At 41.4% G+C, this 57,671-nt stretch carries 50 protein-coding genes (2 of these 50 cut by a window edge); 30 read left to right on the top strand and 20 right to left on the bottom strand.

The genetic code is table 11. The annotated features are described in order from the left end of the window. The 5 genes from gmhB to glpG all read left to right on the top strand — a co-directional run. Positions 1-455 carry the 3' portion of a D-glycero-beta-D-manno-heptose 1,7-bisphosphate 7-phosphatase gene (gene gmhB, locus J8M01_RS18115; protein WP_211058870.1) on the top strand. It extends 103 nt beyond the left edge of the window, so only the last 455 of its 558 coding nucleotides appear in the window; its start codon lies off the left edge, out of view; the stop codon is at positions 453-455. A gap of 157 nt (positions 456-612) precedes the next feature. After that, positions 613-1,809 carry a glycine C-acetyltransferase gene (locus tag J8M01_RS18110; RefSeq protein ID WP_211058869.1) on the top strand — a complete coding sequence of 399 codons (1,197 nt, stop codon included), beginning with the start codon at positions 613-615 and terminating at the stop codon, positions 1,807-1,809. A gap of 44 nt (positions 1,810-1,853) precedes the next feature. Beyond that, a complete protein-coding gene (tdh, locus tag J8M01_RS18105) occupies positions 1,854-2,879 on the top strand; it encodes an L-threonine 3-dehydrogenase (protein WP_192506563.1) in 1,026 nt (341 codons plus the stop codon). 63 nt (positions 2,880-2,942) lie between these two features. Next, positions 2,943-3,260 (top strand): thiosulfate sulfurtransferase GlpE, encoded by a 318-nt coding sequence (glpE, locus tag J8M01_RS18100; RefSeq protein WP_192506564.1) that lies wholly within the window; start codon positions 2,943-2,945, stop codon positions 3,258-3,260. Then, on the top strand, positions 3,257-4,093 hold the full coding sequence (gene glpG, locus J8M01_RS18095) for a rhomboid family intramembrane serine protease GlpG (RefSeq protein ID WP_211058868.1): 837 nt from the start codon (positions 3,257-3,259) through the stop codon (positions 4,091-4,093). The genes glpE and glpG overlap by 4 nt, the downstream gene beginning before the upstream one ends. Here the strand turns inward: glpG and J8M01_RS18090 are convergent. Continuing rightward, a complete protein-coding gene (locus J8M01_RS18090) occupies positions 4,074-4,469 on the bottom strand; it encodes a flagellar basal body-associated protein FliL (protein ID WP_210998289.1) in 396 nt (131 codons plus the stop codon). The two genes, glpG and J8M01_RS18090, sit on opposite strands and share 20 nt — an antisense overlap. A gap of 174 nt (positions 4,470-4,643) precedes the next feature. Between J8M01_RS18090 and J8M01_RS18085 the strand changes: the two genes are divergently transcribed. Both J8M01_RS18085 and ubiA read left to right on the top strand, forming a co-directional pair. Continuing rightward, positions 4,644-5,171: a chorismate lyase gene (locus J8M01_RS18085; protein ID WP_211058867.1), complete on the top strand. Its 528-nt coding sequence runs from the start codon at positions 4,644-4,646 to the stop codon at positions 5,169-5,171. Between the two features lies 1 nt (position 5,172). Then, positions 5,173-6,045, top strand: a complete 873-nt coding sequence (gene ubiA / locus J8M01_RS18080; RefSeq protein ID WP_211058866.1) for a 4-hydroxybenzoate octaprenyltransferase — start codon at positions 5,173-5,175, stop codon at positions 6,043-6,045. Positions 6,046-6,172: 127 nt separating this feature from the next. Here the strand turns inward: ubiA and J8M01_RS18075 are convergent, their stop codons facing one another. The 3 genes from J8M01_RS18075 to J8M01_RS18065 all read right to left on the bottom strand — a co-directional run bounded on the left by J8M01_RS18075 (position 6,173) and on the right by J8M01_RS18065 (position 9,166). Continuing rightward, on the bottom strand, positions 6,173-7,069 hold the full coding sequence (locus tag J8M01_RS18075; RefSeq protein ID WP_192506568.1) for a LysR family transcriptional regulator: 897 nt from the start codon (positions 7,067-7,069) through the stop codon (positions 6,173-6,175). A 110-nt stretch (positions 7,070-7,179) separates the two neighbouring features. Next, positions 7,180-8,706: a DUF3369 domain-containing protein gene (locus J8M01_RS18070; protein ID WP_192506569.1), complete on the bottom strand. Its 1,527-nt coding sequence runs from the start codon at positions 8,704-8,706 to the stop codon at positions 7,180-7,182. A gap of 64 nt (positions 8,707-8,770) precedes the next feature. Continuing rightward, a complete protein-coding gene (locus J8M01_RS18065) occupies positions 8,771-9,166 on the bottom strand; it encodes a DUF2721 domain-containing protein (protein ID WP_192506570.1) in 396 nt (131 codons plus the stop codon). Between the two features lie 38 nt (positions 9,167-9,204). Between J8M01_RS18065 and J8M01_RS18060 the strand changes: the two genes are divergently transcribed. The 3 genes from J8M01_RS18060 to tsaD all read left to right on the top strand — a co-directional run bounded on the left by J8M01_RS18060 (position 9,205) and on the right by tsaD (position 11,207). Continuing rightward, positions 9,205-9,528 (top strand): DUF2007 domain-containing protein, encoded by a 324-nt coding sequence (locus tag J8M01_RS18060; RefSeq protein ID WP_211051067.1) that lies wholly within the window; start codon positions 9,205-9,207, stop codon positions 9,526-9,528. Beyond that, positions 9,521-10,111, top strand: coding sequence for a YjaG family protein (locus J8M01_RS18055; RefSeq protein WP_211058865.1), 591 nt, complete (start codon positions 9,521-9,523; stop codon positions 10,109-10,111). The genes J8M01_RS18060 and J8M01_RS18055 overlap by 8 nt, the downstream gene beginning before the upstream one ends. Before the next feature lie 82 nt (positions 10,112-10,193). Further along, a complete protein-coding gene (tsaD, locus tag J8M01_RS18050) occupies positions 10,194-11,207 on the top strand; it encodes a tRNA (adenosine(37)-N6)-threonylcarbamoyltransferase complex transferase subunit TsaD (RefSeq protein WP_211058864.1) in 1,014 nt (337 codons plus the stop codon). Here tsaD and plsY read toward each other — a convergent pair. Continuing rightward, entirely contained in the window at positions 11,204-11,791 is a 588-nt protein-coding gene (gene plsY, locus J8M01_RS18045) for a glycerol-3-phosphate 1-O-acyltransferase PlsY (protein ID WP_192506574.1), read from the bottom strand. The genes tsaD and plsY overlap by 4 nt on opposite strands. Positions 11,792-11,897: 106 nt before the next feature. Here plsY and folB point away from each other — a divergent pair, with 106 nt between their 5' ends. The 3 genes from folB to J8M01_RS18030 are packed head-to-tail and all read left to right on the top strand — an operon-like array spanning position 11,898 to position 13,542. Then, positions 11,898-12,251: a dihydroneopterin aldolase gene (gene folB, locus J8M01_RS18040; protein WP_211058863.1), complete on the top strand. Its 354-nt coding sequence runs from the start codon at positions 11,898-11,900 to the stop codon at positions 12,249-12,251. Positions 12,252-12,253: 2 nt separating this feature from the next. Next, positions 12,254-12,733 (top strand): 2-amino-4-hydroxy-6-hydroxymethyldihydropteridine diphosphokinase, encoded by a 480-nt coding sequence (gene folK / locus J8M01_RS18035; protein ID WP_192506576.1) that lies wholly within the window; start codon positions 12,254-12,256, stop codon positions 12,731-12,733. 5 nt (positions 12,734-12,738) lie between these two features. Then, positions 12,739-13,542 carry an undecaprenyl-diphosphate phosphatase gene (locus J8M01_RS18030; protein WP_210998293.1) on the top strand — a complete coding sequence of 268 codons (804 nt, stop codon included), beginning with the start codon at positions 12,739-12,741 and terminating at the stop codon, positions 13,540-13,542. A 256-nt stretch (positions 13,543-13,798) separates the two neighbouring features. Here J8M01_RS18030 and J8M01_RS18025 read toward each other — a convergent pair whose 3' ends face one another. Together J8M01_RS18025 and J8M01_RS18020 are read right to left on the bottom strand one after the other, a co-directional pair. Further along, positions 13,799-16,702 carry a TonB-dependent receptor gene (locus J8M01_RS18025; protein WP_211058862.1) on the bottom strand — a complete coding sequence of 968 codons (2,904 nt, stop codon included), beginning with the start codon at positions 16,700-16,702 and terminating at the stop codon, positions 13,799-13,801. Positions 16,703-17,141: 439 nt separating this feature from the next. Continuing rightward, entirely contained in the window at positions 17,142-18,245 is a 1,104-nt protein-coding gene (locus J8M01_RS18020; protein WP_211058861.1) for a tRNA nucleotidyltransferase, read from the bottom strand. Between the two features lie 118 nt (positions 18,246-18,363). On the opposite strand from J8M01_RS18020, the gene J8M01_RS18015 reads away from it, so the two are divergent. Together J8M01_RS18015 and J8M01_RS18010 are read left to right on the top strand one after the other, a co-directional pair. Next, complete coding sequence (locus tag J8M01_RS18015) at positions 18,364-19,278, top strand: AAA family ATPase (protein WP_210998296.1); 915 nt, start codon at positions 18,364-18,366, stop codon at positions 19,276-19,278. Positions 19,279-19,287: 9 nt separating this feature from the next. After that, complete coding sequence (locus J8M01_RS18010) at positions 19,288-20,349, top strand: general secretion pathway protein GspB (protein WP_211058860.1); 1,062 nt, start codon at positions 19,288-19,290, stop codon at positions 20,347-20,349. A 25-nt stretch (positions 20,350-20,374) separates the two neighbouring features. On the opposite strand, the gene J8M01_RS18005 is transcribed toward J8M01_RS18010, so the two are convergent. Together J8M01_RS18005 and putA are read right to left on the bottom strand one after the other, a co-directional pair. Next, entirely contained in the window at positions 20,375-21,571 is a 1,197-nt protein-coding gene (locus J8M01_RS18005; protein ID WP_211058859.1) for an HD-GYP domain-containing protein, read from the bottom strand. A 147-nt stretch (positions 21,572-21,718) separates the two neighbouring features. Next, positions 21,719-25,522 carry a bifunctional proline dehydrogenase/L-glutamate gamma-semialdehyde dehydrogenase PutA gene (putA, locus tag J8M01_RS18000; RefSeq protein WP_211058858.1) on the bottom strand — a complete coding sequence of 1,268 codons (3,804 nt, stop codon included), beginning with the start codon at positions 25,520-25,522 and terminating at the stop codon, positions 21,719-21,721. Positions 25,523-25,833: 311 nt separating this feature from the next. On the opposite strand from putA, the gene J8M01_RS17995 reads away from it, so the two are divergent. Next, positions 25,834-26,313 carry a winged helix-turn-helix transcriptional regulator gene (locus tag J8M01_RS17995; protein WP_211051056.1) on the top strand — a complete coding sequence of 160 codons (480 nt, stop codon included), beginning with the start codon at positions 25,834-25,836 and terminating at the stop codon, positions 26,311-26,313. Between the two features lie 73 nt (positions 26,314-26,386). Here the strand turns inward: J8M01_RS17995 and J8M01_RS17990 are convergent, their stop codons facing one another. Further along, positions 26,387-27,022: a TIGR04211 family SH3 domain-containing protein gene (locus J8M01_RS17990; RefSeq protein ID WP_211058857.1), complete on the bottom strand. Its 636-nt coding sequence runs from the start codon at positions 27,020-27,022 to the stop codon at positions 26,387-26,389. Between the two features lie 164 nt (positions 27,023-27,186). On the opposite strand from J8M01_RS17990, the gene J8M01_RS17985 reads away from it, so the two are divergent. The 5 genes from J8M01_RS17985 to J8M01_RS17965 all read left to right on the top strand — a co-directional run bounded on the left by J8M01_RS17985 (position 27,187) and on the right by J8M01_RS17965 (position 32,800). Then, the gene (locus tag J8M01_RS17985) at positions 27,187-28,707 is read left to right on the top strand and encodes a CYTH and CHAD domain-containing protein (RefSeq protein WP_211058856.1); all 1,521 of its coding nucleotides are present in this window, start codon (positions 27,187-27,189) and stop codon (positions 28,705-28,707) included. After that, entirely contained in the window at positions 28,698-29,360 is a 663-nt protein-coding gene (locus J8M01_RS17980) for an START domain-containing protein (RefSeq protein WP_211058855.1), read from the top strand. The genes J8M01_RS17985 and J8M01_RS17980 overlap by 10 nt, the downstream gene beginning before the upstream one ends. Before the next feature lie 72 nt (positions 29,361-29,432). Next, positions 29,433-30,278, top strand: coding sequence for an HDOD domain-containing protein (locus J8M01_RS17975; RefSeq protein WP_192506589.1), 846 nt, complete (start codon positions 29,433-29,435; stop codon positions 30,276-30,278). A gap of 205 nt (positions 30,279-30,483) precedes the next feature. Then, positions 30,484-31,500 (top strand): hypothetical protein, encoded by a 1,017-nt coding sequence (locus J8M01_RS17970; RefSeq protein ID WP_211058854.1) that lies wholly within the window; start codon positions 30,484-30,486, stop codon positions 31,498-31,500. 196 nt (positions 31,501-31,696) lie between these two features. After that, complete coding sequence (locus J8M01_RS17965) at positions 31,697-32,800, top strand: sigma-70 family RNA polymerase sigma factor (RefSeq protein WP_211058853.1); 1,104 nt, start codon at positions 31,697-31,699, stop codon at positions 32,798-32,800. A 511-nt stretch (positions 32,801-33,311) separates the two neighbouring features. On the opposite strand, the gene J8M01_RS17960 is transcribed toward J8M01_RS17965, so the two are convergent. Beyond that, on the bottom strand, positions 33,312-34,727 hold the full coding sequence (locus J8M01_RS17960; RefSeq protein ID WP_211058852.1) for an endonuclease/exonuclease/phosphatase family protein: 1,416 nt from the start codon (positions 34,725-34,727) through the stop codon (positions 33,312-33,314). A 455-nt stretch (positions 34,728-35,182) separates the two neighbouring features. Here J8M01_RS17960 and J8M01_RS17955 point away from each other — a divergent pair, with 455 nt between their 5' ends. Further along, positions 35,183-37,891, top strand: coding sequence for an Ig-like domain-containing protein (locus J8M01_RS17955; RefSeq protein WP_211058851.1), 2,709 nt, complete (start codon positions 35,183-35,185; stop codon positions 37,889-37,891). A 226-nt stretch (positions 37,892-38,117) separates the two neighbouring features. On the opposite strand, the gene J8M01_RS17950 is transcribed toward J8M01_RS17955, so the two are convergent. Continuing rightward, positions 38,118-38,711, bottom strand: a complete 594-nt coding sequence (locus J8M01_RS17950) for a TetR/AcrR family transcriptional regulator (protein WP_211058850.1) — start codon at positions 38,709-38,711, stop codon at positions 38,118-38,120. Between the two features lie 122 nt (positions 38,712-38,833). Between J8M01_RS17950 and J8M01_RS17945 the strand changes: the two genes are divergently transcribed. Together J8M01_RS17945 and J8M01_RS17940 are read left to right on the top strand one after the other, a co-directional pair. Next, the gene (locus J8M01_RS17945; protein WP_211058849.1) at positions 38,834-39,922 is read left to right on the top strand and encodes an MBL fold metallo-hydrolase; all 1,089 of its coding nucleotides are present in this window, start codon (positions 38,834-38,836) and stop codon (positions 39,920-39,922) included. A gap of 156 nt (positions 39,923-40,078) precedes the next feature. Next, a complete protein-coding gene (locus J8M01_RS17940) occupies positions 40,079-41,746 on the top strand; it encodes an alpha/beta fold hydrolase (protein ID WP_211058848.1) in 1,668 nt (555 codons plus the stop codon). A 94-nt stretch (positions 41,747-41,840) separates the two neighbouring features. On the opposite strand, the gene J8M01_RS17935 is transcribed toward J8M01_RS17940, so the two are convergent. After that, the gene (locus J8M01_RS17935; protein ID WP_211058847.1) at positions 41,841-43,532 is read right to left on the bottom strand and encodes a hemolysin D; all 1,692 of its coding nucleotides are present in this window, start codon (positions 43,530-43,532) and stop codon (positions 41,841-41,843) included. A gap of 256 nt (positions 43,533-43,788) precedes the next feature. Here J8M01_RS17935 and J8M01_RS17930 point away from each other — a divergent pair, with 256 nt between their 5' ends. The 5 genes from J8M01_RS17930 to J8M01_RS17910 all read left to right on the top strand — a co-directional run bounded on the left by J8M01_RS17930 (position 43,789) and on the right by J8M01_RS17910 (position 46,867). Continuing rightward, a complete protein-coding gene (locus J8M01_RS17930) occupies positions 43,789-44,271 on the top strand; it encodes a hypothetical protein (RefSeq protein WP_211058846.1) in 483 nt (160 codons plus the stop codon). Continuing rightward, a complete protein-coding gene (locus tag J8M01_RS17925) occupies positions 44,258-44,557 on the top strand; it encodes a transcriptional regulator (protein ID WP_211058845.1) in 300 nt (99 codons plus the stop codon). The genes J8M01_RS17930 and J8M01_RS17925 overlap by 14 nt, the downstream gene beginning before the upstream one ends. A 373-nt stretch (positions 44,558-44,930) precedes the next feature. Next, a complete protein-coding gene (locus J8M01_RS17920) occupies positions 44,931-45,779 on the top strand; it encodes an AraC family transcriptional regulator (protein WP_192506600.1) in 849 nt (282 codons plus the stop codon). Between the two features lie 42 nt (positions 45,780-45,821). Beyond that, positions 45,822-46,568 (top strand): AzlC family ABC transporter permease, encoded by a 747-nt coding sequence (locus J8M01_RS17915; RefSeq protein WP_247671186.1) that lies wholly within the window; start codon positions 45,822-45,824, stop codon positions 46,566-46,568. Beyond that, on the top strand, positions 46,565-46,867 hold the full coding sequence (locus tag J8M01_RS17910) for an AzlD domain-containing protein (protein WP_210996001.1): 303 nt from the start codon (positions 46,565-46,567) through the stop codon (positions 46,865-46,867). Before J8M01_RS17915 ends, J8M01_RS17910 begins: the two co-directional genes overlap by 4 nt. Positions 46,868-46,939: 72 nt before the next feature. Here the strand turns inward: J8M01_RS17910 and phaC are convergent, their stop codons facing one another. The 5 genes from phaC to J8M01_RS17885 form a co-directional block, all read right to left on the bottom strand. Beyond that, on the bottom strand, positions 46,940-48,709 hold the full coding sequence (phaC, locus tag J8M01_RS17905) for a class I poly(R)-hydroxyalkanoic acid synthase (protein WP_211058844.1): 1,770 nt from the start codon (positions 48,707-48,709) through the stop codon (positions 46,940-46,942). A gap of 156 nt (positions 48,710-48,865) precedes the next feature. Further along, positions 48,866-49,216, bottom strand: a complete 351-nt coding sequence (locus J8M01_RS17900) for a phasin family protein (RefSeq protein WP_192506603.1) — start codon at positions 49,214-49,216, stop codon at positions 48,866-48,868. Positions 49,217-49,295: 79 nt separating this feature from the next. Beyond that, complete coding sequence (gene phbB, locus J8M01_RS17895) at positions 49,296-50,045, bottom strand: acetoacetyl-CoA reductase (protein WP_210996003.1); 750 nt, start codon at positions 50,043-50,045, stop codon at positions 49,296-49,298. A 298-nt stretch (positions 50,046-50,343) separates the two neighbouring features. Next, positions 50,344-51,312, bottom strand: a complete 969-nt coding sequence (locus J8M01_RS17890) for a phosphatidylinositol transfer protein (protein WP_211058843.1) — start codon at positions 51,310-51,312, stop codon at positions 50,344-50,346. A 162-nt stretch (positions 51,313-51,474) separates the two neighbouring features. Next, positions 51,475-53,259, bottom strand: coding sequence for an ABC transporter transmembrane domain-containing protein (locus J8M01_RS17885; RefSeq protein ID WP_211058842.1), 1,785 nt, complete (start codon positions 53,257-53,259; stop codon positions 51,475-51,477). A 441-nt stretch (positions 53,260-53,700) separates the two neighbouring features. Here J8M01_RS17885 and J8M01_RS17880 point away from each other — a divergent pair, with 441 nt between their 5' ends. After that, positions 53,701-55,695 (top strand): S8 family serine peptidase, encoded by a 1,995-nt coding sequence (locus J8M01_RS17880; protein WP_211058841.1) that lies wholly within the window; start codon positions 53,701-53,703, stop codon positions 55,693-55,695. Between the two features lie 84 nt (positions 55,696-55,779). On the opposite strand, the gene J8M01_RS17875 is transcribed toward J8M01_RS17880, so the two are convergent. Together J8M01_RS17875 and J8M01_RS17870 are read right to left on the bottom strand one after the other, a co-directional pair. Next, positions 55,780-57,045, bottom strand: a complete 1,266-nt coding sequence (locus J8M01_RS17875; RefSeq protein ID WP_211058840.1) for an amidohydrolase family protein — start codon at positions 57,043-57,045, stop codon at positions 55,780-55,782. An 88-nt stretch (positions 57,046-57,133) separates the two neighbouring features. Beyond that, positions 57,134-57,671: the 3' portion of a lysophospholipid acyltransferase family protein gene (locus tag J8M01_RS17870; RefSeq protein ID WP_211058839.1), read on the bottom strand. 65 nt of this gene lie beyond the right edge of the window; the window shows 538 of its 603 coding nt (coding positions 66-603); its start codon lies off the right edge, out of view — the gene reads right to left on this strand; its stop codon occupies positions 57,134-57,136.

The following is a 57,671-nucleotide window of genomic DNA, read 5'->3' as shown; positions in this document are numbered from 1 at the left end:
AGGCATGTCAGTATTTCATTGCGCAAGGCTATATTATTGTTGTTGTGACTAATCAATCAGGGATTGGTCGCGGTTATTATACCGAAGCTCAATTTAATGTATTAAGTCAGTGGATGTGTGAGGAATTTGCTAAGCGTGATGTGGCAATCAGTAAAGTGTATTTTTGTCCACATCATCCCAGTAAAGCTGAACCAGAGTACTTGGTTGATTGTCAATGCAGAAAACCTCGGGCAGGTATGCTGATGCAGGCGATTAATGAGTTTGATATTAAGGTTGAAAACAGTGTTATGGTGGGGGATAAAGTCTCTGATATACAAGCTGCTCGCAGCGCTGGAGTAAAAACTGCCATATTGGTTAAATCAGGTCAAGCGTTTGATAAAGCAACCATGGAAACAGCTGACTTTGTATGTTCATCATTGGATAAAGTGCCCAGTATTCTGTCTTCCATCTCATAAATATTTACTTTACTGAACGGTGGACGATAATCACACTTCGTGCAATTACGCTCTGAAACTTTTACAATACATCCCTATTTGATATTAGCTGTAGTGAATTAAGCAAACACCAAGTTGATTCATTATGGGTAACCCGTGCAACCAATGGAGACTCTAAATGAGAGCATCGGCCTTTTATAGCCAGTTAGAGCAGCAACTTGAAGAAGTTAAAGCTGAAGGTTTATACAAAAATGAACGAGTGATCACATCCTCTCAACAAGCTGAAATAGCTGTATCATCAGGTGATTCAGTCATTAATTTTTGTGCGAACAACTACTTGGGCCTAGCAAATAGCTCAAGCCTAATCGAAGCGGCAAAACAAGGCCTAGATGCCCATGGTTTTGGTGTAGCATCAGTGCGTTTTATCTGTGGGACACAAGATATTCACAAAACACTAGAAGCTAAAATCAGTGAGTTTTTACAAACAGAAGACACCATTTTGTATTCTTCGTGTTTTGATGCGAATGCTGGACTGTTTGAAACAATTCTAGGTCCAGAGGACGCAATTATCTCTGATGCACTTAATCACGCATCGATTATTGACGGTGTTCGTTTGTGTAAAGCAAAACGTTTCCGTTATGCCAATAATGATATGGCGGCGCTTGAAGAGCAGTTAATTGCAGCTACCGAGGCTGGTGCAAAAACAAAGTTGATTGCAACAGATGGTGTTTTCTCAATGGATGGGGTTATTTGTAATTTAGCGGCGGTGTGTGATCTAGCGGATAAATATGACGCGTTAGTGATGGTTGATGATTCACATGCGGTAGGTTTTGTTGGCGAAAATGGCCGTGGTACGCCAGAGTATTGCGGAGTATTAGACCGGGTTGATATTATAACCGGAACACTAGGGAAGGCACTTGGTGGTGCTTCTGGTGGTTATACAGCGGGTAAGAAAGAAATGGTTGATTGGTTACGTCAGCGTTCACGCCCATATTTGTTTTCAAACTCACTCGCGCCATCTATTGTTACAGCGTCTATCGCAGTATTAGATATGCTCAAAGATGGTCAAGCGTTACGTGATACACTTTGGAGCAATGCAGCCTATTTTCGAGAGAAAATGGAAGCGGCTGGTTTCACGTGTGCGGGTAAGGAGCATGCAATAATCCCTGTGATGTTGGGGGATGCGAAAATAGCTGCTGCGATGGCCGATAAATTGCTTAATGAGGGTATTTATGTCACTGGATTCTCATTCCCAGTTGTACCGAAAGGTCAGGCGCGTATTCGAACGCAAATATCAGCCGCGCATACTAAAGAGCAGCTAGACACCGCAATTAATGCGTTTATTCGTATTGGTAAAGAATTGGACGTTATTTAAACCTATTGGGGAGGCGAAAGCTTCCTCTTTAACGAGCGAAAAGTATGAAAGCGTTATCGAAATTGAAGGCTGAACCTGGGATCTGGATGACAGATGCGCCGAAACCAGAAGTTGGCCACAACGACCTATTAATAAAAATCCGTAAAACTGCGATATGTGGTACGGATGTTCACATTTATAAATGGGATGAGTGGGCTCAAAATACTATTCCAACGCCAATGGTTGTTGGCCATGAGTATGTTGGTGAAGTTGTGGAGATGGGTCAAGAGGTTCGTGGTTTCCAAGTTGGTGACCGCGTATCGGGTGAAGGGCATATTACGTGTGGACACTGTCGTAATTGCCGTGCAGGTAGAGTACATCTATGTCGTAATACAACGGGCGTGGGAGTAAACCGAGAAGGGTCTTTTGCTGAGTATTTGGTGATCCCTGCCTTCAACGCATTTAAAATCCCAGATAATATTTCGGATGAATTGGCTGCGATTTTCGACCCATTTGGTAATGCAGTACACACCGCATTATCGTTTGATTTAGTGGGTGAAGATGTATTAATTACAGGAGCTGGACCAATTGGGATAATGGCTGCGGCAGTTGCTAAGCATGTGGGTGCTCGTCATGTGGTCATTACGGATGTAAATGAATATCGTCTGGAGCTGGCAAGGAAAATGGGCGCAACCCGAGCAGTCAATGTCGCCACAGAAAAGCTAGAAGATGTCATGTCAGAACTGGGTATGACAGAAGGGTTTGATATTGGCTTAGAAATGTCAGGTGTGCCTATTGCATTTAACAGCATGCTCAATAATATGAATCATGGTGGAAAAATCGCGATGCTGGGTATTCCACCTTCAGATATGGCAGTAGACTGGAATCAAGTTATTTTTAAAGGGCTTGTAATTAAAGGGATTTATGGCCGAGAAATGTTTGAGACATGGTATAAAATGGCCAGTCTGATCCAGTCTGGCTTAGATTTAAATCCAATTATTACACATCAATTTCATATTGATGAATTCCAAACAGGCTTCGATACGATGATATCTGGTCAGTCTGGGAAAGTTATTTTAAATTGGACGTGATGTACGTCATACCATGAGTTATAGACGGCTTTGGTCGTCTTTTTAAGTTTAGAGAAGTAATGTATGTCATTTAAAAATATTTCAGTTGCGCAAACCCACGAAATGCTTAAACGTGATGATGTCATTGTGGCAGATATTCGGGACTCAAATAGTTATGAGAATGGCCATATACCAGGATCAGAGCATTTGTCTAACGCAAATATTGGCCACTTTATGCAAGAGAAAGAATTTGAGCAGCCAATTATTGTTGTATGCTATCACGGCGTGAGCTCTCAAGGAGCTGCCAACTATTTGGTAGAGCAAGGGTTTGAAGATGTTTATAGCATGGATGGTGGTTTTACTCAGTGGGCCGCTGATCTCCCAGATGTTGTGAAAAAATGATTCTAATCGGTACTTCAGATAACCCTCGAGCGGTACAAGGCGCGGCCGATTACTTTAAAAGCCAGGGGGTTGCTGTTGTTTTAGAAAGCCATGATGGTCGGGACGTTCAAGTTTGGGTGCCAAAGGCCCAAAATGAGCAAGCGCAAGCTTTGTGGCAAGACTTTATTGATAACCCGTATGATGAAAAATACCTCACAGCATCGTGGCACACAGGTGATACTGATACACAATTCATGTACAAGGGGGGCTCACTTAACCTCATTAAACGTTTTCATCAATTACATTGTTGTTTAAAATCCGTCTTTGTAGTTTGCATAGCTATTTTTATTAGCTTTCATATTTTTGATACTCACTTTGTTTTTCAGCTTCTTCAATTTGATCCTAGCTCACCAATGACTTGGCTTTCTCCTGCCTTAATTCACATGGGTATAGTGCACCTTGTATTTAACTTGGGTTGGTGGCTGCATCTGGGTGATAAGCTGATTAACCGCGTTGGACCTTTGCAAGTAGTCTCTATTTCGATAGCGAGTGCAATAATAAGTAATTGGGCACAATATTTGTTTGTTGATCAGAATTTTGGTGGATTAAGTGGTGTTGTCTATGCTTTGCTAGGCTACGCATGGATATATAGCCAACGTAACCCCTCTCAAGCTGCGTTGATCGAAAAGCCTGTAGTGGGCTTTATGCTTATTTGGATGGCACTTGGGTTTACAGATCTATTGTTTGTTAATATGGCTAACTGGGCACATTTGTTTGGCATGTTAACGGGAATGTTATTAGCAATACTCTTTAATATAAATAAAAATGAAGTTACTAATGATAAAGATATTTAGTAAATAAAACTTCTCTGACAATTTCTTGCCCTGTTTCATCATTCAGCAGGCCTTTTAACTTTTCAGCGCAACGCATACGGATCTCTTCCCGGCCAGTGAGTGACTTTATAGTTTCTTCTGGTTCTTTACTTAATATTTGAACAATAGCGTCTCGCAATAATGGTGTGTGATGTTCAACAATCGCAATATTTGATACGTCATTTAGCATAAGGTCGACGGTCACCCTTACATAACCCAGCTTTTTGTTTGATTGACCAATATAATTGGTTATTATGTCCGGCTCGAAGCCAAAGTATCCCACAGTGGACTCTGCTTTAGCACTGATTGGGCTAAGTAGGAGTGTGAACACAAAAACGAAACAAGCATACATCTTCATAACGATTTAAAATCCCAGAAGTTCAATTAATCTATTTTCGAGGTGTAAGTGTATACTTATTTAAGAGAAATTTACAGATATGTGGTAAATATCACTCTAAAAAACTAACTCTCTTTGTTGCTTCAGCGCTCAGTGGTATGATATCGCCCGTCGTATATTAGGCTAAGATTTATTGTGTTTGAATATCCTTTTTCCATAGATTATTTTTGGCAAAGTGCTGCTGAATTACAATGTGTGCCGCCCTCAATCGCAAACTTGCTATTTGATCAAGGTTCATTGACTTCATTACTAAAACAGCAATGTCAGCAATTTCGTGTCAAGGTGCTTTCTGAAAAGTGGGTACCTGCTACAAAGAGTCATATTGCGATATTTAACGGTGACGTGCAGAAGGTATTGTGTCGTGAAGTGTTATTGTATTGTGACGATATGCCGAAAGTGTATGCACAAAGCTGGATAACGCAAGCAGCTTATCAGGTGGGCGTAAGTGGGTTAGGTGAAACGCCGTTGGGTGAAGTACTTTTTTGCGATGATAGCTGGCTACGGTCTCAGTTAGATGTCTGTACTTTTCAAAGTGGAAGTACATTTTCTACCTTATCAAGAGTGCATAATGAGGCGGCAGCGCAACTTTATGCGCGACGTAGAGTATTTACTAAAAGTGACGCGCAAGTAATGGTATGTGAAATCTTTTTACCGGGAGAATAAGATGCAATTCAATGTACTCAAAGTAAAAAATATACCGGAATATAAGCAACTAATGCGGTTAGATAAACCCATTGGTACATTATTATTGTTATGGCCAACACTGTGTGCACTTTGGATTGCAAATAATGGCATACCACAGTGGTCATTGCTTATTATATTTACTTTAGGGGTGTTTGTAATGCGCAGTGCGGGCTGTGTTATTAATGATTTTGCGGACCGAAAAGTAGATGGCGCTGTGCAAAGAACTTCAGGTCGGCCGTTAGCGAGGAAGGCCATAAAAGCGGGGGAGGCGCTTACTCTATTTGCGGGTCTGATATTTATTGCATTTTTACTGGTAATACAGTTGAATCTTAAGACCGTTGCATTGTCTCTGGTTGCGCTAGCACTGGCTTCTTGTTACCCGTTTATGAAACGATTCACGCATTTACCACAAGTTGTATTAGGTGCGGCCTATAGCTTCTCAATCCCAATGGCTTTTATGGCGACTAACGGTGTCGTACCGACGCTAGCTTGGTTACTATTTATTGCTAATTTAGTGTGGACAGTAGCTTACGATACAATGTATGCCATGGTTGATAGAGATGACGATGTTAAAATAGGTGTTAAATCAACAGCTATTCTATTTGGTTCATTAGACAGGCATTGGATCGCAATGTTAAATAGTTGTTATGTCGCCATCATGGTATATGTTGGTTATACACAAGCGCTGAGTTTGGCGTATTGGGTCGGTTTGTTCTTGGCGGGCGTCTTGCTTGTTAATCAGCAAAGAAAAATCACGGGGCGTGACCGTACTGCATGTTTTAAGTCGTTTTTGAATAATAATTATGTAGGCATGGCAGTTTTTGTTGGTCTCGCCATTTCTATGGCAGTGTAATATCCTACTTTGAGTTGTTGTTTTATGCTACTCAGGTTATTTTGAGATATCCTTTCATTTATGCATCTATATTATTAATGAACACAACAAGAGCTGATGTAGCTCTCTTGTGTTCATTACAATGCCATTATTGCGTAGTGCAAGATTGAGCCTGAGCGGTTTGTTCTATTAGCTCTAGTAAGTGCTTAATATGACTATCTCCACTTACGTGATGATTCGTTTGAACCACTAGCTGTTCGTGGTCCACATCCTTATTAGTTTTAAGTAATACTAAATTAGGATCTTGTGCAATTGTTTTAGAATGCTCAATACTTGCTATTGCAAAGTGGTTTGAGCTTTTTAGACCTTCGATGACTTGGTCTATATTGCCAATTTTCATACTAGTCGACTTATTTAAGCCTTCAACCGCTTCATTTAGCATAGTTTGAACTTGTTTGAGCTGAGAGAAACAGCCATACATCGGGTATTCTGACAATTCCGAACGCCTCAAACTATCTTTAGATGCCAACGGGTGATGTTTTGCGACAAACAAAATAAGCTGATCAGGCAGGTGTATATCGCTCATTACGTTACTAGCGCTTTGCAGATAAACACTAATATCAATTTCCCCTAATTGTAATTTCCTTGTTAACTCATTTTCGTCTTGCAGCTGCATTTCTACTTTAACATTAGGGTAATCAGCTAAAAATTTACCGCAAGACATGGGAACAATCGCACTCGCTTTATTCGTATAACCAACAACTAGCTTTTGTTGATCTCGGCCAAATAAACTCTGTTTAATCGTTTTCTTAGTTAGTTCTAACTCAGAAAGTGTGGCTTTACAGTAATTTAGAAATAACTCACCTTGCTCAGTTAATTTCACAGAGCGAGTCGAGCGTTTAACTAATTCACAGCCAATTTCATCTTCTAAAGTTTGGATGCTACGAGTCAGTGCCGAAGTACTGATCCGTGTTTGTTCCGCAGCTTGCCTAAAGTGACGAAGACTACCGAGCGCAACAAACTGTTCAAGTTGTTCAAATCTCATTCGAAATTCCTTTTAATTTCATCAATACACAGAATTTGTGTGATTTTCCCTAATACTAATACAAATATAGAGAAAACTAAAGTGAAATTTTTACATTTTGCTTACAAAAATCAATCAGGATAACTATCTCTTATCGCAATAAACTGGTCAATATTTTGCATGAATAAATCAACAAGCTTAGGATCAAACTGTTTTGCTTTTTCAGATTGTATTAACGCTAATACCTTTTCCAAAGGCCAGGCTGCTTTGTAACATCTGTTACTACCTAATGCATCAAATACGTCTGCCAGTGCGGTAATTCTACCAACAATGTTAATATTTTCGCCAATTAAACCTTGAGGGTAACCACTACCATCCCATTTTTCGTGATGCTGATGAGCAATTGTAGCACCACATTGTAAAATTTCATTGGCAGAATTTTGTAAAATTTCGTGTCCAATTTCAGCATGAGTTTTCATTATTTGCCACTCATCTGCGGTGAGCTTCGCTGGTTTATTTAAAATATTGTCTGGAATACTAATTTTTCCAATATCATGTAGTGGGGAAGCCAGCTTAATAATCTCAGAATGGTAATCACCTAACCCATAAAGTTGGGCGAGTAGCATACTATAGTGTGCTACTCGTCTTACGTGTGAACCAGTTTCTTTTGAACGTTTTTCAACGGCTTCACCTAAAATATACGATAGTTCTTTTTGTGACTCTTTTACTGTTTCTCTTAACTTTAAGTTGTCATATGCTAAAGCAATATTGTTTGAAAAGAATTCAAGTAACTGAAAGTCAGTATGCTGTAAAGCAGACTCTTTGCTCACATATAGCATTGTTTCCCCACCGCATCGAGATGGAAAATAACCAATATATTCATGATGTGTTTTACAGGATGTCTTACGATTGTGAGATTCAATAAATAGGTTTTTAACACTTTCAGGGATTACATCTGAGTTTGGTTCAACTCCTTCTCCAGACGCTGCAAGTAATTTAAACTTTGTAGCAGATTGCTTTTGGTTATTGACGGCAGCAGCGCAGTAAATATCATTGTCTTGGAGTCCCAACACATCAGACACATGAGCTAGAATCGTTGATGCAAAATCTCTGACACTGTCACATTGTAAAAAAGAAGAAGATGCGTTGATTATACGCTCTAGACCAAGCTTATGCCTTTCAATTGTTTGAATATCACGGTGGGAGCGTAGTGCTGAATAAAGCAGAGTTTTTAGTTTAACGGCGGTTAATTCCGTTTTGTTTTTGTAATCATTAATATCATAATCTCGAATGACAGATTCTTCTGGTGCCTCACCTGGTTGGCCTGTTCTCAATATCAATCTAATATCATGATTAGCAATATCGTTGCGAATGTACTTGATTAGGTCAAGGCCAGCATGATTACTTTCCATTACAACGTCGATTAAACCAACCGAAATATCATCTTCCCCTTGGAGTATCTCCATGGCTTGCTGTGCCGAATATGCATGATGAAAACGCAGGGCTTTATCTTCAAACTTAAAATCAGACAGCACCAGTTTTGTTACTTGATGTATGTCCTCTTCGTCATCGACAACAAGAATATCCCAAAACCCGCTCCTTTGCTCTTGGTTACTTGGTTCGTCTAGTGTTTCATTAGAAAAAAGAAAACTATTCACTCGCAGGCCCTTTTAAGACTACTTTCATTAATGAGTATAGTCTTAGAAAAAGGGCTATGCTTAATTACGAAGATGGCTTTTTTTCGATATTTTGCAATTCTATTTCTATGGCGTCACAAGAGATATGAATTTCATATAAAGAGATAATGAGCGAAAGTGTTAAGCAACAAAGACTTGCTCCAAACAAAACAATGCCAGTTAGTGCGACATCAATGAATAATGCAAACATAGACAGAGTACATAACAAAAATGCAATCACCCCCCAAACTTGCATGAACCGAATGAGTTTAATGCGTTTTCTTAGATTATCAATTTGGGCTCTAACGAGAGGGCGTAATGTATCGCCTTCTCGTGCATTAAGTTCACGTATAAGCTGCGCAAGAACAAGAAATCGATTAGTGTACGCTAGCAGCAGCAATGATATTGCGGGGAAGAGTAAACCAGGGGTCGTGAGTGTCATAAAGCCTCGAACTGATAGTTTTAAACAGGTAAGTAAGTATGACAGATAATAGCTTCAAGTGGAGGTGTGCTTTTACAACGGACAATATGATTGAAGCACATATTATTCAAGGCTTATTAACGCAAGCCAAAATACAATCTCATTTAGGAGGAAGTGCGTTGCAAGGCGCAATAGGGGAGATACCTAATGAACAGGCTAAATTAAGTGTTTATGTGTACGAGATAAAGCTACGCGATGCGGAGCAAATTTTGTTAAACTACGCACAAACGCAGAAGCATGATGATTGGTACTGTGTGCAATGCAATGAGATAAATGGTCCAGCTTTTCAATATTGCTGGCAATGTGGGAAACAACATGAGTAAAGCAAATAACTTTCAACGTATCAGAGACTTAAATTACCTTCAAAAAGCAGTGTTGTCGGCTGCAATTATTGAACGTATGTTACCTAATTATACGTTGTTTAGTGAAGCAACAGAGTTTGGTGATGCGGCAATTATGAAGAGTGCGTTGAATGTCTGTTGGGAAATTATCGTGTTACCCAAAAGTAAAATCAACCTTGAAAAACAAGTAGACAAAATAGAACCGAATGTCCCTGAGTTATCGCAATTCGATATGTTTGGGACTTACCCCGCAATTGATACAGCGACGGCGTTATTAGGACTGATCCATGGGCTTATGGCCAAAGATGATCAAGAATTCATTGATATTGCGAAAATATCGCAAGCTACGGTTGCACGCTATGTTGAGTTTGTATTGGAAAATGAAGGCATTGAACCGGACAATACACTAGTACGTGAACATGAAATAATGCAATATGAAATAGACGTGTTAGCTGGGCTTATTGACTTTGTTGAACAGATGGGGCGCATCACAAGTGACAATGTTAAAGCATTAAAGCAACATGCTGTTGCTGATGGGCAAACGAATATTGGTATCGCCATTTAAAGTGGGCGTTAGTTTTTCTTGCTGAGTAAAACCAGCTCAAGGTAAAATCTTCATATTTTTAATGGAAGGCGGGAGAGGTAAATTGCGCATATTAGGTATTGAATCATCCTGTGATGAAACTGGCATTGCTATTTATGATGATGAACAAGGGTTACTTGCGCATCAGTTATATAGTCAGGTTAAAGTACATGCTGATTATGGTGGTGTGGTACCTGAGCTAGCTTCTCGTGATCATGTTAGAAAAACGATTCCCTTGATTGAAGCTGCGTTCAAAGAAGCGGGGTGTGGGCCTGCGTCTTTAGACGGTGTGGCATATACTGCAGGGCCAGGTCTAGTTGGCGCATTATTGGTTGGCACATCAATAGGACGTTCTTTGGCGTTTGGCTGGGGGTTACCAGCTGTTGCTGTGCATCATATGGAAGGGCATTTATTAGCGCCCATGCTTGAAGATGAGCAGCCTGATTTTCCATTTATTGCGTTGTTAGTGTCAGGCGGCCATACCATGATGGTAAAAGTCACTGGAATTGGTGAATATGAAGTGCTTGGAGAATCGGTTGATGATGCTGCAGGCGAAGCATTTGATAAGACAGCTAAACTTTTAGGGTTGGATTATCCTGGTGGGCCACGTTTGGCTAAGCTTGCTGAACAGGGAGTTGCAAAGAAGTTTGTCTTTCCCAGACCTATGACAGATAAGCCGGGACTTGATTTTAGCTTTAGCGGTTTAAAAACGGCAGCAGCTAACACGATTAGAACTGAAGGCGATGATGTACAAACGAAAGCGGATATTGCCCACGCTTTTCAAACGGCAGTGATCGATACTTTGGCGATAAAATGCAAAAGAGCATTAAAACAGACAGGTATAAAACGCTTGGTAATTGCGGGAGGGGTGAGTGCAAATACTGAGCTTAGAGGTAAGTTAGCGCGTGTGATGCAAGGCATGCAAGGCAAAGTATATTACCCACGAACTGAGTTTTGTACAGATAATGGAGCGATGATTGCTTTTGCTGGTATGCAGCGTTTAAAGGCTAAGCAATATGCGCCTCTAGATATGAAAACGCAACCGCGTTGGCCACTTGATAGCTTAAAACCACTTTAAGATTTTTTTTTGCCAATTTTAGGCTCTTGCCCTTTCAAGAGCCTAGCTATATTTGAACGATGTCGAAATATAATTAAGGCCGTTAAAAAACTGACTGGAATGGTATAAATTGGTTTTATTAGCCAAGTATATATCGGTGCTGCGGTGACTGTCACAATTGCTGCTAATGAAGCGTATCGTGTTAACCATAAAACACACAACCAAGTTGCAATGAGCATTCCTCCCAATGACAACCCAATAGGCAGTAATGCACCAAAAGCTGTGGCGACCGCCTTTCCACCATTGAAATGAAAAAAGATGGGGTAAATATGGCCTAAACATGCAGCAACAGCGACCGCGCCTAGCCAAACCGGTTCGATTTGTAGGAAATATGCTCCCCATACAGGGATAGTGCCCTTTAATATGTCAAAGATAAGCACGAGTACCGCGGGAACTTTTCCCCCTAACCTCAGTACATTGGTAGCTCCGGGGTTGTTAGAACCTGCAAAACGAGGATCGGGCAAGCCAAATACTTGACATACCAAAACTGCGGATGAAATTGAGCCAATTAAATAGGCGCATATACAGATTAAACTAACTAACACACGTTTCCTTATTTTGTCTTATTAAGTTTTGGGCTATGATCGACAGTTGTAATAGATTTTTTGAGAAAACACTCTCAAGTTTGAGCTACGTACCAATGGAGCAGTAATGGATAAGGTTTATATCTCACAACTACACGTCGAAACCATAATAGGAGTTTACGACTTTGAGAAGGAAAGTAAACAAAGCTTATACTTTGATATTGAGATGTTGACCGATATTTCGGCCGCAGCTCAGTCAGATGATATACATTTGGCGGTGGATTATGCAAAGGTGAGCGAACGTATTTCGGTGCATACAACAGGCCAACCAGTAGAGTTATTAGAGACTTTAGTTGAACAATTAGCCGAGATTATTTTGAATGAGTTTAATGTGACACAAGTGATGCTTCGAGTTAGTAAACCAGCGGCAGTACCTGCAGCAAAAACCGTGGGTGTAGAAATAACACGGGTAAAACATTAGCAATGGCACAAATTTATATTAGCTTAGGCTCAAATGTTAACAAAGAGCATTACTTAGCAGCAGGGCTAAAAGCCTTGTTAACCCATTTCCCTGATAGTATTCATTCAAGTGTCTATGAAAGTGAAGCGGTAGGTTTTGCAGGTCGTAATTTTTATAACTCAGTACTGGGCGCACAAACTGCGATGTCATTAGCGGATGTGTGTCGAGTACTAAAAGAGATAGAACTAGATAATGGCCGAACGCATCAGGATAAAAAGTTTAGCCCACGAACATTAGATTTAGATCTATTGTTTTATGACGATGTAATTTGTGAGAGCCCTGCTCAACTGCCGCGAGATGAAGTTGTAAAAAATGCTTTTGTGCTACAGCCATTGCATGAGGTTGCCGCAGATTTTTATCACCCAGTAGTGGCAAAAACAATTGATGAAATTTGGCGGGAATATCATAATCCGCAACAAAAACTATGGAAAGTGGAGTTATAATATTTATGAGTATTATCGAAATTATTGTACTTGCCTTAGTTCAAGGTTTAACGGAATTTTTACCCATTTCAAGCTCGGCACACTTAATTTTACCTTCACAGATTTTGGGTTGGCAAGATCAAGGAACTGCATTTGATGTAGCGGTACATGTCGGCACTTTAATCGCCGTTATTATATACTTTCGTAAAGAAGTCGTGGCAATTTTAAGCGCTTGGTTTAAATCATTTTCAGAACAGGGAAAAACAGATGACAGCCAGCTTGGCTGGTGGATTTTAATTGCCACAATCCCATCACTGATCATCGGTTACTTTTTTAAAGACTTTGTTGAGAGCTACTCACGCAATGCCTATATCATTGCGACGACAACGATCGTATTTGGTTTATTGCTTTGGTATGCCGATGCAAAAGCAAAACAAATTAAAACGATTTATCAGCTCAACTGGATGAGCGCTTTACTTATCGGATTGTCTCAGGTGGTCGCTATGGTATTTCCAGGTACTTCTCGCTCAGGGATCACCATGACTGTTGGTTTATTAATTGGTTTAAATAAACAAAGTGCTGCGCGTTTTTCTTTTTTAATGTCTATACCCGTGATAGCAGCAGCTGGCTCATATTACATTTATAAGTTGATTTCAGCAGATGAATTGATTGATTGGCAGGCTATTGTACTGGGTTCTGTATTGTCGTTTATGTCAGCTTATGCATGTATTTATTTTTTCTTGAAAGTAATAGAGCGTATGGGCATGATGCCATTTGTGATATATCGACTTTTACTCGGCATGGGACTGTTTGCTTATTTATTATTGTAAGTCTTATTTGACTAAAAAAAGCGCTTAGGGCGCTTTTTTTGTGCTTACTGTTTTTTCTTCTGACATATTTGTCTGTGGTAATGACTAACTCTTCGCAAAGGATAGGCGGGTTGCTTACTGTAAATATACATGAAAACGAGTTTATAGATTAGGGCACACGTCGGAAAGTGGTGCTAGGAGTTACTGTGGATGTATTGTAGAGAGAAAAACGCGTCGATTAGCAATCGACGCGTGCGTATAGATACTTATAGCTCAATTAGAATGAGTATTTAGCACCTAAAGAAAGGCGGCGACCTTTTACATCAAAGAACTCACCCTCATCAAATGCAAATGGGTTACGTGGTGGTGCTTTATCAAGTAAGTTGTTAACACCTACACGTAATTGTAGCTCATCTAACAAGTATGTTTTGTACATAAAGTCGAACGTTGTGTATGACGGGATATCATTATAATTGTTGTCTTCTATTGTCCATGTATTACTTTCTACCGTTGAGTGGCGATAGTTAGTTGTTAATACGTATGAAGAGTCATCATGTGTATAAGAAGCAGTAAAGCGAGCTTTAACGCGTGGCGACTTCATTTCACCTAATTTAACGCGTAGCCCATCAGAGCGGCCCGTTGTATTTTCAGTCGCTTCAGTTAAATACGTTGCAGTGAATTTAAGTGAAAGAAAGCCATTTAGAATATCGGTACGGTATGCCGATTCGAAATCAAATCCTTTTCTTGCAAACTGAGCTGCATTGATTGGTTTATCAATGAAGTACTCGATGTCACGCGTTTGTTCATTACGTACCACATTTGCACAGAATGGATTATCTAGCGAGCTAGACTCGTAACAATATTGTACTGTGTCTCTATCGAAGTACTCAATCGCACCATCGATTTCAAATGCCCAGTAGTCTAATGTGAAATCTAGACCTTCAACGAATGAAGGGGTATAAATAACACCGATAGTATGGTCATTTGATACTTCGTTATTTAGGTGCTCATTGCCGCGAATGTAACCTGGTAAGCTTCCACCCGCTAACCATTCATCGGTAGGCATCCAACCCGCCGGCATATTGTCAGCCGCACAGTTACGAATTACATTGTCTTTAAACTCACTGCCAGATGCTTCAATGCTATCGGCGCGACAAATATCGGCACGACCGGAATCAAAAGTTTTTGAGTTTGGTGTAAATAAATCACCTAAGCTTGGCGCTCTTACTGACTTAGAGCGGTTAATACGAACGCGAAGTTCATCGCTTACGCCCCAGTTTAACGCGATTTTCCATGCATCATCACCACCGGTAACAGAGTAATCCATATAGCGGTACGCTGTTTCAAGTGTTAAATCTTGTACTAAGAACTTATCTTCAACAAGGGGGATTGAAATTTCTGCAGAGAGTTCATCTACTTCAATTTCGCCACTCATAGGTAAGCTAGAGTTGCCGAAGATTAACCCTTTGGCCATATTATCTGACGGGGTTGTCGTTACAGATTCACGACGGTGCTCTGCTGTAAATGCAGCAGCAACATACCCTGCAGGTAATTCAAATAAAGTGCCATCAACAGTTAAAGCAAACACAACTTGGTCATGCTTGGCAAATCGGGTTGCAGTGGTCCCTATGTAGTCTAATTGTTCTTGAGTGACTGATGTTGCACCCATTGTATTAAATGGGGTACAGCCAGCTAAGGCACCTACGACATTATCGTTTGCATCGCGGTCAGCGCATACAATTTGACCATTGTACTCAACGGCATCGATTGCATTCATTTGGTTTTGAGTTAAAACCTCACCTTCCCAAATTGTGTCTTGCTCAATACGGCCGTACTGAACATAGGTGCTGTATCCCCAATCATCATTTAAAAAACCTTCAGCACCGATTGAGGTACGGAAAACTTCACGCTCTTGCCCATATGAACGGTTACCCCAAAGGTGTTCATTTGCTTGGCGTAATGTCACCTCGGTTAAGCCATTATCATCGAGTAACTTAGCCATATCATCTTTCATATATGCATTGTCACGACGAATTGTGTGGCGGAAGAAAGCTGGGCCACCTTCAGTTGTTGCATCGGTATTTGAATAGGTAAAATCAAATGTGAGTGCGTGTTCATCATTTAGTTGATAAGTACCGTAAGCAGACGCGATGATGCGTTCAAGAGGCGTCTGGAAAAAGTCTTTATAACCGTGACCAAATACGCCATCACCTTGCTGGTCTCCACCTTGTAAATAGCTACGAGAAGCGTTACCAACTCCAGGGTTAGGTAAGCGGCCTAGTCCGTAGTCAAATGCACGAACATTACCATTTGCATCGAATGTATAATGGTGGTTATTGAAAGCATTATCATCAAAGCCACTTTGAGTGAAGAAGTCTCCTCCTTCTGAGTAGTAAGCCAATGCTGTTGGATGGCCCAATACGATGCGATCAGGAATGCCGTCAGTGCCACTGGTGTTTGCAGGGTTACCATAGCTATTAACTGGGGTACGTACAAAGTCGCGACTGAGTTGTGTGTAGCTTTTGTTTTCTGTGTAATTCAATGAAGCGATGAATGAAAGTTTGTCTCCTTCCATACCACCTGTGATTGAGAAAAAGTTTTCTTCTCCACCACTTTGTTCAGGTCGAACGGTTGATACGTCAACCTCAATACCGTCCATTGATTTTTTAGTAATGATATTAACAACACCGGCAACTGCATCAGCACCGTATACAGCTGCTGCACCACCTGTGGCAATTTCAATACGCTCAATCATAGATGTTGGAATGTTGTTTAAATCGACAGCAGTACCTCCAACAGAACCTGGGACATAACGGCGACCATTCACTAAAACTAATGTACGCTCAGAACCTAGGCCGCGTAGATCGGTGGTGTTTAATCCGGATGAGAATATTAAGTTTGTGGTTGTTTCAGGAGAAAGGCCTACCGAAGCTTGTGGCATTGACGCAAGTAAATCGTTTACATTGGTAATACCTTGGTTTTCGAGTTCAACACCGCCAATAACCGTTACAGGGGTGGGGGAAGTTAGGTTAAAACGTTTTATTTTTGATCCAGTAACCTGAATACGCTCAACTTTTTTAACTTCTCCAGTTTCGTTTGCCATGACAGCTGAACCTGATACGGCGCTAGTTAATAACGCAGCTTTAATACCGACAGTCAATAGATTTAACTTCTTCAACATAAGACCTTTCTTTAAGTTGTTGTTAAGGGCCGCCCTTACTTTTATAAGTGCGGTTATATTTATGCCGCATTTTTAGCATATCTAAATGTTACAAGCGGCTGTTTGGCGGTTGTAATGTTTGTTTCTAATTTGTATTTTCTGTTTACGATGGTTTGTCATTTTGTACTCTGCCTTTATTCTTGGTGCTTGTAGAGGAGGTCTTTGTGTAACGAAGCCTTTACGGTGAGTGTGTATTTACTTTTATGTTGCTGGTTATGTGAATGGCTTTTTCTAAATGGAAAAGAATATTCAAAGTTTTAGTATGATTAAGCAGCTTTTATGTGGTTGTGATGTTAGCGAACGTTTAATTTTGGCGGCGTTTTTTTAGGCGGTTGATTTTTTTTATATCAAAAGGGAACTTTTTTATGCAGGTGAGGTACTCCCCACCTGATAGTAATGATTAATTGAAGGTTGTTTTTAGAGTCGATAAACGTTGTTGTGTTAGTTGGGTTTTAATTTGGGCCCCACAGAAACCTGCGGCAATAATGGCTTGTACGTCAATAGCCCGAGTGTTGGCAGCTGCCTCTTTAATCAGCGCAATGAGAGAAGGATTGTTATACTGTGAAAATGCGATGATCTCGAGTAATAAATCAAACCGCTCAGGTCTTCGCCATAAATCGATACGATCAAACAGGGTTAACAGCTGCTGTGCGCTCACTGACGGTATAAAACATGCTTTATGTTCACAAAAGTCTCTCAGTGCGACTGCATAGCGAGAAGGAATTTTTAGAGTTTGCTCGAGGGCTTTTAATTTATCACTGGGTGTATCGTATAGCCACAGACAAAATTGAATTATTTTATAATGTGGATGAGAGTGAGGTAAACGCATGAGCAATTTTTTAAGTTGAGTGCACTCTTGAACGTTCCAACCTATCAATAATGGTTGCACATCTGCCAACGCTCCAAGCTGGTCCAGAGTCGTGGTAAAGTGTTCAATCGCACCGTCAGCTAAGCATTTTTCAATTTCTAACCATACACGTTCTTGCGTCAGCGTTTTTAATTCACCTCGACTAACCATGTTTGCCATCATGGTCATTGTGCTATCAGCAATGGTAAAACCTAAGTGTTCATACCGTGCTGCGAAGCGTGCAACACGCAGAATACGTAAAGGATCTTCACTGAAGGCGGGTCCTACATGACGTAAAATACGGTTATTCAAGTCATCTTGGCCGCGGTACGGGTCTATTAATTGACCATCATTTGCTTTTGCTATTGCATTAACCGTGAGGTCCCGTCTAAATAAATCTTGCTCGAGTGTAATACTTTGTTCAAAGTCACAGATAAATCCACCATAACCTTGACCACTTTTTCGCTCTGTACGCGCGAGCGCATATTCGTCATGGGTCTCGGGATGTAAAAAGACCGGAAAGTCTTTGCCAACTTGTTTATAGCCCTGCTTGATCATTATTGCTGGCGTTGCCCCGACAACAACGTAATCTCTTTCAACAATAGGGCGACCTAGCAATTCATCGCGTACTGCACCGCCCACTAAATATATTTTCATTTTGGCCTCAAATCTTGTCTAACGGAATAAACTAATTTCACAAAATTAGAAACAAGGTTTTAACTTGTTGGCTTTTTTTGCCATTATAGGCTGCATCATAACAATAAAGAGACGCATCGTGTATTTACGCTACTTTGGGTTGAATGAAAAACCCTTTTCAATTGCGCCAAATCCAGAATACTTGTTTTTGAGTGACAGACATAAAGAAGCGCTCGCGCACTTAACATACGGTTTAGGTGATGCTGGTGGCTTTGTATTACTGACAGGCGAGGTAGGGACTGGCAAAACGACTGTGACACGCAGTATGCTCGCTCAATTACCTGACAGCACTCAAGTTGCTTTTATTTTGAACCCAGCTTTGTCTGAAATGGAACTATTGGCCAGCATATGTGATGAGTTAAACATAGAGTATGATGCTGATAACGCAACGCTAAAGCGTTTAACAGATATTATCAAAGCCCGCTTGCTCAGTAATCATGAGCTGGGTGGTCATACCATGTTGATCATTGATGAAGCACAACATTTAGCGCCTGAAGTCCTTGAACAATTGCGACTACTGACAAATTTAGAGACAGATCATAAAAAGCTATTGCAAATTGTATTAGTTGGCCAGCCCGAATTACAACAACTTTTACAGCGGAATGAGTTACGACAGTTAGCACAGCGGATCACGGCGCGTTACCACTTATTGCCGTTAACTGAAGCACAGGTCTTTGCGTATATTCAGCATCGTTTGAATAAAGCGGGCTGTGAGGCTTCGTTATTTGACCATGATGCAATTGCTTTTATGCACAAAGCAACGGCAGGAATACCCAGATTATTAAATTTGTTGGCAGATAGGTGCTTACTCGGCGCTTTTTCAGCCCAGAAGATGATCGTTAATAAAACGATTGCACAACAAGCTGCACAAGAAGCATTGCCACTTGATTTAGTTCCGCAAGAAGTGGCTCAAAAAATCAGCTTGCAATGGCAGGTTACAGCCACGTGTGCCTTGTTATTTATCTCAGGCTTTGGCCTGTCATATATTGTATAGTGAAATTAAATGTCTTATTTATTCAATGCTTTAAAGCAATCAGAACACACAGCAACCTCAGAGCAGGTACATTTGTCTTATCAACACGAGAAGCAATTAAAGTTTTATCGTCGGCTTTCTCTTGGATTAGGCGGTGTCTTAGTGTTTGGTGGCGCACTTGTCGCAGGATATGCAGCTGGTAAGTTTATGCAATCACCAGCGCAAGTTGAGTTGATTAGTAACGCTGTTGTTACGCAAAAAAGCAATCAACAAGTGCAACAACCCGTGGTTGAAGGTGTGGCGAAAAGTGATTCGCAACTTAATTCGACTTCTGTTGAGCAATCGATAGTCAGTCGTGCTGCAAATCAAAATCAGAAAACGCAACCACAAATGGCAGCAAATACGGTGGTGAATCCAATACAGCCGAGCGTTCAGTATCAATGGGCATCGGTGCAAATTGGCGTTGATGTATCTGGTCAAGCGGTATATGAACAACGTTTAGTGCCAGTCGCTAATCAACAAGCAATGGTTAATCAAGCAAATATCGTTCAGCCGCAATTTGTTCAACGTAATACGGGGCTACAAAGTTTGACGCAGCCCAATATCCTAGCCCAGCAAAATACCAGACAGCCAGTTATAGCAGCGCAAACCCCGAACACGCATGACGCATCAAGTATCGATATGAGTCAATATCGCGTACTTGGTAAGCCGTTGAATGAGCAAGCGAGTTATCATGATCCGGAGTTAGATAAGGTGTCAGATGAGCTCAAAGACGCCTTTGCTCAGGCGGTTGCTGATACTGAAGGCAGCCAAGAGAGCGAAGTGATTGCAACGAGTAAAGACTCTGCAAGGGCGACGCCCATCGAGCTTTTACCTATCGAGCTGCAAAACAGTATTCCACGATTACGATATCAGGCACATATTTATGCCACCGAAGCGGATAAGCGCTGGATAAAGTTGAATAATCGCGATCTGTATGAAGGGGATAGTATAGGTGTACTACAGCTATTAGAAATCACGCCTGAACAGGCATTGTTTGATTTTGATGGTTATGAGTTCACCTTAAAAGCAATGCAAGATTGGCCGCTTTAATACCGTGGTATGGGTTATGTTGGCGTTAAGGTAGCATTGAATGACGGAAGAACTTTAACAAGTCTAAGTTAAATTCTTCCGGCTTTATCGCGGCCTCTAAACTATCATCAACTCGCTTGTTAGATAGATCGATGTCTTTCACTTCAACATAATGCATATGCTTTGCGTGGTAGAATACTTTAACTGTCGGCTTCAAAGGCGCCTCAGGGTTACTGGCACAAACAATTCCGACTCTTTGGCTGGTGAGCTTGACGAGTGTGCCAACTGGGTAAACCCCAATGGCATTAATGAATATATTTAGGAGCTCGGTGTCGTAGTGGTGCGGGGTGCCTTCTTTAAGTATTTTGAATGCTTTGACCGGTGTCATGCCGACTTTGTAAATTCGCTCAGCGGTCAGTGCATCATATACATCTACAATGGCTGCCATTTTGACGTACTGAGACAGCTCATCCGCTTTATATCCATATGGGTATCCCGACCCATCGAGCCGTTCATGATGATAACCCGCTATTTCAGTAGCGATTTTACCCAGCTGAGCCTGTAGTACGATGTCAAAGCTGTATTTAGCATGACTTTTCATTACTTCAAATTCATCTTTTGTTAGCTGAGATGGTTTTTGTAAAATAGTATCAGGAATGTGTACTTTACCAATATCGTGCAGTAGCGCTCCCGTCGCCATTTGCTCTATTATAGGGCGTTCAATGCCCATATGTTTGGCAAAAATACTAATGAGTATTGAGACATTAATAGAATGTTCTAGCAGATAGGTGTCTTTTTCTCGGATACGTGCAATACACGCTAGGGCATCTTGATTTCGAAATACGGAATCAATCAATCCATGAGCTGTTTCTTTAAAAGCGGAAATATTGATTGGCCCTCCCGATTGTAAGTCTACAAAAGCTTTTTGTTGCAGCGTTTTGGCTTCATCATACAGTTTAGTTGCTTGCGTTAGTTCCGACTCGATACTGGCGGATTTGTGCCATGGGTTAAATTCGGTTTCAGGGATTGACTCAGCAATGGGAGGAGCGGCTTGTTGTTGTTCATTCTGGATGGTTTTATCTGGGTCTATTTCTACTTCAAGTACACCTGTTGATACTAACTTATCAATGCTCTTTTGCGTTTTTACCCAGCCTTGACTTTTTATCTTTATGTGACCCGTTTGCTTAATTACACCAGCGACATACATGCCAGGTTTCAAGTCCTTGATATTTATTATTTTCATCTTGAGCCCTAAACATAAAGTAAGACTTATAAGACTAGCAAAGATTAATAAAAGCGGTAGTACTAAAGAGGGGGAAATTTACTGGCGAGCGATTAAAAATGAAATGGGCATAAGCTGCTGGCTTATGCCCGTTGAGATTATTAATCTTTATTCATCATCTTCAACCAACGTCATTAGAGAAGTGTTACCCCCTGATGCGGTGGTATCTATACTGATGGTTTTTTCCGTAACTAAACGACTGATCAAAGTATCATAATACTCAGCACTGATAACCGGTAAAATGGCACCACTACGCGCGGCCAATTGCTGACTAAAGTACCCTAAACGTGATGAGCGCGCAGCAACAACTGCACCCGCAAGGTGAGGGTGCGTTAAAACAGCATGTAGTTGATTTGGTTTTGCAACCTGGAATACCCCTTCGGCGATGCCTGTCGAGATAAATTTATCTCTAAACGCTTGGGCTTCATCATAGAAAATCTCAGATGCAACTGTAATAACCGTATTACCCGCAGCTAATGCAGTAATAATAGAAATTGCCCAAAAGTTAAATGAGGTGCTTTTATCGGCGTAACATACAACACAACCACGTGCTTCTAAATGAAGCGTGTTTGACTCACCTGTTGGTCCAGGTAAGGTCGTATGTGTACGCATACGTTTTTCTAAACGGTTCAACTGAGTACGGGCATCAGCAAGTGTTTTTGCTAAATCGTCCGCTAAGTCGTCAATAATTTCAACGGTGGCAATTTTGGCTAACAATTGACGTACAGCAGAAACTCGGTCGTTTAACGGCGTTGCGCGCCAGATCTTTTCATCACGCATTGAATTACGCATCAAGCGATCGACTTGCTCTGTTGCACCTGGAAAGTTGTGAGTGTCTAACTCATCAGCGGTTAAGTTAGTCATTTGTACGTTTTCAGGTGATGCCTTTTCTTTTACCAAACGATACAAATAGTTTGGGCCACCCGCTTTAGGACCAGTCCCCGACAAACCTCGACCACCAAAAGGTTGCACTCCAACAATCGCGCCAATCATATTACGGTTGACGTAAACATTGCCTGCTCTAGACATTTTAGCTAAATAGCGGCAACGCTCTTCTATACGAGAGTGAACGCCCATTGTTAAGCCGTAACCGGTGTTATTGATTTGGTCAATCACATTGTCTAGTTCGCTGGCTTTATAACGAATAACGTGCACGACAGGGCCAAATACTTCACGTTTCAATACGGATAAATCAGAAATTTCGTATAAACGAGGGGCAAAGAAATAAGCGCCATTTTCTGAATTATCAGGAATTGGCGATTCAAACAACAACTTGCCATTGGTTTTTAAGTACTCAACATGTGCACTAAGCGTATTGAGTGCTTTTTCGTCAATAACAGGGCCAACATCGGTATCTAGTTGAGCAGGGTCGCCGATGTGTAATTCTTGTAGCGCGCCTTTTAGCATGTTAATAATGCCATCGGCCACATCTTCTTGTAAGAATAAAACCCGTAGTGCTGAACAGCGTTGACCTGCACTTTGGAAGCCCGATGAAATAACATCATCAACCACTTGCTCTGGTAAGGCGGTTGAATCAACGATCATACAGTTTTGACCGCCGGTTTCAGCTATAAGAGGCACTTGAATGTCATTCCGTTCAGCAAGAATCTGTGAGATTAACGTACCTGTTTCAGTCGAACCGGTGAACATCACTGCTTGAATACGTTCATCTGGTACTATGTGTTTACCGACTTCACTGCCTCGCGCGATTACCGCTTGTACAACATGTTCAGGTAAACCCACAATTTGCATTAGCTCGATACAACGCAGTGCAATCATACTGGTTTGTTCTGCCGGTTTCGCAATAACGGTATTACCCGTTACTATGGCTGCGGCAACTTGACCTAGAAATATAGCCAGAGGGAAGTTCCAAGGGCTAATACATAAGATAACGCCACGCGCTTCAAAACGTTCATCTTCTGATAACTCTTCTGCACGTGCTGCATAATAGCGGCAAAAGTCGACCGCTTCGCGTACTTCATCAATGCTGTCTTGGGTAATTTTTCCGGCTTCTTTAATACAGATAGCCACCAGCTCATCATGGTGACGCTCTAATATATCGGCAATGCGGCGTAATAGCTCCGCACGTTCAGATACCGGTGTTTCTGACCAGCTTTCAAATGCACTATCAGCGTTTGCGAGCATAGTGTGCATTTTATCACTGTGATGAAGCGGCACTTGACCGACGACTTCAGTATGATTTGCTGGGTTACGTACTGCTAGGAAGCCTTCTTTCACATCTGCTTCATTGATCCGGTTATCTTCGAACCACTTGTCTAGATTGTCTTTAAGGGGGGAAATAGCATTGACGTCAGTTAAGTCCATGCCTTTTGAATTGGCACGTTCATTACCATACAGTTCAATTGGTAAGGTAATTTGGGTATTAAATTTATTGCGTAAGCTTTGCAGAGTTTCAACCGGGTCAGGTAATAAAGACTCAACAGGTTTCGTGACGTCAACAATGGCATTTACAAATGATGAATTCGCACCATTTTCAAGTAAACGTCGAACGAGGTAGGCTAACAAGTCTTCATGTTGACCAACAGGTGCATACACGCGACACTGTACGTTGTCTTTTTCTACGATTTGATCGAATAAAGATTCGCCCATCCCATGCAGACGTTGGAATTCAAAGCCTTGGTTATTACCCTTGGCGACTTCTAAGATAGTTGCCGCCGTGTAAGCATTGTGTGTTGCAAACTGTGGGAATAACGCATCACGTGCTTCAAGTAATTTAATGGCACATGCTTTGTAAGATACATCTGTTGTTGCTTTACGGGTAAATACAGGGAAGTGATCTAAACCATCTTGTTGTGTGGTTTTAATTTCTGTATCCCAATAAGCGCCTTTGACTAAACGGACCATGAGTTTACGGCCGACACGGCGGGCTAAGTCTGTTAACCATTCAACTACGAAAATCGCACGCTTTTGATAAGCTTGCACAGCAAGACCAAACCCTTGCCAATCACCAAGCTCATCATCAGAGAAAACGGCTTCAATGACATCTAAAGAGATGTCTAGTCGGTCAGCTTCTTCTGCATCAACAGTAAAGCCAATATCATAGTGTTTAGCCGCTAATGCTAGCTCTTTTAGCTTTGGCACGATTTCTGAAAGTACACGTTCACGATGGCTGAATTCATAACGCGGGTGTATTGCCGATAACTTAACTGAAATACCAGGGCTTTTTATTGGGCCTCGGCCATTTGCTGCTTTACCTATAGAGTGAATCGCGTTCATGTAACTATTAAAGTAGCGCTGGGCATCTTCCATGGTACGTGCGCCTTCGCCTAGCATATCGTATGAATATACATAGCCTTTTTGCTCTTTTTCAGCTGCACGTTCAATTGCTTCGTCGATATTTTGCCCCATAACGAACTGCTTACCCATGATTTTCATGGCAAAGTTTACAGACTTACGGATCACTGGTTCACCTAAGCGGCCTATGGTCTTTTTCAAGACACCAAACTGTTGATCTTTATTTTTGTCTGTGTAGTTCACCATTTTACCGGTAACTAGCAAGCCCCAACTAGATGCGTTAACAAACAAAGAGTCGCTACTACCTAGGTGCGAACTCCAATCACCATTAGCTAATTTGTCACGAATGAGGTTATCTTGAGTTTCCTTATCAGGTACTCGTAGCAACGCCTCGGCTAAACACATCAATACCACCCCTTCTTCTGAAGAAAGTGAGAATTCATTTAATAGTGCATCCACGCCATTTTGACCGTCTTGGTCTTTACGAATGTTTACCACAATTTGGCGTGCGCGTTCCCATGCACGGCTTCGAGCCGTCACGCCTACTTCAGCAAGTGGCAAAATATGGTCAATAACTTGCTCTTCATCAATACGATAGAAGTCACGGATTTTTTGTCTAATAGGACAGTTAGTAATTAAATCACCGTTGTAAAGCATAAGGAACCCTCAGAAAAGGAGTCAAAAACACACGTAATTAACACATATCAAGTCAGACAGGGGTAAGTTGGGTCAGACTGCATAGTGGCACAAACAGCGCCTAATTAATTACAACATAGTTAATTAATGCATTGCGCGAGACTAAACAGTATCACACTTAAAATGTGTTTAAAATTTAGCCTAGATGCATTGTGTTTAGTATCAAATTTTTCAGGCATTCTATCTGAGAATAAGCAGTATATGCTGTTTTATTTTGGGAAAATACGGTAAATTAAGGGGATAACTCACTCAGAAACAGAATTAAATGCTGCATGACAACTTCGATTAGAACTCGTGTATTAGACCGTATCGATTTAGCAATATTAGATGTATTGCAAAGGAATGGTCGAATATCTAATGTTAACTTGGCAAAAGAAGTAAACTTAAGCCCGAGCCCATGTTTAGACAGAGTAAAAAAACTTGAGTCTGAAGGGTATATAGAAGGTTACTCTGCGCGTTTAAACTCCGCGAAGCTAGGGCAAGCATTGGTCGCACATGTAGAAATAACGTTAAAAAGCTCTACAGAGGCGGTGTTTTCTCTATTTAGAGAACATATTGTTAAAATACCGCAAGTGGTGAGTTGTGATATGGTGGCTGGTGGCTTTGATTACCTTGTCACAATTCGTGTTGCGGATATGGCACAATATCGAGAAGTATTAGGTAGAATTGTAGAAACACCAGGCGTGAGTACCAACCATACTTATATGGTGATTGAACATATTAAGTCAGACAGTGGCTTGACCATTTTATAATACGATTATATAGCATAAACCACGTTCAGGCTGAGCGAGAGTGATGGCCCGAACGTCGTTTATCACTGTGGTGCTATGCCCATCCATCATAGCGTTTACGGCGCGATAAGAAGATTGTTAAAATCACCCCTAATAATAATCCAGCAAAAGCGATACCACCGCCATAAGCGAGTAATGTACGCTGCTCGCTTTGCTTTTTAAGCGCATTTTCTTGTTTTTGTGTTGCTAACTGCGTTTGTAAGTCTGAAATACTTTTTTGTAGTAAGGCATTTTCACTATTTAGATCATCATTGCTTTGTTGTAATAGCGGCAGCTGTGCTTGTGCATCGTCCAATTGGCTTTGCATTGTACTAAGTGTTTCGCTGGCTTTGTTCAATTGCTGCTTTAAACCAGGTTGCATGGATATAAACTTTTCTTCAACCCACACTTCACGGCCTTTATCATCGATGATTTGAATGTAACCGTTTTGCGGTTCGGCAATAATTTGGATCTGAGTTCCTGCATCTATAGAACCAAGAATTCGATAGTTTTTCCCCGGACCAGAGTGCGCATATAAAAATAGATTATCAACGATAAATCCAGCGTTTGCAGTTGTATTGTCGACTGCCGCCACTGACGTTGCTGCTAATTGTGTTTGCTCAACTTCTTCTGCAATTGAAAAGTGGGAAATAAGCGCAAGTACACTGGGTAATATTATTCGTTTTAACATCCCTAGACCCAAGATTTATTAATTTTTTCAAATAGTATGGATTTAGCTGATCAATAGCAAGAGATAGCTAAAACTTCCGAGAACATATGGTAAAAAGATTGCAAACTGTAGGTGCATTGTATATTTTGGGCGTTCGATAATTATATAGGTAATAACTTGCCCTAATGGACACTGAAATAGAACTGAAGTTTTTACTTTCAGACAATGAAGTTCCTCTTATACCAGGACTCATCACTCAATTCGCAAAAACCGTCAAAAACCAACCCGCTCGGAATTTAAAAAACGCATATTACGACACGCCTAACCGAGAATTGCGCGCACTTGATATTGGTCTGCGCACCCGCTGTTGTGATAGTGACTGTGAACAAACAATTAAGTTGGCGGGAGAAGTTGTTGGGGGATTGCATCAACGGCCTGAATATAACTTACCGCTGAATTCGGTTAGACCAGATTTGCTGGCTTTTGATCCAATAATTTGGCCTCATGGTATGCAAGTGGGCAGTATTAACGAAAATTTATTCCCGATCTTCAGTACTAATTTCATCCGCAGAACGTGGTTAATTGAAACTGAGCAGGGCAGTAAAATTGAAGTGGTATTAGATAAAGGAGAAGTGGTTGCACAAGGGCAAGTAGAGCCAATTTCAGAGCTTGAGATTGAATTGGTTGAAGGGACTCGTCATGATTTATTTTTACTGGCCGATCACTTAATCAATCTATCAGGGTTGCGTTTAGGGCTCTATTCTAAAGCGGCCAGAGGATACCGATTAGCGGATAATAAGCCGCTTGAGCCAAATAAATTTATTGGCTTTGTACCATTGCAGCCTGGAGCCACTCAAGAGCAGGCGCTCGTTGCTTCAATTAATTATGGTATTCAGTTTGTGCAAAAGCATGAACAATGTTATTTCAACAAGCCAAGCTTAAAAACATTGAAACGCATTATTGATGGTGTGACACTCATTCGCCATACATTTAGGTTGTTCTCTGACATTGTTGATAAAGAAACAACAGAACAGTTACGGGGAGAGTTTAAGTGGTTACTTGATGAGCTGGTGTGGGTTGAAAATGCAATTTATTTAAAAACCTATACTTCAAAACGCCATGCCTATTACAAAAAGATCAATAGTGCACCTGAGTTATCTCAAGTGATTAGTGATTTAAAAGATGTGCAGCCTACAGCGACAGATATTGAAGATTTGTTTCATTGTGCGCGATACAACCGTCTTATTTTAACATTGACCCGTTGGTTAGTTGATAGAGAATGGCGTCAACATTGGGACCAGAAAGCACTTAATGCGGCTGAGCAACCGATTCATGAAGTGGCAAAAGGTTTTTTCGATAAAGATTGGCAAGACTTAAGAGCTTTATTACCCAAGAATAAGGCACTCACAAAAACGGATTACTTACGGTTACGTCATCAGTTGGAAAATACGTTATTGAGCGGCAATTGTTTGGGAAAACTGTATGATAAAGAACTGCGCCAGGAATTTAGAACTCCTTGGATTGACATTGTTTATGGTATTTATGAACTAGACACACTGTCATATTTGATGCAGTTGTGTCGGGGGCAAGATAGCGAAGCATTACGAGATATTCAAACTTGGCTAGAGAAAAAAGCTGATTTCTTGGTCAGTGCGATGGAGCAAAGTCGAGACGTTTCAGTGAATGGGTTGCCATATTGGCGATAGCCCCACCATACCGATTGCTACCGTTTTGGGTTGCAATCGGTATTGTATCACCGCAAGGGTATACCGAGTCATGGTATAAGTGGTATGAGAAAGGGGAGTTAAGCATCTACCATAAGCCCGCAGAGAAAGGTTTAATTCATGTTAAAGCGTCTGCGTTGTATGTAAATACGAGCGTTAGGAGTTTTATTAATTTACTGCATGACACAGAGAATGTGCCTAATTGGTTGAGTGCCAGTCAGCAAGTATCTTTGGTTGCAAGCCCTACACCGTCTGAGCGCATTGTACATACATATTTCAGTGCTCCATGGCCTATTTCAGATAGAGATATGCTCACCCATTCATGCTTTACCCAAGTGAGCACCACGCATTATCAGTTACAAGTAAAAGATACGCAGCTTTGGCAAGTACACAGTAAAGCAATACGTGTCGCACCTGTGAAAGCGACTTGGCAGCTTTATCAACAAGGCAGTGATCTTAGAATTGAGTATATGGCTTATGCCAACCCAAATGGTGCACTGCCGAAGTGGCTCGTGAATAAGCAAACCTTGAAAAGTATTCGGTACACACTCATTGCGATAAGGTCACAGCTCAAAAATAAAAAATACGCAGTCAGTAAAATGACAATATCTGGCGGTGCGTGCACCGATTTTTAACGGTGATTTTGCCAAGACAGCTCGCTATTGTTCAACTACACTCAATAAATCCTTTTTTCGTAGTTAAGTATTATGATTGATATTGACGACAAAGTATTGGACGACTTACGCTCAGGGTTTAGCCTGCCTGCAAAACCTGAAATATTGCAAAAGTTACAAGTAGAATTAAACCAAGATGAGCCCGAGCTTGGCACAATCGCAAAAATTATTTTAGAAGATGTTGCAACGTCAGCAGCCGTTTTGAAAGTCATTAATTCACCTGCTTATGGTATGTCGAGAACTGTGACTGATATTAAACAGGCCGTCATGTTTTTGGGCGTAAATTGTATAACGCAGTTGGTGACAGGGCATTTGCTAAAAAGTGCGTTTAGCCAAAATGATTGCAGTATTTCATTAGAACGATTTTGGGATAATGCATCTGATATTTCACAAATAGCGATGTTAATTGGTCGTCAAGTTAAGCCGACTATCCCCATCGAAAACTTGCAGTTAGTTGGCTTATTTCATGATGCAGGCATTCCCGCTATGGCGATGAAATACGATAATTATGCGCAGCTACTAACGAAAGCGGCCGAACGGCCAGAAAAAACATTGGTGATGTATGAAGAGCATGTATATCCAACAAACCATACGGTTGTGGGGTACTTCTTGGCAACATCATGGCACCTACCTAAATCAATATGCCAAATGATTCTACGCCATCATGACTGTGATTATTTAAATAGTGATCAAGACAAAGTCGATAAAGCCACGTTTGCTGCGTTGAAATTAGCTGAGAACTTGGCTTTTGAAGCAAAAAGCTTTCGCTCTTGTGCTGATTGGCACGCCTTTAGAGATGATGTGATGATTGCGCTAGAGCTCAGTGACGATGAGTACACCGATATCAAAGAAGATGTTGAAGAGTTTTTTATTCACTAAATTAATACCTGACATGGGCAATAGGTTTACACCTGATGTTTTTTCATGTTTGTTTTTTATACCATCAATTGCGCCGACTACCTAGTTACATTATGGTTTGTATTTGCAAACGTATATTATTTTCAGTTATTTACGACTGAGATGAGCCTTTGCAACTTGTACGAAAAATCGACAAGAAACAATAACATGTAAAAAGGATAGTTTAATGACCAATCATAAGCGGATCATAATATGCGTTGGGGTGATAACAAGCCTATTCGCTGTTAACCACGCACTCGCGCATAATAACATCAATGATGATCAATACCGTGAAATTCAACAGCAGGACGCTGCGTTAATTCATTCACCGCAATGGGCAACACGCGTAAACTGTAACACCGACCCTGAAGCACTGAATAAAGCCATATCTTACAGTCGTTGGACGATACAGCCGCGCAGATTTACAGTGAGCGGCGCGTGCTCTGGGCCCGTTATTATTGCGCAACGGAATATCGAAATTAGCAACGACGCAGAGCAAAGTGGCTCGATTGTACTGGGTACGGGCGTCGATGCACAAGAAGCACTAAGAATTGCGAACAGCACTGTTGTTTTGAAAGACTTCAATATTCAAGTCGACAGTAATACGCGTGCCATAACCGTAACTCAGAACAGCGTTGCTACGTTACAAAATATCACGTCTAATGCTAAATCTTCTACCAGCGATGTACTTTATCCTTTTGTTATCACTGATAATAGTACCGCGTATATTTCACAATTCTCAAAGTCTGGTTTTGCGATATCAGGCAGTTCGGTTGCACAATTTGATGCCGACAATGAAGACAATATGGTCGATGTATTAGATACCTCTATGGCACGTTCAAATACGGCAAACCGATTTTTAGCAGTGCAAGTGTCGGGCAATGGTTATTTTTTAGCAGATAATAAAACACACATCGATTCTTTGATGATCTGGAGCAAGGCCGCGGTTGATGTGAATCGCGAAAGCTCAGTGGGCCAGTTGCAAATGGGGGGGCAAACGTTGTTTGCGGCATATCGGAATTCGTCTATCACGGGGCCATATTTTTTGTATGGTAATGTGGTGTTTGAACTTGAGCATTCAACAGCCAGTAATTGGGTCAAAGTAAATAAACCGCAGTCTATTTTAGTGGGAAACAATGCCACAGTAAATGGCACGTTATACCCATCTTGGACGTGGGCCGGACAAGATGGCAGTGAGCCATAAAGGGATAAGAACGCAATTTAAACCCTTGTCGTGCATTGACGTGATTAGGGTTTAATTTTTAGGTTCTAAAAACGGGACTTGAAACGTATGGGCTTAAAGTGAGGGTAAATGAATAGAAATAAATGTGGTCACACGGTGTGCTTGGGTGGTGTCTTGTTAGTAAGCTTACTTTAATAAGAGAAAATAGATGACAGACATGCTTACAGAGACCGAATTAAACACTCAGGTATTACGGGCACAAACGGGTAATGTTGATGCTTTTACGTTGTTAATAAAATACTCTCGCAACGTTGTTGAGTGTATTGCAATAGGCATTGTTCGTGATATTGATGCAGCTAAAGATGTGATGCAAAAGGTGTATATCAAGGTATGGTCAGATATAAATCAACTTAAAGAACCGAGCTGCTTTTTATCTTGGGTTCGTCAAATTACGCGATATACTGCCATGAATAGCTTACGCCGTAATACAGTAAATGTTGAATTAGATGTGGAGACTGCCGCAAAGCTATTGGCAAAGTTAGCCTGTGACGGGGCTGATTTAGAAATAACACTGCAGCAAGCAGAGCAGAGACAACTCATCGCGCATTTGGTTGAGCAGCTTCCAGATGAATCCCGAGAGATTACTTTACTGTATTATCGCGAAGAACAAAGTTGTGAAGCCGTAGCGCGTTTGCTCGACCTTGAACCTGCAACAGTCAGAAAGCGTTTACAACGAGTACGAGAAAAAATTAAGTCGCAAATATTAAACGACTATGGCCGTGTTATTTTAGCCAATGCACCAATAGAACTGGCGAGTCTTAGTGCCATAAGCATATCATCAACCCCTGTTGCGGCGTCGATTGGTGCAGCTGCTGCGCCAACACCTTGGTACAGTAAGTTGTTGATGATGCTAGGTGGGGCTGGTATTGGCGCACTAGCAGCGATGTTTGCGATATGGTGGAGTTCCCGCTTAGTTTCAAATAAGTTAGATAATGAACGCGATAGGCAAGCAGTAACACAAATAAGAAATCATAATTTTATTGCAGTTGGTATCGGGGCTGGCGTCATGAGCCTAGGTTACGGGTTTACACAAGGTTGGCTAATTCCTGTATTGGGTTTTATGGTCATCGTGGGTTGGCTCGTTTGGAGCACATTGCATCTTAACAAGATTACCCACAAGCTGTGTGCGGGGGCCACTAAAAGCCAGCAAAGAGTACAGTATATTGGAGGGTTATTAGGCCTTATTTTTGGGGCTACAGGAGGCGGTGCAGGACTGTATTTTGGTCTTGAGAACAGTGGCCGCTTAGCTTATTTAATGTAAAAGAATACGATGTGATAGCAGGCTGGATAGTGTTATGGCGTTGGGTTAACCTTCAGAACAAATTAACGATAGTGAGAGATGAGGCGCATCAACCGAGTTGATAGTTTTGTTTGTTTAGGCGCTTATAATTAAACGCCTAAGACTTTAAATTTACATAACCTCAGGTTTGGATGAGGGTTTTGGAATAGGAAATATTGTTGTAAACAAACTTACGTACAATCCAATGATGATACTTTGTTCAATATCAAGGCGCTTTTATGCAGTAATAGCGGGCTATTGCAAATGAAAGCAACGCCGAGAGTGAGAAAAATAGCTTTATTGGGCAAATTCGCTTATCCAGAGCTGAGGTTACATACATAGATATAGAGCGTTCTAGAAATAAAACGCACAAGATATAAAATAACACGGGCACGTAGTATAGTTATCACTGATAGCATGTGCTCATTGTTTCAATATTTATAAGCGCTTATTTCTTATGCGTTACTGACTAAGATACGCTTAACTGGCTAGGTTACTCACAGCCACTGGCCACTTCAATGTCTAAAAATACTTCATCGAAATAGCTATCATTATCTGTTCCGCCATGACGAGTCCCTGTTAAATGTATGACCGCGTAACTGGTGGTTTCAGGTACTAACGCTTTATTTGATTGTAAAGTCCAAGACGACCTCAGTGACCCTCTTGCCGGATGAGAGGCAAGGGTGTTGCCTTGTGCATCATGAAATGAAACAGTCATGCTAGGCACATCTGTGCCATTATAATTACGAAGCAGGCCACCCCAGTATAAGGTTGTATTACCCCGCTGGATATCAGCAGCGTAATCGTTTAAATCAACATGCTGTGATGCGTGGCCTAACGCACTTTCATTGGTACATACTCCCCCGACAGCGAAAAGCTTCGAGCCGTGTGCTGCGGGTACGGAATCACATGCGTTGCTGTTGAGCGACTCTATATCACCACTCCAGTGTGCAGTGCCTTGTTCTGCTCCTGTGTTTTTTAGCAATGCGATACGTGTTTTTTGGTTTGCATGATCACTGGTATCAAATCGCAGTAGTATGGGGTCGTGATCTATGCTTCCATCCGCACCACAACTTATCGATTTCCCTTCATTATTTAAGCCTAACTCGCACCACACATTATTGAGTACCTCTAAGGCATCTATATGCCAATGCTCAGGCAGGTTTCTCGCTAAAATGTAGTCAATTCTGCTTATGTTGTAGTATGTGTAGCCCAGACTATCGTTGATATCAGGGTATTGCTCGCGCCACAGGTCTTCAAAACCATTGTCCCAAAAAACTTGCATTTCACCTCGCTCAGGGTCATTACTTCCCCAAGGGTCGTCTAGATTAGCATTAAAGTCACCGGTTAATATAACGGCTTCGTTGGGTAACACATGGTCATTAATTACGGCGCTTATCGTATTAAAGTTTTGCAGTCGTTTTTTATCGGTTTCGCTTGTTACAAACGCGGTGTGCGCCGACCATACCCAAATTGCTTTACCATTAATTTGATACTTTGCACCTAATATGGTTCTACCATTAATCTCATGGAGTACTTTATCCGAAAGGCTCGAATAATGACTGGCAATTCCAATACCATAACTTCCCGCTGAACCTGCGCCAGTACCAGGATATGCTTGAGCTTGTGCACACCACATATTGGCATAATTAAAATCAACGTTAGGTTGAAATAAAGAATAAAACCCATTACCGCAATGCTTAACTTCTTGCAGTGTGATCACATCTGGATTGTATTGAAGCAGATTTTGCCTAACCGCTGAAAATGGGTAGCGAGTGTTGTTACCCATCTCCCATGCGTTCCAGTTAATTAAGGTAAATTGATTTTGGGTCGTATCACACGCAGGTTGTGCATAAAGCGTCGGTACAAATAATAAAGTGGCTAAGCTTGCTTTGAGTGTCTTGTTCATAATATTAACTTGGTTATTAAAAGAGCATAACCAAGTTAATAAATAAAAATGACAATCTGGTATAGTCCAGATTAAAGTGATTTTACAGTTATTTTACACAGCCATATGGCTTTAAAGTGAGAATTACAAATGGGCGGCAATATAATGTGGATTTTTGGTGTGAGCTACAGGTCGTTTAGATGTAATTGAATCGGTCATTTGACACTTTTTATTTGATGAGAGGAGCGCATTATTTTAGCGACTGGTTGCTTTTTTGGGCGGGTTCGGTATGCGATATTTATTATCTGAGACCAGAGCGCACTTTGATTTTTTGTTGAGTTTATTGAAACAAAGTTAGCAGTTGATTATAATTCCGCGCTCTTACCACAGGTAACATACATGACTAACAGACTACAGAGTTGTAGTTTAGGAAATACCTGATTGGATATCGATGATAATAAATACATGGAAAACTCATGAGTATATACAAAAGTATTTCTTTAATAATGAGAAATACGTTCTTAATAACCACACTCTTTTTAATCGCGTTTGCGGGTAATGCACAAGAAAAAGCGGCTTCATTAATACTAAAAGAGACCTTTGGTTCAGATCGTTACAATAAAATGGCGTACCACGATGGTGTGTTGCTCGTATCTGGGCTTACAGGCGGAGGCAGCGCCAATAAAAGTGGCACTATTGATGTGTTGCGGTATCGCGAGAAAGGGTTTGACCTTATCAGCCAAACGCCATTAATTAGCCCAAAAGATGACTTACCCTATCGGGGTATTCTCGGCTTAAGTTATGTTAATGGGTATTGGGTGATACTAGCTGAAAGTGCCTTCGGCAATTATCTCACTTCAGCAACGTTGACGAATGAAAAGCTGACCATTGTGAACGAGTTCAGGGTTGGCATTTCAAATCCTATGGCTCAGCTTGTTTCTGGTAATAGCGGTAATTTGTATGTTGTGAGTGGTGACTGGAGTTCAGTGGACCCCAAAAGTGGAATGTCAGTAATCCACTTTAATATTGAAGATAATGGCGCAATAAAACACAACAGCGCAGTCAATTTTGGTATTAGACCCAATGAACCAGATTACCGTGTTCACTTCAGTGTCTCTTACGACAATCACGCCTTATACCTTACAAGTAATCAAGATGACACCCCAGCAGGGCTTTATAAGCTGCCGTTGGCAGATGATGGCTCACCGCAAGCGGTCGTCGAGCTGACACTTAAAAACGCAAAGTCGAAGTATTACGTTTCTAAAATGTCTGGAGATTTGTGGTTATTATCATATGAAAATTGGGGGTTTCAGGTAGCACAACTGAAAGGCGATGCGTTACAAGTTATCTTTGAACATGAAAGTAACTCTTGGTATAGCGCCCTTGAAGTAAAAGGAAACTTAATTTTTGGTTTAGACACTTTTGGAGACGTGGATGTTTTTCAAATAGGCCATGACAAAACGATTTCGCATAGGTTTTCGTTAACACCATCAGATTATGGATTCAACCGTGATATGCTCATTGCTGATGATACATTATTTATTACACAGGGCTCTGAAGGCATTTCAGCTTTAAAAATTGAAGATAACACAACGCTAACCAATTTACACAGCTTCTCTCAATCGGGTGTTATAGGGGACATTGCAATGCATGGCAATGAGCTTGCAGTCGCTACCTTTAATCATAATTTGTATTTTTGGGGTATGGGCGATACCGACCCAGCGTCGCTCAATGCAACGTACCATGGTGGATATAGCCTACAAGGCGTTGTATGGGAGGGGGATGAAATGGTTATTAATGATAGTGCTCAATTAGAGTCTCATTTGGTTGAGAATTTAAAAAACAATATCAATGTCGGCACACGTCATGGCAGTTTGGGTAGTCTGGGCAGCGATGGCCAGATTATCAAACTTAAAAATGGCTATGCAGCTGTAGCGTTTGGTCAGTTAAGCTTCATTGATGAGTCAAAAAATATAATGTCGACCATAACAAGTCCATTAGGCTCTTACACTGATAAAGTGGGAATGGTCGCGTCTGAGTATGTGCTATTTGTACCTATGGGATACCCTAGTGAGGTTGCTGTGTATGATACGTCAGATTTATCAAACGTAACTGAGCTCACCCGCATTAAGCGTAATTATGCAATATATGGCAATGTTGCTGTTAAAGATAATTATCTTTATATTCCAGTAGCTCTTGAGAATGGGCGCTTTGCAATCACGCCTTACAACATAAGTAATCCGGCTGAGCCCGTGGAATTACCAAGTGTTGAAGTGGGTCGCAGTACTGCCACTGCCGCTGCCACTGCCACATTACACATTGATGGCAATTACTTGATAGCAATCGGCTCTCAAGGGGCTTTACTCGATATTTCTGTACCTGAAAAGCCCGCGATGGTTGATGAGAATTTAGATATCAGTACCAATGGTATTGGCGCCGGTTTTGAGAATGATTTGTTTACGGTACCTATGAATAGCGCAGGACGTTTACAACGCTCTCAAATAAACTTCGCGCCACAACAAGGTGATTTGACGCTGAATTTAGATGAAGATGGTCAAACGATGACCGACCTTTCGCCCTCAGATAATGAAAATGATAGTGTCACGTTTAGTATTCTTAATGAGCCCAAAAAAGGTACTGTTACAATTCAAGACAATACCACGCTAAGCTATGTAGGAGCGGGTAACGCCAATGGTACCGATACCGCAAAGCTATTGGTAACGGATGCTCACGGTGGCGCGAGTGAATTTAACTTAACAATTAATATAAAGCCCATTAATGATGCACCTTTATTTAATGACCAACCTGTCACTCTGTTAGTTGGATTAGGCCAAACGAAGCGTGTTGCACTTGATGTGACAGATGTTGATGGCGATAAGTTAACCTTTGAAATTACCGATCAAGCTACGCTAGGTAGTGCCGATGTTGATAGTCAAGGCGTTGTAACATATGCACCTAACACCAGCACCGGAGGTACAGATAGCTTTGTTGTGATGGTATCTGATGCAGTAGGGGTGACGGCAAGTAAAAAAGTCAATGTGACTATTTCCACTCAGCCAGTTTCAACCGCACCTATTTCAACGGATGCGACGGGTAACCGTAATGACAGTAGCGGCGGCACGGTAAGCTGGTTTTATTTACTTGGATTGTTGCTCGTTGGTATGCAACGACGCTATACACTTTAATTGAATGTTGAGTCGTAATTCAGGCTTAAAGCCGAGGTCTGAATTACGCTTTTATTTTGGCTTGCCACTGACTTTGCTGGCAGGCCAATCAATGCCTTTTTTGACACTATTGTCAAAAAATAAAATCGAGCCTAACTTATTGTTTTACTATTACCTTGTTAACGGGTAATAAAATTCATTAAAAAGCGAATTGTTAGAGGCTAAAGTTAGCGCTTACTTATTACTTTTAAGGCTGATACCGTGCAACGAACATCATCACCGTTTCTTCAATTGCTCGGTTCATTGCTATGTCACTGACCTCTTCAAAGCCGTAAAGTAGTGGATAAAAAGTAAATGACTTTAATTGATACACAAACTGCTTTGCTGCGTAGTCAGCATCTGTGATTTTGAGTGCTCCAGCGGCAGAGGCTTGCATTAAAAACTCACTAAAATATGTCATGCAGCCGATAGAGTTAGCTGAGAGTGATTTGGCCAGTTCAGGCTGTTGCAGCATTTGCATAAAGGCAATTTTACCGATTTTTAAAAATTCGCTTGAAGTAAGTAAGGCCACTTCTTGCGTGGCAATGTCGCTTAATTGGGCTTGTATCGGGCGAGTACTGTCAAATTCTATAGCACTGACATTGGCGACCTTTTCGAGCATGCGGTCTAAAATCGCATGAAACAGTACCTCTTTTGAGGAAAAATGATTATAGACGGTGCGCTTAGATACCCCAGCATGACTCGACACCGTATCCATACTGGTTTGGTCTAGTCCGTATTGATAAAATAAATCTTGTGCCGCATCTAATATTTGTAATCGTTTTTTGTCTGATAGTTTCATGTACTTACCCTAATACTATTGTTAGATATTTTATCAAGCCACTAAAAAAGTGCACTAATTAGTTTACTTTTATTTGTTTTAGTGAAAAACTACACCGTATAGTTTACTTTGAGTGTGGTGATATGAGAATGTTGTGGATTGGACTGAGCATAATAATATGTGCGGTGATAGGAGGGTATAGTGTGAATAGTAATTTGGTCGCGAATGTCGAGGTAGAGCGCAAATCGGCTCAGTACGACGGTAAACAGTTCAATAACTTAGTGACTATTGCACCACAATCAATCAGTAAAACCCTCGGGATCGTAAAACGCTACATCACTGAAAACAGAGTCGATACAGAACCGACAAGTCGCCTCCCTATGGCAACGATTACAACGGGTTCGTTGGCAGCGCTCAGTAACGATAAAGTACATATTATCAAACTTGGTCACTCTTCGATTTTACTGAAGGTGAAAGGTGAATACTGGTTATTAGATCCGGTATTTTCAGAGCGAGCGTCACCTTTTAGTTTTTTGGGGCCAAAGCGCTTTCAACCAGCGCCGATATCCATAGCCGCATTACCGAATATAGATAAAGTTATTATTTCGCATAATCATTATGATCACTTAGATAAGGCGGCGGTTCGTGCGTTGGCATATAAAACCGCTCAGTTTTTGGTGCCGCTAGGGGTCGAAGGTGACTTAGCTGCGTGGGGAGTTGATAAGCAGAAGATAGTGGCGTTTGATTGGTGGCAAGAGCTAGAGACAAAAGACACTTTAGTCGCATTTACACCAACGCAGCATTTTTCAGGACGCGGCCTGAGTGATGCAAACACCACGCTATGGGGGTCGTGGGTTATAAAAACGGATAATGAAAGTCTCTATTTTAGCGGCGACTCGGGGTATTTTTCAGGGTTTAAAACCATCGGTGATAAATATGGTCCATTTGATTACACTTTACTCGAAACAGGTGCTTATGATGAGGATTGGGCGGACGTACACATGACCCCAGAACAATCAGTACAAGCGCATATTGATTTGCAAGGAAAGGTAATGATCCCTATTCACAATAGCACCTTCGACTTGGCATTTCATGCTTGGTATGAACCATTAGAGCGAGCACTGAGTGCCGCGGACAAACAGTCAGTTGTGCTAAATACACCGATTGTGGGAGAGGTGACCACCGTGGGATGTTGTGAGTCGCAAGAGACCCGCTGGTGGCATAGCTTATAAAAATGCTGAATGAATTGAATGTTTGAGCGCAGTGTGACAAGTACAACGATTGTCAGAAAGTTTGCAACTTCAGCATGTCCTACTAAAGTAAATTAATTGTAACTAGTGGTGTTTTTGCACTAGTTATGATTCATTGACAACAGTTAAGGACAGATAATGAAAATAACGACTCACATATTTACGATATTATTGATTACGCAGCTTAGCGTATTATTGGTGTGTAACAACGCCATTGCGGCTTCACACTTACCTATACTTGATTGGTTAAGTAAGCCACAAGAGATACTTCTGCCTCGCTCAGAGCGATTCACAATTGACGATTCGATTGAGATCATAACGGAGGATGGTTTACATCTAAAAGCCAATATATTTGTACCAACGCAGTTAGTTGAAAAAGCCCCTGCGGTGATATTCATTAACAGTTGGGCACTCAATGAGTACCAATATATTAAGCAAGCCGCTTATTTGGCTGAACGTGGATATATTGTACTGAGCTACGCAACGCGAGGCTTTGGTGGCTCTGAAGGCGTGGTGGATACCGCAGGACCCAACGATATTGCAGATTACAGCAGGGCAATTGATTTCCTCATTGATAACTACCCAGTAGATGAAAATGCGATTGGCACTGGTGGTATCTCGTATGGTTCAGGCATTAGTTTAATCGGTGCTGCGCACGACAGTCGGGTCAAAGCAGTGGCTGCATTAAGTAGTTGGGGCAGTCTGGTTGATTCATTGTATGGCAATCAGTCACCGAGGCTGGCTTGGGGAGAAATATTAACCCTGTCTGGTCAGTTAACTGGCAATCTTGATGCCAATGTGCCACGTTACTGGGAGGCAATAAAGTCTCACGATGAAAGTACCTTACCTGAGGTCATTGATTGGGCATTAGTGCGCTCGCCCTCTGAGTATGTTGATAAATTGAACGCCAATGGCACAGCCATATACTTAGCGAAAAGCTATGGCGATAATTTATTTCAGCCGAATAGTTTAATGACCTTATTTGAGCAATTAACCACCCCGAAATACATCGACTTGCTGCCAGGTACGCATGGTACGGCGGAGATTTTACCCGACCTACTGGGTATAGGAGAAAACCGAGTGTGGGAAAATGTATATCACTGGTTTGATATACATTTAAAGCAATTACCAAGTCAGTTACCCAGTGAAAAACCCATCAATATGAAAGTGAAGTTTAGCGATAATACCGATCAATTTACTTCTCTATCAAGTTCAGAAATTGAGACTCAGCAGTATTTTTTACATCCCAGAACTTGGTTTGATAATGGCGACTTGGAGGTTACGCCATATGGTGCAGAAAACAGTAAAGATAATACTTTAAATGCATGGGCGGGCACGCTATTTACCACCAGTATTCCTGTGCTCTCGCAAATATTGGAGCAATTAGAAGTCCCAATTTACAGTAATATCTATGCTGCATCAGATATTCGCAGCATTTACTATCAATCGCCAAAGACAGCTAAAACGATGAAGATCAGGGGGAACCCAGCGTTAAGCATCTATGTACAACCACATGCAACTCAGGCGCAAGTGGTCGCCTATTTGTACGATATGAATGTGTTTGGCGTTGCAAAGCTAATCACCCATGGTGTGTACACATTGCCAAAAGCAGCGGCTGGAGGGGTGACGAAACTTGAATTTGAAATGGCGACAACTGCGTATGACGTACCAGCGGGACATCGTGTGGTTTTAGCCATCGATACACAAGACCCACAATATAAAAAGCCTAATAGGCACAGCTACTATATAGATATTGAATATGGTAATGGCCGTGAAGGACAGTTAATGATCCCTTACGTTCGGTAAAGATGAAATAAAGGCTCGTCATGAGCCTTTAGGTCTGGTTGGGAGTATTCTATGTTAAATGCAGGGCGGGAAAATAAAGCGCTCAAGCAAAGTATTAACGCTCAGTAATTATCCATTTAGAATGTGCTTTATGTGGCGCACCTGCGCGTGTTAATTGTGGTCTACTTTCATCTGAGTTATACCAAATATATTGTTGCCAATAGGTATTTTTGATGTTCCAAACCCCTCCTTGATAGATGAGCTCGTACGCTGCTTGATTTGGTGAATCCCATAACTTGGCATACCCCGAAGAAGCGCTGCTATAACTGAGAAATAAGCTAGGCGCTTGTTGGCTTCGAAAGTAATAAGCGTTGTCGTTTGCTGGGACTTTTATCCAAGTAACCTCGGATGTAGCGTGACCTGTTAGGGGCGCATTATTGGTTAAGTTTTGACTCGCCATTGCGCGTCCCGCACTGGCCGAACGAATGGTTACGGTTTTTCCTATATCAGCGGATATGTTGGGTGCCTGCCAGTTGCTTGGCGGGGTTTTCCAAGTCAACGATTTCCAGCGCCAGTGATACGGCATACTCATATAAGGGTCATTTAAATCACTGTAACCTGGCTGCGCTTCAATATTAAATAAACACTGACGACGCTCTTCATCAAGCTGTGCTACTCGCGCACTTTGGTCAGTAGTTCCCACATTGAGTTCGGCCATGCATGCCGCGAGGGTTTTGCCTTTACCACTATCATTGGGGGCTAAAACATAGGTATGGTCTCGGTGTTGTTGATTTTGATACCACGACAACATGGCTTGCTCATCAAACGATAGCCAGTTATTAACCAACTGTTGTGCTTCGAGTTTTGCATGACTTTCGCGTTGTGACATGTCGACCGCCATCGTTCGAATAAACGCAGCCCATAAGTCTTTACTGGCTTCTAATGCAACCAAAGCAACGGGCTTCATGTTACTGGCTTTATAAGTGTCCCAGCCAGATTGCCCCAGTGTTTGCTCTTTCCAAATAACATCACCGCTACTGAAATTTAAAACATCAGAAGTATTATGGGTATGTTGTTCAGCACCTTGTGAGCACAAGTACGCTTTTACTTGCCATACTTTTTCGTAATTATCATCCGCTAAACGAACGGTATGTTCCGGACTAAATGAATCTTGAAATAAATGCACTGCGCGACCAAATAAAAAGTAATTATGATCAACTTCCGTATTGGCTGAGGTACCGCCCCCATCCCACACTTTCATACGCTTATCATTGGCCATCGCCGCATTAACAAAATGATTGATAAAACGTGCTTGTGCCCTGTATGCGGCATTAACCCCGCCTTGTCCACCAATATCATCATAACGACGCATGAAATGGTCTTGTTGTAAATCAGCGGGCTCTTGTGAAACAGCATTGAAACAATTTGGGCCTGTGGGATCGGTACTTGCGTTGGTGACATTAAAGCCTGCAATATCGACCCATCGTTCGCCCACTATTGCTGAGTAAACATCATCATATTTAGGTTGGTAACTGGTATTGTGATTAGCAGAGGCTTGAATTCGGCTGATTTCTTCTAACGCGTTGCTAATATCTATATTTTTAGCGAGGCCTTGCTGCCAATGTTGACGAGGATCATTTGGGTCTACATCAATAATGTGTTCCGCATCTAAGACTTCTAATGCAGCTGTACGGGTTAACCATTCGTGTCCCATTGGCATAATGCCGCCACCACCTAATTGCGTAAATGCACTTGCGGTTGTGGTGGTGAGCAAGATCAGACATGCACTGAGGTTTTTGATTTTCATACTATTCCTTTGAAATATTCAGCGTCAGACGCTGTAAGTACTTTTATTGTTGTCACATAAAAACAGCCGATAAGTTAATTTATTTATCTGTATTTTACAAATTTATTACGTTTTTATGAAAATAAATGTTATCAACTACGCAAGTTTGACTAATTTATCTGGGTTCAAAGGTGCTTTCCATATTGGAAAGTAGATGCTAGGATTAATTTAGTTTCCAGTGTGGAAAGAAAGTTGAGTAACCAAAGTGAGCATGAAAATGGAATTGGAAAATACAGGTGTCAGTAAAGCGAAAGAAGCATTGGCCTTAATTGAAGCAACAGAGCAGCGTTTAGAAACCTTAGTACGATTTCCAATATGGCTTATTTTGCTATGTTCGATAAGTTATGGTTTGTTTACATTTTCTTATGCCAATATGGCCCATGAGAACGAATGGGCATTGGCGGCGATGATGTTTTTTGCGGTATTTCTGGCTGCGGGTTATTTCGGCATACATTACTTGAAGCGTAAAGGCATCAAATTATTAATGTTACCAAGGTCTACATTAGGTGGCGTTTACTTTATTGGGTTGGGGGTGACGTTCGGTGTCATCATCACACTCTCTAGAGTTTATTTTCTAGAAGGGGTGATGTGGTCTGCTTATGTGGGGAGTGTTACAAATATGATGTTAATGGCGGTAGCTCAATATTGTTACCCATTAAATGAAGTCAGTGTAACACGAGGTTGCAATGAGTCGGATTGAGTTTGACACGGTTATCCACGCGCCGAAGCGTTTACAAATTTGTGCATTACTTGCCAATGTAAATGAAATGGAGTTTCAACCATTAAAAACACAATTGGAGGTCAGTGATTCGGTATTATCCAAACAGCTGAAAGTATTAGAGGAGTCTGATTATATTCGTATCTCTAAACAACGAGCTGAAACCGGGTATAAACGGACTTGGGTATCTTTGACGGTACTAGGTCGAAGTGCATATCAAGGGCATAAAGCCGCGTTACATGCATTAATAGGTAATATAAGTCATTAATGCGATATTAAATTACTGGAATATGCCGTTTTTGTACAAAACCGAGTGCTTAATTTACGCTAAAGTAACCTCAGGTTTGGGTAAGGGTTTTGGAATAGAAAATGTTTTGCAAACAAACTTACGTACAATCCAATGATGATATTTTGTTCAATATCAAGGCGCTTTTATGCAGTAATAGCGGGCTATTGCAAATGAAAGCAACGCCGAGAGTGAGAAAAATAGCTTTATTGGGCAAATTCGCTTATCCAGAGCTGAGGTTAAAGTTAATAACGGCACTGTGGTATGTGCCATAGGTTCGTCGATCACATATGTTAATCGAGGCGAAATTTTAACGCGTCAATGGGGCGGTTAGGTATCATAATGAGAAATCACAATGAAAAAGCGCACTGAAATTGCTGATTTTGCATATGCTTCTGAATTAGGTGGTATCGAATTGCTTAATGCACAATACCAAAAACAGAACTTTTCTCGTCACAGCCATGAAGGGTATACAATTGGGGTGATTGAATCAGGAGCGCAACAGTTTTATCGCACGGGCGGCAATCATATTGCACCTCAACACAGTATTATTTTAGTGAATGCTGATGAAGTGCACAATGGTTGCTCCGCCACTGAGTCTGGTTGGGCATATCAAGCAATGTATCCAACACCGCACGTTTTTGAAGCTATCAGTGAAGAGTTAGGTACTGCCCGTGGCGCACCTTACTTTCCAGATGCGGTCGTTTATGACCCTTACTTAGCAAATTTATTGAGAGCCATGTTTACCACGCTAGGTGAGTCGGATAATCGTTTGGTGAGAGAGTCTTTGATTTATTCGTCACTCATTAAGTTGGTAGTTAGGCACAGTAAATCACTCGATAAGGGGTTACCGCTGAGCCGTGCAAATGTGTCATTGGGACTGGTAAAGCAGTTCTTAGATGAGCATCCTGACTCAGATGTATCTTTACGAGAACTGTCGGGGTTAGCAGGAGTGAGTGCGTGCCATTTGTTAAGAGCGTTTCAAAAACAGTTTGGTTTGCCGCCACACAAGTATCAAATTCAAGCGCGGCTTAGAATGGCAAAAAGACTCTTACGGCAGGGCCGCAATCAACTGGATGTTGCACTAACATGTGGTTTTCATGATCAAAGTCATTTTCATCGGCATTTTAAGCGGATGATGGGCGTGACACCAGGCCATTATGCCAAGGCGGTTGCGAGCAATAACGTACAAGTTATTTGTTAGCAATTGTTTTAGGATATTTACATGATTTTTTTCAGGTAAATAATGATGCATAGAGTAGGGTCTACAATTCGAATATCATCAAGGAAAGGCCATTATAATGCCCTTTTTCGTGGCGCATTGGCTGTTTTCCCGTTGGCACTGGCGGTGGTGCCTTGGGGTATACTCGCAGGCTCATACGCCATTGAAGTGGGTTTAACTTGGTATACAGCGCAGGCTATGTCGGCCTTTGTTTTTGCCGGAGCTGCACAACTTGCGGCATTAGGCTTAATAGCATCAGGCATTGGTGCTCTTGGGGTTTTACTTACGACGACTTTGATCACCTCTCGACATGTATTATATAGCTTGTCATTACGCCCGACATGGCAAGTGTTGCCGATGCGCTGGCGTATTACACTTGGTTTTTTATTGACCGATGAATTGTTTGCCATTGTTATGTCAGATAAGTTTAAAGCGTTAAAAACGGATCCTTGGTTTGCTTTAGGGGCTGGAGGATTTTTTTACCTGTCATGGAATCTCGCAACGGCGCTCGGTATTGTACTTGGCTCGTCAATGCCACAGCTGCATACTTTAGGCTTAGACTTTGCAATTGTCGCTACTTTTATTGCGTTAATAGTGCCCAGTATTAAAACGCCAGCCGTGTTGGTATGTGTGTCTGTGGCAACGTATACCGCAATGCTTTTTGCGCTTTGGCAATGGCAAGTCGGTTTATTATTATCAGCCATATTAGGCATGCTTGCTGGATATATGACGGAATGTTTATACGGCGGTGATACCAAGGAGGCATTATGAGTTGGTTTGTATTGTTGGGTATGGCTGTGATTATCTTTATGAGTCGCTATGTTTTTTTGGAGCCTAAATTACCTATGGTACTTGGCCCTCATTTACAAAGGTTACTCACATATTCAGCACCTGCGGTATTAAGTGCGATTGTTGCACCGTTAATTTTTATTGAAGGTGAACAATTACATATTGGTTTGCAAAATCGTTATTTTGTTGGGGCGATAATTGCTTGCTTATTGATAGTGGTGACGCGTAATACTTTATTAACCGTGCTTGTTAGTATGGGGTTGTTTTTCTTTGCTTTGTAACCATCACGACAAAGATGAAAAAGTAGCATAGCAATGAGCTGCTACAATACTGTGTAGCAGCTCATTGACTCGTTACAATTTTACTTTTACATATTCACCTGGGGCATCATAAATTCCTGGGGTATCTTGGGTATGTGTTATTCTTGCGGGGACTTTCTCACTGTTGTGGCTGGTTACCCATTTTTGCCAATGAGTCCACCAAGAGCCTTTGTTGTGCTTTGCTTTATCAAACCACTGTTGAGGCTCGCCCGATACGTCAGGACCAAACCAATAACCATACTTATTTGCTTGTGGTGGGTTAATTACCCCAGCAATATGACCGGATTCACCCAGAACAAAGGTGATATTTTTGCTGGTTTGTTGTGCGCCTTTAAAGGTACCTTGCCACAGTGCAATATGGTCGTCTCTGGTCGATAGCACATAAAGTGGTTGTTTAATTTTGCTTAAGTCGATTTTAGTTCCACGAATACTGACTTGCTTTTCACCAATAAGCTTATTTTCTAAATACAACTCTCGGAGCATAAAGTTGTGACTTTTGGCGGTGAGATTGGTGCTATCGCTATTCCAATACAGTAAGTCCATACTCATGGGGGCTTTGCCCTTGAGGTAATTATTAACGTAATAATTCCAATACAAACTATTCTCTCTGAGCATACTGAAGGAAGTTCCCAGCATGTGTCCGTGCATAATACCATTTTGTGTGTTGTATGCTTCTAATGCTGTAACGGTCGGTTCGTTGACAAAAACCCCGAGTTCACCTGGTTGAGAAAAGTCCAATAACGTGGTCAGTAAGGTGGCACTTTTTATTCTTTGTTTCATGCGTTTTGATACGAAGTAGGCCATGGCTGTGGCTAACAAAGTACCGCCAATGCAATAGCCAATAGCGTTTATATCACTTTCGCCAGTGTGTTTTTCAACCGCATCGACCGCAGCGATGACCCCATCTACGACATAATCTTCGAAGCCAATATCTTTCATACTAACATCTGGATTTTTCCACGACATCATGAAGACGGTGTGACCTTGATCAACGGCCCATTTGACCATTGAGTTATTACTTTGTAGGTCGAGAATATAGTATTTGTTAACAAAGGGCGGTACGAACAAGAGTGGGGCTTGGTATACGTTGTCGCTGCTGGCGTTGTATTGAATGAGTTCAAATAAATGATTTTGGAAAACAACACGCCCAGGCGTTGTCGCCAAGTCTGTACCCAGCTCAAAAGCGCTTTCATCCGTCATGCTGATCCGCAGCATGTCCCCACCTTTTTCTAAATCTTTTTTGAATAACTCGAAGCCATCAATGAGGTTTTGACCGTTAGAATCAAGGGTGAGTTTTAGTAGCTCGGGATTCGTCGAAATGAAGTTGGAAGGCGACAATGAGTTGACTGTTTGACGCGCAAAAAACTCTAACCGCTCTTTTAATTTATCGTCAAGTCCAGGGGTTTCGCGAATAGAGCTCAGTAGCGATTGTCCGAATAGTAAATAGCTTTGTTTAATATAATTAAACCAAGGGTTTTCTTGCCATTCATCGGCTTTAAAGCGTCTATCTCCACGCTCTTCGGTAACGGGGTCTTTGGTGTCAGCCATTTCTGTAGGTGCGAACGTTTGCTGAATGATCTGTAGCTGGTTTTGCCACCAATCTAGCTGGTTTTGTTGCATGGTTTCAGGTTTTTTTATTATGGCGTCTAACCATGCGCTGAAATCACGGTTACTTTGTTCTGAGAGTGCTTTTTGCACAGGATTATCATTAAACAATGAATTATTGAATGCAGTATACATGTCTTGATTGTATTGCCACCACGCATTCAGGGTTTGGTTTAGATCTTTATCTTGGGTATCCATTACGGTCATCCTAATGGCATTGGTTAATATCAATAACAACAAGGAGTAGGTGCGCTTTTGAGTTAGATGTTATAACTCAACAACAGTGTTATACGCACCTCAAGTTGTCGAATAATTCCACGGTATCACTGTGTTGTGTAATTACTCGATGAATGCTTAAGCTGGCGTTTGAGCCGCTTGAAGGTTTTCTTTAGTCAACGTTTCTAGGTTATCTTTGAACTCTTGACCTAGTTGCGATAATTTTTGGCCATCTTCAATCATTTGCTGACTGATGTTATTCAATACGGTAACTTGGCTTGCATTAAAATCAACCAAAGATTTTGCATCTTTTACATCGGCCGCTGCTTTAACTTGTGCCACTGACGTATTCGAAAAGTTTTGTACTGCATTAACTTGAATATTTGCAAGCTGTTCAATGTTTTGTGCAACCAGTTGGTTGAACTTAAGTACAGGTGAAAGGAACTTTTCGTTTTGCTCTGAAAATGTTTTAAGTAGATCTGTGTACATGATTGCTGGTCCTTTTAACGTTCATTAATTGATACTGCATGTGTTATCTGCGTGAGGCCATTTTTGGCTTCACCGAGATTTAGTTCATGTATAAACCGCCGTTAAGCGCAAGCGTTTCACCGGTAATATAAGCCGCTTTTTCTGATGCTAAATATACAACAGCATGAGCGACTTCATCTGGAGAAGCCAGACGCTGCATTGGGACTTGTGCTTTAATGTTATCTAATACGTCTTGGCGCATTGCGGCAACCATGGGCGTTTCGGTATAACCCGGTGCGACCACGTTTACGGTCACGCCAGCTCTGGCGCCTTCATAGGCTAATGATTTGGTAAATCCGATCATACCGGCTTTTGCCGCGGCGTAGTTTGCTTGGCCAAATTGGCCTTTTTGCCCATTAACACTGGAGATGTTGACTATTCGGCCATATTTGTTGGCACACATGTGCGCAAACAACGGGTGCGTCATATTAAAGAGTGCATTGAGGTTCGTGTTAATTACTTCACTCCATTGCGTATGTGACATTTTTTTAAATGAGGTGTCGCGGGTGATCCCTGCGTTGTTAACCAATACATCAATACGGCCACGTTCAACAATGACTTCTGTAAGTTGTGTTTCACATGCTTGTACATTGGTAACATCTAAAAAAAGTGCTTTGACCTGATTAGGGTTGATCTGAGTTTGATTTAACCAAGCATCATAGTCAGCCTGCGAGCGACGTTCACTTGCGACTGCGATGACAAAATAATTGGCGTTAGCGAGCTGTTTAGCAATGGCGGTTCCAATGCCGCCAAATGCGCCTGTGACGATGGCTGTTTGTTGGTTTTCCATAGTGATACTCCGTATCTGTTGTAGCAAATTAACTGCAAACCTTCACTACGTTTTCTAATCCGCATTAAGCAAAATTAGAAAGGTTTAAAGTGATACCGTCATTGTTCACCTTGAGTATGACGCTCAAGTAACAAAAGGATGTCATTTTTTATACACGTAGCTTTAACTGCCTATAAACGTAATCCAAATCAGGAAAAATACACTATTCGGCAAACTTATGATTGATATAAATGTTAATTATTTGTAAGTCTTATTTTTGGAATAAAAAGTCTAACGTGTTGGTTAGACTTGGGCGTAATTATTCACATTGTGCAGCTGGGAAGTTATCTACTTGTTCATTGATATGAATTTGATAACTGTTGCCATTAATTGCAGTGGTACCATAATGACCTGCATCTTCGCCGATAGTGAAGCTTTGTAACGGATTTAATCCCGCGTTTATAAAGGCTTGTGCATCCGTTTTAGCATTGCCATAGGCCCTAACAATATTGAGTCCTTTAGCCTTTAGCTGATTGATTTGTTGTGTTTTATATTCAGCGGTACGAAACAGACTGGTTTCGTTGGTTAACGAGGTACGTAGATACCCTTGGGGCAAATTCATCCAAGATAGCCAACTGCGCGTGCCTTTGGCATACCAATATACGCGTGCAGTTAAATAAACAGGTTGATAGCCAAGGTCTATGTATCGACGGACTAGGGCGTAAGCTGCTTCTTTTGGGTCTGCGTACTTAATGCCTGTATAGTCGCCGATTTGTTCTGCGTCAGACTCAGTTAATGTTCCATCTATGTCAAATAATATCGCAGGGGTATTTGGTTCAACAACGGTAATAAAACCTTGTGTGCCAGTGCCATCGGCGGGGACAGCAGCATATATGCGATATTGACCGGCAGTAAGGGGTGGTATAGTGATACTGGCTTTTCCATCTCGGTTTGTTGTTGCTTGAGTTACAAATTGCCACGCTGAATCATGCTCACCTCGCAAATAAAACTTAACAGTTTCAAACTCTAAGTCTTTATGGGCTATGCTGCCGTAATCGAACTTAGCAGTCACTGTAATAGGTTGGCCATATGCAGCAATTTCATCATGGATCATATGATAGTTTGGTAGCCAGGTTATAAAACGATTTAATGTGTTTTGATAAGGGGCACGGTCAAAGCTTGGCGGGGCAATAATGTGCTCCATGATCTCAGGCTGTGGGCATTTAGGGAGCGCATGTGCTGGCATTGAGCTAAGGATCAATGCACTTAGAAGGCATATTCTTTTCATTATTCTTCCTTTATTTTACTGGGAAATAAAGTTTAGAATAAATACTCAATGTTGCAATTTTGTTATTTTTGGTTTTTTTAAACTAAATTGACAGGCAAACACTTTATTGTGTTCAAAACGGAGAATGAATGAAGATCCAGTCATTCTCCGAGGGCTAAAAGTTTAAACAGATTTGAATTGCAATTGAACTAGTCGCTGATAAAGTTCACAGTTTTGCATTAACTCATGATGACTGCCTATCTCTACAAGCTTTCCGGCCTCTAATACGGCTATTTTATCGGCATGCTGGATAGTTGAAAGGCGATGGGCGATGATAACCGTTGTGCGATTATGCATTAGCGTATCTAACGCTTGCTGTACATGATATTCACTTTCACTGTCGAGAGCACTGGTTGCTTCATCAAGCAGTAGGATGTGTGGGTCTTTTAGAATTGCTCTGGCAATCGCAATGCGTTGTTTTTGACCGCCCGATAATCGCACGCCACGTTCGCCTAAAAAGCTACGATATCCATCAGGTAATTCCATAATAAAATCATGTGCGTGGGCTTTTTTTGCAGCTTCGATTACTTGCTCATCAGTGGCGAGAGGGTTGCCATAGCGAATATTATGCATAACATCGCTGCTAAAGAGTGCGGGTTGTTGTGGCACTATGGCCATTTGCTGTCGTAAGTCTTGTGGTGTAATACTTCGAATATCGACACCTCCTAGCAAGATTTCCCCTGATTGTGGGTCATAGAAGCGCTGAATGAGTTCAAATAATGTACTTTTACCAGCTCCAGAGGGCCCTACGAGTGCTAATACCTTGCCTTGTTCAATGATTAAATTCAATTTATCGGCAGCGGCCTGATTGGGACGAGATGGGTAATGGAAGCTGACCTCTTTTAGGGTGAGTTGCGCAGGTAAAGAGGCTGCAATAACATGGTGATTTGTTGGTGCCTGAATTAGGCTTTTTGCTTGTAAGATCTCAATCAAACGCTCGGTCGCGCCTGCGGCGCGCTGTAATTCACCAATCACTTCAGAAATGGTGGCTAAAGACGATGCAACTAAAATGGCATAGAAAACAAAAGCACCGAGATCGCCACCACTCATATGACCTGCAATTACATCACTGCCGCCGACCCACAGCATACAGGTGATCGCACCAAAGACGATAACAATGACGCCAGCAATGAGCGTGGCTCGCTGCTGAATACGACGGCGACCAATGGTAAAAGCCTGTTCAACTTCATCTTTAAATGATTGCTTTTCTTGAGGTTCTTGAGTATAGCTTTGCACTGTCTTGATATGCTCAATGGCTTCACCTGCATAGCTGCCAACATCAGACATTGAGTCTTGACTTTGCCTAGATAGCGTTCGTACTTTTCTCCCATAAAACAAAATAGGGATGAGAATGAAAGGGACTGCGCACAATACCACAAGGGTTAATTTAATATTTGTGGCGAATAGCATAAATAACGCACCAATCAGCATTAAAGCACTGCGAATAGCCATTGATAACGACGAGCCAATAATACTTTGTAGTAGAGTTGTATCTGTGGTTAAACGAGACATGATGTCGCCGCTTTTGGTGGTTTCAAAATAGCTGGGATGTAACGAAATAACATGATTAAACACCGCCAAGCGAATGTCAGCACTGACTCTCTCACCGATCCAAGAAACCAAATAAAAGCGTAGATAGGTGCCGGCGGAAATTAATACGGTAATAACTAAGATAAATTGTACGGCGCGTTCCAGTTGTTCTAGCGACTGCTCCGCAAAACCTTGATCGATTAACATTCTCACGCCTTGGCCAATTGATAGGGTCAACCCAGCAGTGAGAATGAGTGCCGCTGCTGCCAAGGCTACGCGCGCGAAATAAGGGCGAACAAAACGTTTTAATTCTAGCAAAATAGAGAGCTTTTTATTGCTTGATTTTTTGCTGTTGTCTGTAAGTGGATCAGTTTGCACGTGTGCTTTCCTAAAATTAGGGAGGGAGTTTAGGCGTAATATAGCCTGCTCGTATATTTGCGGGTTGTTGTAATGCCCTTTATAGAAACTTTATGGCGAGAGTGCAACTGAGACAACCCTGATTTTCTGTAACATTTTATAATGTCGTCAACATATTGGACGCCTTACACATTTGATGGTTTTTTGACAACGAGAAAAATACAAAATACTGGCATTCCTAGTAATTAAAATGGGTAAATATGATGCGTAATCGCATTCAATGTTTAAATAATTATTCTTTAAGGTTAAATTTTTATTGCAAAGTAAATTTCCTTACGGTAGCTTGTACCTAAAATGACCGTTCCTTATTTAGATAAATATATAGGAAGGGCAAGAAAAAGGACCACCTCCTGCACAGCGGATGCGCCATAACAATAATAATTTGCACGAAGGAAGTTCATAATGAGTAACAAGTTTAAAATCAGCGCAGTGGCATTATCACTAATAGCAGCCAGCAGTGTGTCAAGTCTAGCGTATGCAGAACAGACCTATATCGTCAAAATGAATACCGGGTTACAAACGCATAATCAGAATATATCAAGTCAGTCACAACACCGTATTAATGATGCTATTAGTAATAATGTTGTTGAAACGTTAGTCTCAACCGTTTCAGAGCAAGTTGTTACTATGGTATTGAGTGAAGAGCAAGTTGCCTTGATGACAGCCTCAGATCAATTTGTTTATATTGAAGAAGACTTTGAATATACGCCTTTCTCCTCAACTCAAATAAGCCCATATGGTATTGGCCAAGTACAAGCAAATTTGGTATCTGACGCAAATGCTGATCAGGTGAAAGTATGTGTTATCGACTCAGGTTATGACTTAGGCCACCCTGATTTACCGCAAAATGCAACAGGCTTTGCGGATGCTGCGGTTGGCTTATGGTACAAAGATGGATCTGGACATGGCACCCATGTTGCTGGATCTATCGCTGCGATTAATAATAGTGTAGGTGTTGTTGGTGTGTTACCGAGTGACAAAGTGGGTATTCACGCGGTTCGAGTATTTGATGATGAAGGCAAACAGGGCCTTAACTCTCGAATTGGTCGCGCTGTAGATAATTGTGTAGAACACGGTGCGAATGTCATTAATATGAGTCTAGGTGGCGCATCAAAAAGCCAATACTTGGAAGAACGTCTAAATGCGGCCTATGATCAAGGTGTGTTGATTATTGCTGCAGCAGGTAACGGTGGTGATGCGACCTTAAGTTATCCAGCAAGTTATGATAGCGTTGTATCGGTGGCCAATATCGATAAAGACCGCAATAAAAACGATTCATCACAATTTAATGCACAAGTAGAAATTTCAGGTCCAGGTACGGATGTTTTATCTACAGTACCAAGGGGGACTGGTATCGTTGCGGGTATCACAGTTCAAGGCGCTGGTGCATTCGAAGCGGCGGGTATGACGCATTCTGTTGAGGGTAAACTGAGCGCAGAACTGGCTGATTGTGGCCAAGCGCTTACTACCTGTACAGCGCCTGCAAAAATTTGCTTAATTGAACGAGGTGGGGCTACATTCGCGAAAAAAGCGCAAAACTGTGAAGCAGGTGGTGGTGTTGCAGCACTGGTATACAATAACGCCGCAGGATCTTTTGGTGGAACATTAGGCGATGCTAATCATGGTGTGACAATCCCCGTGCTAGCGTTGACGCAAGTAACAGGTAACAGTTTAAAAGCCCACCTTTCAAAACAAGTTACGGCTCAGCTAGAGAGTATTTCAGATTACGATGTTAAATCGGGTACTTCAATGGCAAGCCCACATGTCGCGGGTGTCGCAGCGCTTGTTTGGAGTAATCATAGTCAATGTACTAACGTTGAAATTAGAAACGCACTGAATGCCACGGCCATTGATTTAGGTGATGCAGGACGAGATCATTTATTTGGTTATGGTTTAGTGCAAGCGAAGGCCGCAGCAGATTATTTAACGCAAAATGGCTGTGCGGGAACAGTTCAAAACCAAGTGCCAATTGCGCAGTTTAATAGCCAATGTACAGGTTTAAGTTGTTCATTTGATGCAAGTGGCAGCCGAGATACTGATGGCACAATATCACGTTTTGATTGGATTATTAATGGTCAAAATGTGGTAGGCAAGCAAGCCACTTATACTTTCCCCCAAGCTGGCACTTACTCGGTTAAACTCACAGTGACAGATAATGAGGGCGCGACAGCCAACTTTAATAAAGCGGTGACCGTAACAGAGGGAAATGTGAGTGAAGGGTGTGATGGTATTACGGCTTGGTCAGCTAATAAAACATATACTAAGGCTGGCACACTGGTTTCATATAATGGTAAAAAATATAGCAACAACTGGTGGCACAGCAATAAGAACCCAGAGCAAAACTCTAATGTGGGTAATAATTGGAAAGTGTGGACAGATTTAGGTCTATGTAAATAAGCGATGATTTTTTAGTATCGACTTTATTGTTAATCAAAGCCTTTATGGTCGACCCATAAAGGCTTTTTTGATCACAATATGTATTTAGTGTTTAAAAACAGTGCCTTCTTTCATTACAAAGCGGACGTTTTCAAGCGTGCTGATATCGCGAAGTGGGTTATCATCTACAGCGATAATATCAGCAATAAAACCGGTTTTGATTTGCCCTACATTATTGAGCTTAAGCAAAGCAGCACTATGAATTGTTGACGACTGAATTGCTTGCAATGGGGTCATGCCAAATTTAACCATGCGTGAAAATTGTTTGGCATTGTCGCCATGAGGGTAAATTGCAGCATCTGAGCCAAACACCATTTTTACACCTGCGTTGACAGCTTTCGTAAAACTCTCGCGTTGTGCTTTTGAGACAAGTTTCTCTTTATTAATATTCTCTTGTGGAACACCATTGGCTTCACCAAATGCCAGTGTATATTCGGTGTTGTAAATGTCACAGGATAAATAAGTGCCATGTTTAAGTGCTAACTGAATGGCTTCTTTATCCATAAAGCTACAATGTTCTATACTGTCTATGCCTGCACGGATAGCGGCTTTGATACCACTGGTGCCATGAGCATGTGCTGCGATCACTAGACCTCTCAAATGTGCTTCGTCAGCCGCAGCTTTAAGTTCTTGTTCGCTAAACTGTTGTACGCCAACCTTAGTGCCTTTTGAAAATACTCCACCTGTTGCACAAATTTTTATTGTATTAGCGCCATATTTAATATTTTCTCGTACTTTTGCACGCACAGCCCAAGGGCCATCGGCAACGCCTGCGGAGAGAGATTTTTTTTCAGGGGCACTAAAATTATCATCACAGTGTCCCCCTGTAATTGAAATAGAATGCCCGGCGCTAAAAATACGTGGACCAGGGATCTCTTTCGCGTTGATCCCATCACGCGTAGCAATGACGCTATATCCTGACGCGCCCAAATTACGTACCGTTGTAAACCCGGCTAGTAATGTGGTTTTCGCATTTTTGACGGCTTTAACTGTTTGGCGTGGAATGGAGTAATTTCGAGAAGCTAAAAAGTTATCGGCAGCATCTGACGTAAGATGAACATGCATATCCATCAAGCCCGGTACCAAAATTTTATTTGGTAGATTGATGGTCAGCGCACCTTTTGGTGGGCGCAGTTGTCCGTTTGTTGTGATGCGTACAATTTTGTCATCTTTAATAAGTAATGTGGGGTTATTAATGAGTTGCCCAGTGTGTACATCGAGGTAAGCTTTCGCGGTTAATAAGGTGGTTTGAGTGTAAGCTGATGATGCATAGGCGAGGGCACATGCAAGTATGGCGTATTTTGATTTCATGGTGTTTTTTCTTATTCGGTTGTCTACTTATTAACAGTATAGAGTAAGTCAAAATACCAAGCCAAAGGGTACACGTTAAATGCCCTGATTAATCGGATACTTGGGCTGGATATTTTGCCGCGCTTTTGGGGTATTGTTGTTTTATTCGTATTAATTCAGCCGGCACATCATTCGTTACCGTCATAGCCGGGAGTATCACAAATGTTTTTGAACGATAGTCAATGAGCATAGGTACAATGGGGACGTTGGCTGAATATGCCATATAAATAAACCCCGTTTTCCATTGTTGGGTATATTTACGAGTCCCTTCAGGGGCTAAGCCTAAGATTAATGCATCTTGTTCATGAAAAATGCGGGTAACTTGATTAACGATACCATTGGTCGCTCTTCTATCAACAGGGATCCCACCCATTCTTTTTAGAATATAGGCAAATGGTCCAACAAAAATACTGTGTTTTCCAAGGAATTTCACTTGGAGTCCGAGTTTAAATTTAACTGCAATGGCTATGACAAAATCCCAATTAGAAGTATGAGGCGCAACCGCGGCAATAAATTTTGCTGACTGTGGGAATTCCCCAGTCACTTGCCAGCCAAAAGCTTTTAATATGAGCGAACCAATTAACTGC

It is taken from the genome of Pseudoalteromonas sp. MMG005 (genome assembly GCF_018101015.1).
In the GTDB taxonomy this organism is placed as follows: domain Bacteria; phylum Pseudomonadota; class Gammaproteobacteria; order Enterobacterales; family Alteromonadaceae; genus Pseudoalteromonas; species Pseudoalteromonas aurantia.
The sequence above is the reverse complement of the archived record's forward strand: the minus strand, read 5'-3'. Positions and strand labels throughout refer to the sequence as shown.

Coding starts and splice junctions, on each gene's coding strand:
- J8M01_RS18110 (WP_211058869.1), top strand. CDS start 613: ATGAGAGCATCGGCCTTTTATAGCCAGTTAGAGCAGCAACTTGAAGAA.
- tdh (WP_192506563.1), top strand. CDS start 1,854: ATGAAAGCGTTATCGAAATTGAAGGCTGAACCTGGGATCTGGATGACA.
- glpE (WP_192506564.1), top strand. CDS start 2,943: ATGTCATTTAAAAATATTTCAGTTGCGCAAACCCACGAAATGCTTAAA.
- glpG (WP_211058868.1), top strand. CDS start 3,257: ATGATTCTAATCGGTACTTCAGATAACCCTCGAGCGGTACAAGGCGCG.
- J8M01_RS18090 (WP_210998289.1), bottom strand. CDS start 4,469: ATGAAGATGTATGCTTGTTTCGTTTTTGTGTTCACACTCCTACTTAGC.
- ubiA (WP_211058866.1), top strand. CDS start 5,173: ATGCAATTCAATGTACTCAAAGTAAAAAATATACCGGAATATAAGCAA.
- J8M01_RS18075 (WP_192506568.1), bottom strand. CDS start 7,069: ATGAGATTTGAACAACTTGAACAGTTTGTTGCGCTCGGTAGTCTTCGT.
- J8M01_RS18065 (WP_192506570.1), bottom strand. CDS start 9,166: ATGACACTCACGACCCCTGGTTTACTCTTCCCCGCAATATCATTGCTG.
- J8M01_RS18060 (WP_211051067.1), top strand. CDS start 9,205: ATGACAGATAATAGCTTCAAGTGGAGGTGTGCTTTTACAACGGACAAT.
- J8M01_RS18055 (WP_211058865.1), top strand. CDS start 9,521: ATGAGTAAAGCAAATAACTTTCAACGTATCAGAGACTTAAATTACCTT.
- folB (WP_211058863.1), top strand. CDS start 11,898: ATGGATAAGGTTTATATCTCACAACTACACGTCGAAACCATAATAGGA.
- folK (WP_192506576.1), top strand. CDS start 12,254: ATGGCACAAATTTATATTAGCTTAGGCTCAAATGTTAACAAAGAGCAT.
- J8M01_RS18030 (WP_210998293.1), top strand. CDS start 12,739: ATGAGTATTATCGAAATTATTGTACTTGCCTTAGTTCAAGGTTTAACG.
- J8M01_RS18025 (WP_211058862.1), bottom strand. CDS start 16,702: ATGTTGAAGAAGTTAAATCTATTGACTGTCGGTATTAAAGCTGCGTTA.
- J8M01_RS18020 (WP_211058861.1), bottom strand. CDS start 18,245: ATGAAAATATATTTAGTGGGCGGTGCAGTACGCGATGAATTGCTAGGT.
- J8M01_RS18010 (WP_211058860.1), top strand. CDS start 19,288: ATGTCTTATTTATTCAATGCTTTAAAGCAATCAGAACACACAGCAACC.
- J8M01_RS18005 (WP_211058859.1), bottom strand. CDS start 21,571: ATGAAAATAATAAATATCAAGGACTTGAAACCTGGCATGTATGTCGCT.
- putA (WP_211058858.1), bottom strand. CDS start 25,522: ATGCTTTACAACGGTGATTTAATTACTAACTGTCCTATTAGACAAAAA.
- J8M01_RS17995 (WP_211051056.1), top strand. CDS start 25,834: ATGACAACTTCGATTAGAACTCGTGTATTAGACCGTATCGATTTAGCA.
- J8M01_RS17990 (WP_211058857.1), bottom strand. CDS start 27,022: ATGTTAAAACGAATAATATTACCCAGTGTACTTGCGCTTATTTCCCAC.
- J8M01_RS17985 (WP_211058856.1), top strand. CDS start 27,187: ATGGACACTGAAATAGAACTGAAGTTTTTACTTTCAGACAATGAAGTT.
- J8M01_RS17975 (WP_192506589.1), top strand. CDS start 29,433: ATGATTGATATTGACGACAAAGTATTGGACGACTTACGCTCAGGGTTT.
- J8M01_RS17970 (WP_211058854.1), top strand. CDS start 30,484: ATGACCAATCATAAGCGGATCATAATATGCGTTGGGGTGATAACAAGC.
- J8M01_RS17965 (WP_211058853.1), top strand. CDS start 31,697: ATGCTTACAGAGACCGAATTAAACACTCAGGTATTACGGGCACAAACG.
- J8M01_RS17960 (WP_211058852.1), bottom strand. CDS start 34,727: ATGAACAAGACACTCAAAGCAAGCTTAGCCACTTTATTATTTGTACCG.
- J8M01_RS17955 (WP_211058851.1), top strand. CDS start 35,183: ATGAGTATATACAAAAGTATTTCTTTAATAATGAGAAATACGTTCTTA.
- J8M01_RS17950 (WP_211058850.1), bottom strand. CDS start 38,711: ATGAAACTATCAGACAAAAAACGATTACAAATATTAGATGCGGCACAA.
- J8M01_RS17945 (WP_211058849.1), top strand. CDS start 38,834: ATGAGAATGTTGTGGATTGGACTGAGCATAATAATATGTGCGGTGATA.
- J8M01_RS17940 (WP_211058848.1), top strand. CDS start 40,079: ATGAAAATAACGACTCACATATTTACGATATTATTGATTACGCAGCTT.
- J8M01_RS17935 (WP_211058847.1), bottom strand. CDS start 43,532: ATGAAAATCAAAAACCTCAGTGCATGTCTGATCTTGCTCACCACCACA.
- J8M01_RS17930 (WP_211058846.1), top strand. CDS start 43,789: ATGGAATTGGAAAATACAGGTGTCAGTAAAGCGAAAGAAGCATTGGCC.
- J8M01_RS17925 (WP_211058845.1), top strand. CDS start 44,258: ATGAGTCGGATTGAGTTTGACACGGTTATCCACGCGCCGAAGCGTTTA.
- J8M01_RS17920 (WP_192506600.1), top strand. CDS start 44,931: ATGAAAAAGCGCACTGAAATTGCTGATTTTGCATATGCTTCTGAATTA.
- J8M01_RS17915 (WP_247671186.1), top strand. CDS start 45,822: ATGATGCATAGAGTAGGGTCTACAATTCGAATATCATCAAGGAAAGGC.
- J8M01_RS17910 (WP_210996001.1), top strand. CDS start 46,565: ATGAGTTGGTTTGTATTGTTGGGTATGGCTGTGATTATCTTTATGAGT.
- phaC (WP_211058844.1), bottom strand. CDS start 48,709: ATGGATACCCAAGATAAAGATCTAAACCAAACCCTGAATGCGTGGTGG.
- J8M01_RS17900 (WP_192506603.1), bottom strand. CDS start 49,216: ATGTACACAGATCTACTTAAAACATTTTCAGAGCAAAACGAAAAGTTC.
- phbB (WP_210996003.1), bottom strand. CDS start 50,045: ATGGAAAACCAACAAACAGCCATCGTCACAGGCGCATTTGGCGGCATT.
- J8M01_RS17890 (WP_211058843.1), bottom strand. CDS start 51,312: ATGAAAAGAATATGCCTTCTAAGTGCATTGATCCTTAGCTCAATGCCA.
- J8M01_RS17880 (WP_211058841.1), top strand. CDS start 53,701: ATGAGTAACAAGTTTAAAATCAGCGCAGTGGCATTATCACTAATAGCA.
- J8M01_RS17875 (WP_211058840.1), bottom strand. CDS start 57,045: ATGAAATCAAAATACGCCATACTTGCATGTGCCCTCGCCTATGCATCA.